Source organism: Ruegeria sp. YTSA168, assembly GCF_059610045.1.
This window is the reverse complement of the sequence record NZ_JBXWMW010000010.1, coordinates 56800-114470: the sequence shown is the minus strand read 5'-3', so window position 1 is coordinate 114470 and position 57671 is coordinate 56800. Positions and strand designations below refer to the sequence as shown.

Annotated in this window: 55 protein-coding genes (2 of these 55 only partly in view); 35 read left to right on the top strand and 20 right to left on the bottom strand. The window is 57.3% G+C overall.

All coding sequences use genetic code 11. The features are described 5' to 3' along the window. Positions 1-529, bottom strand: partial view of an SCO family protein gene (locus AC2FFE_RS16365; RefSeq protein WP_496820392.1) — the 5' portion only. 95 nt of this gene lie to the left of the window's left edge; only the first 529 of its 624 coding nucleotides appear in the window; it begins with the start codon at positions 527-529; its stop codon lies off the left edge, out of view. A 90-nt stretch (positions 530-619) separates the two neighbouring features. Here AC2FFE_RS16365 and regB point away from each other — a divergent pair, with 90 nt between their 5' ends. The 10 genes from regB to AC2FFE_RS16315 all read left to right on the top strand — a co-directional run bounded on the left by regB (position 620) and on the right by AC2FFE_RS16315 (position 13231). Next, positions 620-2017 carry a sensor histidine kinase RegB gene (gene regB / locus AC2FFE_RS16360; protein ID WP_496847128.1) on the top strand — a complete coding sequence of 466 codons (1398 nt, stop codon included), beginning with the start codon at positions 620-622 and terminating at the stop codon, positions 2015-2017. A gap of 68 nt (positions 2018-2085) precedes the next feature. Beyond that, complete coding sequence (locus tag AC2FFE_RS16355; RefSeq protein WP_496847127.1) at positions 2086-3594, top strand: PAS-domain containing protein; 1509 nt, start codon at positions 2086-2088, stop codon at positions 3592-3594. A 41-nt stretch (positions 3595-3635) separates the two neighbouring features. Beyond that, a complete protein-coding gene (gene tsaE / locus AC2FFE_RS16350; protein WP_496820396.1) occupies positions 3636-4109 on the top strand; it encodes a tRNA (adenosine(37)-N6)-threonylcarbamoyltransferase complex ATPase subunit type 1 TsaE in 474 nt (157 codons plus the stop codon). Beyond that, the gene (locus AC2FFE_RS16345) at positions 4106-5110 is read left to right on the top strand and encodes an aminoglycoside phosphotransferase family protein (RefSeq protein WP_496847126.1); all 1005 of its coding nucleotides are present in this window, start codon (positions 4106-4108) and stop codon (positions 5108-5110) included. The genes tsaE and AC2FFE_RS16345 overlap by 4 nt, the downstream gene beginning before the upstream one ends. Beyond that, on the top strand, positions 5107-5793 hold the full coding sequence (locus AC2FFE_RS16340; RefSeq protein WP_496820399.1) for a nucleotidyltransferase family protein: 687 nt from the start codon (positions 5107-5109) through the stop codon (positions 5791-5793). The genes AC2FFE_RS16345 and AC2FFE_RS16340 overlap by 4 nt, the downstream gene beginning before the upstream one ends. Then, complete coding sequence (gene addB, locus AC2FFE_RS16335; RefSeq protein WP_496820400.1) at positions 5786-8710, top strand: double-strand break repair protein AddB; 2925 nt, start codon at positions 5786-5788, stop codon at positions 8708-8710. Before AC2FFE_RS16340 ends, addB begins: the two co-directional genes overlap by 8 nt. Then, complete coding sequence (addA, locus tag AC2FFE_RS16330) at positions 8707-12066, top strand: double-strand break repair helicase AddA (RefSeq protein ID WP_496847125.1); 3360 nt, start codon at positions 8707-8709, stop codon at positions 12064-12066. The genes addB and addA overlap by 4 nt, the downstream gene beginning before the upstream one ends. 60 nt (positions 12067-12126) lie before the next feature. Next, positions 12127-12447 carry a thioredoxin gene (gene trxA / locus AC2FFE_RS16325; protein WP_480826160.1) on the top strand — a complete coding sequence of 107 codons (321 nt, stop codon included), beginning with the start codon at positions 12127-12129 and terminating at the stop codon, positions 12445-12447. A 74-nt stretch (positions 12448-12521) separates the two neighbouring features. Then, on the top strand, positions 12522-12872 hold the full coding sequence (locus tag AC2FFE_RS16320) for a Lin0512 family protein (RefSeq protein WP_496820403.1): 351 nt from the start codon (positions 12522-12524) through the stop codon (positions 12870-12872). Continuing rightward, the gene (locus tag AC2FFE_RS16315) at positions 12869-13231 is read left to right on the top strand and encodes a Lin0512 family protein (protein WP_496820404.1); all 363 of its coding nucleotides are present in this window, start codon (positions 12869-12871) and stop codon (positions 13229-13231) included. The genes AC2FFE_RS16320 and AC2FFE_RS16315 overlap by 4 nt, the downstream gene beginning before the upstream one ends. Before the next feature lie 61 nt (positions 13232-13292). Here AC2FFE_RS16315 and AC2FFE_RS16310 read toward each other — a convergent pair whose 3' ends face one another. After that, positions 13293-13487, bottom strand: coding sequence for a DUF1127 domain-containing protein (locus AC2FFE_RS16310; RefSeq protein WP_496820405.1), 195 nt, complete (start codon positions 13485-13487; stop codon positions 13293-13295). A gap of 197 nt (positions 13488-13684) precedes the next feature. Here AC2FFE_RS16310 and hslV point away from each other — a divergent pair, with 197 nt between their 5' ends. Continuing rightward, entirely contained in the window at positions 13685-14236 is a 552-nt protein-coding gene (hslV, locus tag AC2FFE_RS16305) for an ATP-dependent protease subunit HslV (RefSeq protein WP_496820406.1), read from the top strand. A gap of 96 nt (positions 14237-14332) precedes the next feature. On the opposite strand, the gene AC2FFE_RS16300 is transcribed toward hslV, so the two are convergent. Beyond that, the gene (locus AC2FFE_RS16300) at positions 14333-15574 is read right to left on the bottom strand and encodes an MFS transporter (protein WP_496820407.1); all 1242 of its coding nucleotides are present in this window, start codon (positions 15572-15574) and stop codon (positions 14333-14335) included. A gap of 189 nt (positions 15575-15763) precedes the next feature. On the opposite strand from AC2FFE_RS16300, the gene hslU reads away from it, so the two are divergent. The 3 genes from hslU to AC2FFE_RS16285 all read left to right on the top strand — a co-directional run bounded on the left by hslU (position 15764) and on the right by AC2FFE_RS16285 (position 19491). Next, positions 15764-17071, top strand: a complete 1308-nt coding sequence (gene hslU, locus AC2FFE_RS16295) for an ATP-dependent protease ATPase subunit HslU (RefSeq protein WP_496820409.1) — start codon at positions 15764-15766, stop codon at positions 17069-17071. A 99-nt stretch (positions 17072-17170) separates the two neighbouring features. Next, positions 17171-18274, top strand: a complete 1104-nt coding sequence (locus AC2FFE_RS16290) for an alpha/beta hydrolase (protein WP_496847124.1) — start codon at positions 17171-17173, stop codon at positions 18272-18274. After that, a complete protein-coding gene (locus AC2FFE_RS16285) occupies positions 18271-19491 on the top strand; it encodes an MFS transporter (protein WP_496820411.1) in 1221 nt (406 codons plus the stop codon). Before AC2FFE_RS16290 ends, AC2FFE_RS16285 begins: the two co-directional genes overlap by 4 nt. Here the strand turns inward: AC2FFE_RS16285 and AC2FFE_RS16280 are convergent. The 3 genes from AC2FFE_RS16280 to AC2FFE_RS16270 are packed head-to-tail and all read right to left on the bottom strand — an operon-like array spanning position 19488 to position 21771. Continuing rightward, a complete protein-coding gene (locus AC2FFE_RS16280; protein WP_496847123.1) occupies positions 19488-20075 on the bottom strand; it encodes a Smr/MutS family protein in 588 nt (195 codons plus the stop codon). The two genes, AC2FFE_RS16285 and AC2FFE_RS16280, sit on opposite strands and share 4 nt — an antisense overlap. Continuing rightward, the gene (gene mltA, locus AC2FFE_RS16275) at positions 20075-21115 is read right to left on the bottom strand and encodes a murein transglycosylase A (RefSeq protein WP_496820413.1); all 1041 of its coding nucleotides are present in this window, start codon (positions 21113-21115) and stop codon (positions 20075-20077) included. Before mltA ends, AC2FFE_RS16280 begins: the two co-directional genes overlap by 1 nt. Further along, positions 21112-21771, bottom strand: coding sequence for a Tim44/TimA family putative adaptor protein (locus tag AC2FFE_RS16270; RefSeq protein ID WP_496820414.1), 660 nt, complete (start codon positions 21769-21771; stop codon positions 21112-21114). The genes mltA and AC2FFE_RS16270 overlap by 4 nt, the downstream gene beginning before the upstream one ends. A gap of 108 nt (positions 21772-21879) precedes the next feature. Between AC2FFE_RS16270 and AC2FFE_RS16265 the strand changes: the two genes are divergently transcribed. Beyond that, positions 21880-22380: an FxsA family protein gene (locus AC2FFE_RS16265; RefSeq protein WP_496847122.1), complete on the top strand. Its 501-nt coding sequence runs from the start codon at positions 21880-21882 to the stop codon at positions 22378-22380. A 54-nt stretch (positions 22381-22434) separates the two neighbouring features. Then, a complete protein-coding gene (gene secB, locus AC2FFE_RS16260; protein ID WP_496847121.1) occupies positions 22435-22935 on the top strand; it encodes a protein-export chaperone SecB in 501 nt (166 codons plus the stop codon). A gap of 24 nt (positions 22936-22959) precedes the next feature. On the opposite strand, the gene dnaQ is transcribed toward secB, so the two are convergent. From dnaQ to AC2FFE_RS16240, 4 genes are read right to left on the bottom strand one after another with little or no spacing between them, the layout of a single operon-like run. Beyond that, complete coding sequence (gene dnaQ / locus AC2FFE_RS16255; RefSeq protein ID WP_496847120.1) at positions 22960-23682, bottom strand: DNA polymerase III subunit epsilon; 723 nt, start codon at positions 23680-23682, stop codon at positions 22960-22962. Continuing rightward, complete coding sequence (gene coaE / locus AC2FFE_RS16250) at positions 23675-24268, bottom strand: dephospho-CoA kinase (RefSeq protein ID WP_496847119.1); 594 nt, start codon at positions 24266-24268, stop codon at positions 23675-23677. Before coaE ends, dnaQ begins: the two co-directional genes overlap by 8 nt. After that, positions 24265-25098, bottom strand: a complete 834-nt coding sequence (locus AC2FFE_RS16245) for a shikimate dehydrogenase (RefSeq protein ID WP_496847118.1) — start codon at positions 25096-25098, stop codon at positions 24265-24267. Before AC2FFE_RS16245 ends, coaE begins: the two co-directional genes overlap by 4 nt. Next, complete coding sequence (locus AC2FFE_RS16240; RefSeq protein ID WP_496847117.1) at positions 25095-25694, bottom strand: Maf family protein; 600 nt, start codon at positions 25692-25694, stop codon at positions 25095-25097. Before AC2FFE_RS16240 ends, AC2FFE_RS16245 begins: the two co-directional genes overlap by 4 nt. A gap of 404 nt (positions 25695-26098) precedes the next feature. On the opposite strand from AC2FFE_RS16240, the gene AC2FFE_RS16235 reads away from it, so the two are divergent. From AC2FFE_RS16235 to AC2FFE_RS16205, 7 genes are all read left to right on the top strand, one after another. Further along, complete coding sequence (locus AC2FFE_RS16235; protein WP_496847116.1) at positions 26099-26548, top strand: CopD family protein; 450 nt, start codon at positions 26099-26101, stop codon at positions 26546-26548. 122 nt (positions 26549-26670) lie between these two features. After that, entirely contained in the window at positions 26671-27942 is a 1272-nt protein-coding gene (gene rho / locus AC2FFE_RS16230; RefSeq protein ID WP_496820422.1) for a transcription termination factor Rho, read from the top strand. A gap of 30 nt (positions 27943-27972) precedes the next feature. After that, a complete protein-coding gene (gene mnmE / locus AC2FFE_RS16225; protein WP_496820423.1) occupies positions 27973-29259 on the top strand; it encodes a tRNA uridine-5-carboxymethylaminomethyl(34) synthesis GTPase MnmE in 1287 nt (428 codons plus the stop codon). A 12-nt stretch (positions 29260-29271) separates the two neighbouring features. After that, positions 29272-31140: a tRNA uridine-5-carboxymethylaminomethyl(34) synthesis enzyme MnmG gene (gene mnmG, locus AC2FFE_RS16220; protein WP_496820424.1), complete on the top strand. Its 1869-nt coding sequence runs from the start codon at positions 29272-29274 to the stop codon at positions 31138-31140. Then, positions 31137-31757: a 16S rRNA (guanine(527)-N(7))-methyltransferase RsmG gene (rsmG, locus tag AC2FFE_RS16215; RefSeq protein ID WP_496820425.1), complete on the top strand. Its 621-nt coding sequence runs from the start codon at positions 31137-31139 to the stop codon at positions 31755-31757. Before mnmG ends, rsmG begins: the two co-directional genes overlap by 4 nt. Beyond that, positions 31750-32553 (top strand): ParA family protein, encoded by an 804-nt coding sequence (locus AC2FFE_RS16210; RefSeq protein ID WP_496820427.1) that lies wholly within the window; start codon positions 31750-31752, stop codon positions 32551-32553. The genes rsmG and AC2FFE_RS16210 overlap by 8 nt, the downstream gene beginning before the upstream one ends. A gap of 21 nt (positions 32554-32574) precedes the next feature. Further along, complete coding sequence (locus AC2FFE_RS16205; RefSeq protein ID WP_496820429.1) at positions 32575-33471, top strand: ParB/RepB/Spo0J family partition protein; 897 nt, start codon at positions 32575-32577, stop codon at positions 33469-33471. Here AC2FFE_RS16205 and AC2FFE_RS16200 read toward each other — a convergent pair. Genes AC2FFE_RS16200 through rph form a run of 4 tightly spaced genes read right to left on the bottom strand, consistent with a single transcriptional unit; the run spans position 33461 to position 36287 of the window. Beyond that, positions 33461-33814, bottom strand: coding sequence for a YbaN family protein (locus AC2FFE_RS16200; RefSeq protein ID WP_496847115.1), 354 nt, complete (start codon positions 33812-33814; stop codon positions 33461-33463). The two genes, AC2FFE_RS16205 and AC2FFE_RS16200, sit on opposite strands and share 11 nt — an antisense overlap. A 4-nt stretch (positions 33815-33818) precedes the next feature. Further along, positions 33819-34973: a radical SAM family heme chaperone HemW gene (hemW, locus tag AC2FFE_RS16195; protein ID WP_496847114.1), complete on the bottom strand. Its 1155-nt coding sequence runs from the start codon at positions 34971-34973 to the stop codon at positions 33819-33821. Next, entirely contained in the window at positions 34963-35577 is a 615-nt protein-coding gene (gene rdgB / locus AC2FFE_RS16190) for an RdgB/HAM1 family non-canonical purine NTP pyrophosphatase (protein ID WP_496820431.1), read from the bottom strand. Before rdgB ends, hemW begins: the two co-directional genes overlap by 11 nt. Next, complete coding sequence (gene rph, locus AC2FFE_RS16185) at positions 35574-36287, bottom strand: ribonuclease PH (RefSeq protein WP_496847113.1); 714 nt, start codon at positions 36285-36287, stop codon at positions 35574-35576. The genes rdgB and rph overlap by 4 nt, the downstream gene beginning before the upstream one ends. A 112-nt stretch (positions 36288-36399) precedes the next feature. On the opposite strand from rph, the gene hrcA reads away from it, so the two are divergent. Beyond that, positions 36400-37464 (top strand): heat-inducible transcriptional repressor HrcA, encoded by a 1065-nt coding sequence (hrcA, locus tag AC2FFE_RS16180; RefSeq protein ID WP_496847112.1) that lies wholly within the window; start codon positions 36400-36402, stop codon positions 37462-37464. Between the two features lie 10 nt (positions 37465-37474). Then, positions 37475-38038 carry a nucleotide exchange factor GrpE gene (locus AC2FFE_RS16175; RefSeq protein ID WP_496820434.1) on the top strand — a complete coding sequence of 188 codons (564 nt, stop codon included), beginning with the start codon at positions 37475-37477 and terminating at the stop codon, positions 38036-38038. Positions 38039-38096: 58 nt separating this feature from the next. Here the strand turns inward: AC2FFE_RS16175 and mutS are convergent, their stop codons facing one another. Continuing rightward, the gene (gene mutS, locus AC2FFE_RS16170) at positions 38097-40712 is read right to left on the bottom strand and encodes a DNA mismatch repair protein MutS (RefSeq protein WP_496820504.1); all 2616 of its coding nucleotides are present in this window, start codon (positions 40710-40712) and stop codon (positions 38097-38099) included. 161 nt (positions 40713-40873) lie between these two features. On the opposite strand from mutS, the gene AC2FFE_RS16165 reads away from it, so the two are divergent. Together AC2FFE_RS16165 and AC2FFE_RS16160 are read left to right on the top strand one after the other, a co-directional pair. Continuing rightward, on the top strand, positions 40874-43129 hold the full coding sequence (locus AC2FFE_RS16165; RefSeq protein WP_496847138.1) for an NADP-dependent malic enzyme: 2256 nt from the start codon (positions 40874-40876) through the stop codon (positions 43127-43129). A 3-nt stretch (positions 43130-43132) separates the two neighbouring features. After that, on the top strand, positions 43133-44005 hold the full coding sequence (locus AC2FFE_RS16160) for a ribokinase (RefSeq protein WP_496847111.1): 873 nt from the start codon (positions 43133-43135) through the stop codon (positions 44003-44005). On the opposite strand, the gene msrA is transcribed toward AC2FFE_RS16160, so the two are convergent. From msrA to AC2FFE_RS16145, 3 genes are all read right to left on the bottom strand, one after another. Continuing rightward, a complete protein-coding gene (gene msrA / locus AC2FFE_RS16155; RefSeq protein ID WP_496847110.1) occupies positions 44002-44673 on the bottom strand; it encodes a peptide-methionine (S)-S-oxide reductase MsrA in 672 nt (223 codons plus the stop codon). The two genes, AC2FFE_RS16160 and msrA, sit on opposite strands and share 4 nt — an antisense overlap. A gap of 95 nt (positions 44674-44768) precedes the next feature. After that, positions 44769-45086 (bottom strand): SCP2 sterol-binding domain-containing protein, encoded by a 318-nt coding sequence (locus AC2FFE_RS16150; RefSeq protein WP_496820506.1) that lies wholly within the window; start codon positions 45084-45086, stop codon positions 44769-44771. Positions 45087-45185: 99 nt separating this feature from the next. Then, positions 45186-46412, bottom strand: a complete 1227-nt coding sequence (locus AC2FFE_RS16145; RefSeq protein WP_496847109.1) for an argininosuccinate synthase — start codon at positions 46410-46412, stop codon at positions 45186-45188. A 214-nt stretch (positions 46413-46626) separates the two neighbouring features. Between AC2FFE_RS16145 and ilvA the strand changes: the two genes are divergently transcribed. Continuing rightward, complete coding sequence (gene ilvA, locus AC2FFE_RS16140; protein ID WP_496847108.1) at positions 46627-47853, top strand: threonine ammonia-lyase IlvA; 1227 nt, start codon at positions 46627-46629, stop codon at positions 47851-47853. Here the strand turns inward: ilvA and AC2FFE_RS16135 are convergent. Then, complete coding sequence (locus AC2FFE_RS16135; protein WP_496820441.1) at positions 47850-48179, bottom strand: Hpt domain-containing protein; 330 nt, start codon at positions 48177-48179, stop codon at positions 47850-47852. The genes ilvA and AC2FFE_RS16135 overlap by 4 nt on opposite strands. Before the next feature lie 155 nt (positions 48180-48334). On the opposite strand from AC2FFE_RS16135, the gene AC2FFE_RS16130 reads away from it, so the two are divergent. Continuing rightward, a complete protein-coding gene (locus AC2FFE_RS16130; RefSeq protein WP_496820442.1) occupies positions 48335-49606 on the top strand; it encodes a PP2C family protein-serine/threonine phosphatase in 1272 nt (423 codons plus the stop codon). Here the strand turns inward: AC2FFE_RS16130 and AC2FFE_RS16125 are convergent. Further along, positions 49603-50046: an NUDIX hydrolase gene (locus AC2FFE_RS16125; RefSeq protein WP_496847107.1), complete on the bottom strand. Its 444-nt coding sequence runs from the start codon at positions 50044-50046 to the stop codon at positions 49603-49605. The genes AC2FFE_RS16130 and AC2FFE_RS16125 overlap by 4 nt on opposite strands. 76 nt (positions 50047-50122) lie before the next feature. Here AC2FFE_RS16125 and hslO point away from each other — a divergent pair, with 76 nt between their 5' ends. From hslO to AC2FFE_RS16095, 6 genes are all read left to right on the top strand, one after another. After that, positions 50123-51109 carry an Hsp33 family molecular chaperone HslO gene (gene hslO / locus AC2FFE_RS16120; RefSeq protein ID WP_496820444.1) on the top strand — a complete coding sequence of 329 codons (987 nt, stop codon included), beginning with the start codon at positions 50123-50125 and terminating at the stop codon, positions 51107-51109. After that, the gene (locus tag AC2FFE_RS16115) at positions 51084-51698 is read left to right on the top strand and encodes a CoA pyrophosphatase (protein ID WP_496820445.1); all 615 of its coding nucleotides are present in this window, start codon (positions 51084-51086) and stop codon (positions 51696-51698) included. Before hslO ends, AC2FFE_RS16115 begins: the two co-directional genes overlap by 26 nt. Then, positions 51695-52849 carry a CCA tRNA nucleotidyltransferase gene (locus AC2FFE_RS16110; RefSeq protein WP_496820446.1) on the top strand — a complete coding sequence of 385 codons (1155 nt, stop codon included), beginning with the start codon at positions 51695-51697 and terminating at the stop codon, positions 52847-52849. The genes AC2FFE_RS16115 and AC2FFE_RS16110 overlap by 4 nt, the downstream gene beginning before the upstream one ends. Positions 52850-53040: 191 nt before the next feature. Beyond that, positions 53041-54879 (top strand): ABC transporter ATP-binding protein, encoded by a 1839-nt coding sequence (locus tag AC2FFE_RS16105; RefSeq protein ID WP_496847106.1) that lies wholly within the window; start codon positions 53041-53043, stop codon positions 54877-54879. Further along, complete coding sequence (locus AC2FFE_RS16100; protein ID WP_496847105.1) at positions 54876-56708, top strand: ABC transporter ATP-binding protein; 1833 nt, start codon at positions 54876-54878, stop codon at positions 56706-56708. The genes AC2FFE_RS16105 and AC2FFE_RS16100 overlap by 4 nt, the downstream gene beginning before the upstream one ends. Before the next feature lie 39 nt (positions 56709-56747). After that, positions 56748-57671, top strand: the 5' portion of a protein-coding gene (locus AC2FFE_RS16095; RefSeq protein WP_496820449.1) for a class I SAM-dependent RNA methyltransferase. The gene runs 306 nt beyond the window's last position; 924 of the gene's 1230 nt are visible here — the first part of the coding sequence; the start codon lies at positions 56748-56750; the stop codon falls past the right edge of the window.

Genomic DNA, 57671 nt, shown 5'->3' with positions numbered 1-57671 from the left:
TGACCAGATAGGTAAAGGTCGAATGGTCAACAAGATAGTATTCGTCACTTTGGTCATGCACCTTGTAGTAGGTCTTGTAGGCCTGGCTGGCGGCTTTGACCTGTTCGGGCGATCCGGTCAGGGCGATCAGCCTCTCGTGCAGATTGAACGCATAGTCGGCCACCACCTCGGGCGTATCCCGATCCGGGTCGATGGAAATGAACAGAGGCGTCACCGATTGCCCGCGCTCGGCCAGAATATCCACCGCATCAGCATTGCGGGACATGTCAAACGGGCACACGTCGGGGCAGAAGGTATAACCAAAGTAAATCAGCGTTGGTTCGGTAATCACATCTGCGTCAGTGACTGTCTCGCCTTTACCATTGACCAGCTCAAAGGGCCCGCCGATCGTCGCTGTCCCGCCTGCGATCTGGCTGGAGCGGCATTGCGCATACTTGTCATCTGACCCCGTTCCTCGCGTCAAAAACCACATGGCCCCAAGGCCCACGGCCAATACTACGGTTGCTAGAATTGCATAAAGGCGGGTCATGGCGAATATCCATACGCAAGGGATTGTTGATCGTTCCGGCCGGGACACCTATCAAGATGAACAGCCGATGCAACAGGACATAATCGACCCATGGCAGATTCCAACCAGACGTTTTGGCGCGGCCAGGAACGCAGCAGCTGGATCCGGCTGCGCACATTGATCCTGTTGCGCTGGGTGGCCATCGTGGGTCAGATCACTGCGATCACGGTGGCGCAACAAACCTATCATGTGCAGCTTGAACTTGGGCTGTGCTATCTGGCCGTTGGTGTCTCGGTCATCGGGAACCTGATCGCGATCTTCCTGTTTCCGCAGAACAAGCGCCTGTCCGAGTTCGAAAACTTCCTGATGGTGCTGTTTGACCTGCTGCAACTGGCGTTTCTGTTGTATCTAACCGGCGGCTTGAACAACCCGTTTGCCTTGCTGCTGTTGGGGCCCGTCACGATTTCGGCCAATGTCATGAGCACGCGGTCCACCCTGATCGTTGGCGGTGTCGCGATCATACTTGCTACCTTGCTGGCCGAATTTCACCTGCCCCTGCGTACCGATATCGGGGTCATTCTGCGCATTCCCGATATTCTTCTGTTCGGCAACTGGGCGGCCATCATCATCGCCATCGTCTTCATTGGCGCTTATTCCCACCGTGTCAGTTCCGAAGTGCAATCCATGTCCGAGGCGCTATCGGCCGCACATATGGCGCTGGCGCGCGAACAAAAGCTGACCGATCTGGGCGGCGTTGTCGCTGCCGCTGCGCATGAGTTGGGGACACCGCTGGCCACGATCAAACTGACAAGTTCCGAACTGATCGAAGAGCTTGAGGATCGCCCCGATCTGAAAGATGACGCCGCCCTGATCCGCGAGCAAGCCGATCGCTGCCGCGATATCCTGCGTGATATGGGCCGGGCCGGTAAGGATGATTTGCATTTGCGCCAGGCCCCGATTTCGACCGTTATCCACGAGGCCGCCGAACCGCATATCGAACGCGGCAAGCTGGTTCATTTTGTCGAAGGCCCGGCGCAGGATGGGGATGTGCAGCAACCCTCGATCCTGCGAAAGCCCGAAATCATTCACGGGTTGCGCAATCTGATCCAGAATGCTGTGGATTTTTCACGCGCCAATGTCTGGGTCGAGGCGCATTGGACCACGGATCAGATCACCGTTAGCATCATGGATGACGGGCGCGGATATCCTTCACACCTGATTGGCCGGATCGGCGATCCGTTCATGCGTCGCAGGCGGGCCGAGACCGACCAACGCACGCGCCCCGAATACGAAGGGATGGGGTTGGGCCTGTTTATCGCCAAAACCCTGCTGGAACGCAGTGGCGCCGAGCTTGAGTTTGCCAATGGCTCAGACCCCTATCAGCATTTGTCAGATAATCCGGAACATCGGGGGGCCATCGTGCGTGTTTCGTGGCCGCGCAAATTGATTGACGCACAGAAAGGCGACACGCCGGTGCCATCCGGCAGCAACCAGCGCATTCGGGCCTGAGTTAACAGTGCGTTAACCAATCGGAGCCATAGTCTGATCCCAGCACGTATTCTGGCATGGGGTTTCCTATGGCTGACTGGATCATCCTGGCCACAATCAGCTTGGTTTCATGTTGTCTGGCCGTTCAATGGCTGCTGCCGCGGCGGCCGCGGCGGGATGACAGCTATGGACTGTTCTCAAACTCGTCCCTGTTTGACGCCGTCTTCCTGTTCGACGGGGATCGGTTGATCAGCCATTCAGACATCGCCCTGGCCGGCTTTGACGATGTTAAAAACTGGAACGGGCTACGCCGCCTGCTGCAACGGGATTTTCCGACCTTCCCAGAAACGCCTGATCTGGTGCGCGATCAGGGCAATCTTGTTGTCTCGGCCATCGATTGCACAGTCGAGCGTGAGGTTCTGTGCGAATGGATCGACGGAATTGTCCGGGTGCAACTGCACGAACCCACCCGACCAACTGAAACACATATGCACGACCCCAATGACCCGATCCGGCATGCGATGGATCAGGCCCCCTATCCGGTTTGGCTGCTGGATCACAATGGGCAGGTCAGATGGTGCAACACCGCCTATATTGCGGTTGCGCGCAAGGCACGTGGCCCAGATGTGGATCTGACCGCGCCTTTGTTTTCCAATACCGCCGACAAACCGGGGCCCAGCGGCAAAGCCCGTGTCGCGGTCAAGGTTGACGACTGCGACAGTCAGCTTTGGTTCGATCTGACGCAGGTTGAGGGCGAACAAGGTTGCCTGTGTTATGCCGTCGACATCAATGCCATTGTCGAGGCTGAGACCGCTCAGCGCAAATTCGTACAGACGATGACAAAAACCTTTGCACAACTGTCAATTGGCCTGGCTATCTTCGACCGCAACCGTCAACTGGCCCTGTTCAACCCGGCGCTGATCAATCTGACGACATTGCCGCCTGACTTCTTGAGCTGTCGCCCAAACCTGTCCAGCTTTTTTGACATGCTGCGCGAACAACACATGATGCCAGAGCCGAAGAATTACCGCTCGTGGCGCAATCAGATGAACGATTTGCTCGAAGCGGCCGAGGACGGAAACTATCAGGAAACCTGGTCTTTGCCCTCAGGATCGGTCTATTCGGTCAGCGGGCGGCCACATCCGGATGGCGCAGTGGCTTTTTTGTTCGAAGACATCACGGCCGAGATCACGTTGACCCGCCGTTTCCGATCAGAGATGGATCTGATGCAATCCATCTTCGACAAGCTGGCAGACGCGATCGCGGTGTTTGCCGATGACGGCACGCTTGCGTTTACCAACTACACTTATCAGCAGCTTTGGGGTGATCCGGCAGATGCGGGTTTTCAGGCGGAAACAGTCATGGATGTCACCCGCAAATGGCAGGAACGTTGCGTTGCCACGCCTGTCTTGGGCGAAATTCGCGATTTCGTTGAAATGCGCGATAACCGGGCCGAATGGACGGCCGAGATTGGTATGCGCGACGGCACTAAATTGGACTGCACCATAACCCCGATGCAAAATGGCGCGACCATCGTCCGATTTGGCCATGAGGCGCTGATCGGCAAGCAGCCCCCAATCGAACAAATCAGCGCCTGAACCGGGTTGCAGCCGCCCGGTCGTGGGGCCATTGTGGCGGCATGACGACACCGCCCCATTCCATGACCCTGTCTTCACCCGAAGAAACGTTGGTTTTGGCCACCCGATTGGGGGCAAAATTGGCCGCTGGAGATGTTCTGCTGCTGGAAGGTCCGATTGGCAGCGGTAAAACCCATTTCGCCCGCAACCTGATCCAATCTCTGATGCAGGTGCCCGAGGACGTGCCTTCACCTACATTTACTCTGGTACAGGCCTATGACACCGCTGCGGGCGAAATCTGGCACTGCGATCTCTACCGGCTCAGCTCGGTCGATGAGGTTGAGGAACTGGGCCTGATCGATGCCTTTGATACCGCAATCTGCCTTGTCGAATGGCCCGATAAGCTCGGCCCCTCAGCCCCGCGGTCGGCGTTAACCATCGCCTTTGCGACAGATCCGAATGAAGCCGAAACACGGCATCTGAGGCTTACATGGTCAGATCCGAAATGGGCGCATACGCTGGAGGCGATCACATGACAAACCGGGCCGTATTGGCCGAGGCCCTGATCGCGCAGACACCATGGGCTGGTGCCCAGCGCGCGCATCTGGCCGGGGATGCCTCGAACCGACAATATGAACGGCTGACCGACCCGGCAACCGGTCGGACTGCCGTTCTGATGGATGCACCACCAGAAAAGGGTGAGGATGTCGACGCATTTGTGCGTGTGGCCAACTACCTGCGCTCGGTCGGGCTGAATGCACCGGAAATCTATGCGGAAGACTCCGAATTTGGCTTTCTGCTGCTGGAAGATTTGGGCGACGATCTGTTTGCGCGTGTTCTGGACCATGATCCGGCCAAAGAACGGCAGCTTTACAAGGCCGCGACCGATGTTCTGGTTCATCTGCATCAGGCGCCACTACTCTCATTGCAGTCATATGACCCGGCGCTGATGACCGACCTTTCGGCACTGTCGTTCACCAAGTATGCCCAAGGCATTCAGGGCGGTTATGACCACGCAGCGATGAACCGGTTTCAAACTCGATTCTCGGACCTGCTGCATCAGGAAACTTCGGGCCCAAAGGTTGTCATCCAGCGGGACTATCACGCCGAGAATCTGATCTGGTTTCCAGGCAGGGAAGGCGTGCAGCGCGTCGGATTACTGGACTTCCAACTGGCGATGCTCGGGCACCCGGCCTATGATCTGGTGTCGCTGTTGCAGGATGTGCGCCGCTCGGTTTCCGCAGGAACCGAAATGCAGATGATCAATCGCTACATCACCGCCTCTGGTGCGAATGATCACGACTTCAGAACTGCTTATGCGGTGCTTGGGGCACAGCGAAATCTGCGCATATTGGGCGGATTCTCTCGTCTAGCCATGGACTATGGCAAGCCGAAATACATCGATCTGATCCCGGCTACCTGGTCCCATTTGATGCGCGATCTGGAACACCCCGCCCTGATCCCAGTTGCCCAATTGCTGCGGGACGCCTTACCCGAACCGACGCCCGACAATCTGGCCAAGCTGAGGGCCGCATGAACGACATTCCAACCGCTGTCATGATGTTTGCTGCCGGGTTTGGAACCCGGATGGGAGAGTTGACGAAGGATCGCCCCAAACCGCTGATCGAAGTGGCAGGCGGGGCCTTGATCGATCACGCGCTCGATCATGTTGAGGCGCTGGGTCCGGAACGTGTTGTGGCCAACCTGCACTACCGCGCCGATCAACTGGACGCGCACCTGACACCCAAGGGCGTGCTGCTCTCGCGGGAAGAACCCGATATCCTGGAAACCGGCGGCGGGTTACGAGCCGCCTTACCCCTGTTACGTTCGAACCCGGTTTTCACAATGAACACAGATGCCATCTGGGCCGGTCCAAACCCATTGATCTTGCTGCAAACGGCCTGGGACCCCGAGCGCATGGATGCGCTGCTGATGTGCGTCCCTATCGGGCGCACCGTTGGCCATGATGGGGATGGGGATTTCACCGCCGATGCGGATGGTCGGATCACACGCGGGCCGGGACTGGTCTATGGCGGGGCGCAGATCATCAAGACCGATGGGCTAAAGGATTTCGCGGAACCAGCCTTTTCGTTGAACCTGCTTTGGAACCAGATGCAGGCGCAGGGCCGACTGTTTGCGGCCGAGTATCCCGGCCGCTGGTGCGATGTCGGGCGACCCGAAGGGATCGCTCTGGCCGAGGGGCTGCTGGCCGATGTTTGACCCCAGCCCCCTGCCCCGTGTCTTTGCCGTTCCGCCCGGTACCGATTTTCCCAAGGCGCTGGTCAATGGGTCGCGGCAGCGCAGCAACGGCCCACCCGAAGCGTTGGCTCGCGTGCAACTTGTGGTTAATACCCGCCGAATGGCGCGCCGCGTGCGGGACCTGTTCGATCAGGGACCCCCATGTTTGCTGCCCCGACTGTCTTTAGTCACTGATCTGGGAGAAAGCGCCGATCTGGCACAAACTCCACCTGCCATTCCACCACTGCGGCGTCGGCTGGAACTGACACAGCTGGTCGCCAAACTGTTGGACCAACAGCCGGATTTGGCAGCGCGGGCTTCGCTGTTCGATCTGTCCGACAGCCTGGCCGCATTGATTGATGAGATGCAGGGCGAAGGCGTGCATCCCGACACCATCCGTCAGCTGGATGTCAGTGATTTGTCCGGGCATTGGGCGCGCGCGCAGGCCTTTATCGGGATCGCCGATCACTTTGTCGAGGCGGGCGATCAGGCGATGGATGCACAGGCCCGACAACGCCGGGTCGTTGAGGCCCTGATTGCGCGGTGGGCAGAGGCGCCGCCTCAACACCCAATCATTCTGGCGGGCTCGACTGGATCGCGCGGCACCACGTTGATGCTGATGCAGGCCATCGCGCGACTACCGCAGGGGGCATTGATCCTGCCAGGGTATGATTTTGATCAGCCAGAACCCGTTTGGGATCGTCTGGACGAGGCGCTGATCTCGGAAGACCATCCTCAGTTCCGGTTCCGAAAGCTGATGCGAGAGTTGGATCTAACCCCGGATCAAATCGAACCCTGGACACGCGAACAGCCTCCCTCGCCTGCGCGTAACAGATTGGTATCATTAGCGTTACGCCCCGCGCCAATCACTGATGCCTGGATGTCCGAAGGGCCGAAGCTGACGGATCTGGATCAGGCAACCAAAGACTTGACACTGGTCGAGGCGGATTCACCCCGATCCGAAGCACTGGCCATCGCGTTGCGTCTGCGTGAGGCCGCCGAAACCGGCCAGACGGCCGCGCTGATCACCCCCGACAGGATGCTGACCAGGCAAGTCAGCGCAGCGCTGGATCGGTGGAACATTCTGCCCGATGACAGTGCGGGCCTGCCCTTGCAGCTGTCACCTCCGGGCCGGTTCCTGCGTCATGTTGCGGGCCTGTTTGCCCGACGTCTGGACGGTGAGGCGCTGCTGACTCTGCTGAAACACCCGCTCTGCCATGACGGTGGGGATCGGGGCGCCCATCTGCTACAGACCCGCGATCTGGAACTGGACCTGCGTCGCCATGGTCCCCCGTTTCCGGATCGTGTCAGCATGACGGCTTCGGCCATCCGCACTGAAGCGTCCACCGACTGGATCGCCTGGGTTGGTCAGCATCTCTGCGATCAGCAGGTCTCGGGCATGCATCCGCTTTCCGATTGGGTCACAAGGTTACGGGATCTGGCCGAAGCGATCTCGGCTGGCTCTGCTGGTGAACAAGGTACGCTCTGGGACAAGAACGCGGGCCAGAAGGCGTTGGGCGTCCTGACCGCCCTGCAAGTTGAGGCCCAGTATGGCGGCCCGATGACCGCGCATGATTTTGCCGACCTTCTGGGGGCATTGCTGGCCGGAGAAGAGGTGCGCGACCGCGATGCCCCACATCCTCATATCATGATCTGGGGCACGCTTGAGGCGCGGGTGCAAGGGGCCGATCTGCTGATCCTTGGCGGGTTGAACGAAGGCAGCTGGCCCGAAGCCCCAGCGCCGGACCCCTGGCTGAACCGTCAGATGCGCGATAAGGCGGGCCTATTGTTGCCAGAACGCCGGATCGGCCTTTCGGCGCATGATTTTCAGCAAGCAATCGGCGCGCCCGAGGTCTGGCTGACCCGCGCAACCCGTTCGGATGATGCACAAACCGTACCCTCGCGCTGGTTGAACCGCCTGACCAATCTGCTGAATGGTCTGCCGGATCAGGGAGGGCAGGCGGCACTGTATGATATGAAGGCGCGGGGGAATACATATCTGAGTTGGGCCAAGACACTGGAACAAGCGCCTCGGATTGACCCGGCACCCCGTCCATCTCCGCGCCCTCCGGCTGCTGCGCGGCCGCGCCAGTTGTCGGTAACAGAAATCAAACGCCTGATCCGCGATCCTTATGCGATCTACGCCAAACATGTGCTGCGCCTAAGGCCGCTTGATCCTTTGGTGCAAGCCCCGGATGCCCTGCTGCGTGGGATCGTTGTTCATGAAATCCTTGAACATTTTGTCAAGGAAAGTGTGTTGGACACCGCTCTGCTGACACGCGAGAATTTCCTGAGACGCGCCCACGATTTGTTGGAAAAGCACGTCGCATGGCCCACCGCCCGCAAGCTTTGGCTGGCGCGGCTGGACCGAATTGCCGACGATTTTCTGCGTGCCGAGACTACCCGGCGCGGTGATGGCGGGCCGGTGGCCTTTGAAGCTGTAATGAAACTGGCGCTTACTCCACTAGATTTCACCATTGCCGGGCGCGCCGACCGGATTGACCGCAACAGCCGGGGTGCGTTGCGGATCATCGATTACAAAACTGGCGTGCCGCCGAGTGAAGGCCAGCAGGCCAAGTTCGACAAGCAGTTGCTGATCGAGGCGGCGATGGCCGAGCAAGGAGCCATTGAAGGGATCGATCCAACGAATGTGGCCGAGGCAATCTTTATCGGGATGGGTGGCAGTTACAAAGAAGTCGCAGCCCCGTTGATCAAGGAACCAACGGATAAGGTTCTGGCAGATCTGAAACAGCTCATTTCCGCCTATTTAGAGCCTGATCAGGGGTTTTCATCCCGCCGGATGCTGCACAAGGACACAGATATCGGCGATTATGATCATCTGGCGCGGTTCGGTGAATGGGACCGTTCTGCCGAGACCCGGCCAGAGGATCTGACATGACCCCGCGCAATGATGCGACTGAGCGGCAAGTGCAAGCCGCGCGCCCCGATGCCTCAACCTGGCTGGCTGCCAATGCGGGCTCGGGCAAGACACGGGTTCTGACCGACCGCGTGGCACGGCTGTTGCTGGATGGGGTACAGCCGCAGCACATCCTGTGCCTGACCTACACCAAGGCTGCGGCCAGTGAGATGCAGAACCGTCTGTTCAAGCGTCTTGGCGAATGGGCTATGCTGGACAACCACAGCCTTGAAAGCGAACTGGTCGATCTGGGAGTAACAGGAGCGATTAACCCAGATCGATTGGCACAGGCGCGGACCCTGTTCGCCCGCGCTATCGAAACACCGGGTGGGCTGAAAATTCAGACGATCCACTCGTTTTGCGCCTCACTTCTGCGTCGTTTCCCGCTGGAAGCGGGTGTCAGCCCTCAATTTGCAGAAATGGAAGACCGAGCGGCCGCACTGTTGCGCGATGAAATCATCGAAGATTTCGCCGAAGGCCCTCAGGCTTCGCTGATCGAAGATGTGGCCCAGTTTATCACCGATACTGGATTTGACAGGCTGACAGCGGCGGTAACCCAAAGGCGAAGCTTGTTTGATCAACCTTTGCAGTGGTCCGACTTTCTGGATCGGTATGGTTTGCCCGATAGGTTTGATGAAAATAGCCTGCTGTCCCAAGTATTTATAGGCGGAGAGGTTGAGCTGATTCAATCAATCCTGCCTGCGCTTACCGAAAGCGGCGGCAACAATGCCAAGGCGGCGGAAAAACTAGCCGGGGTTACCGAGACTCGATTAACGCAATTGCCAATACTCGAAGGGGTTTTCCTGACCGGAAAGGCAGCGAAAGAGCCGTTTTCGGCCAAGATTGGCAGTTTCCCCACAAAAGCGCTGCGCGAGGGCGCGCTGGCCGACCGGATGCCTCAGCTAGAGGCCCTGATGTTACGGATCGAAACGGCACGGGAACAGCGTCTTGCGTTGGTCGCTGCCCAGAAAACCGCCGTTTTGCACCGATTTGCAACCGCCTTCCTGCCGGAATATGAGCGTCGCAAACAGCTGCGCGGTTGGCTGGACTTCGACGATCTGATCCTGCGCGCGCGGCAAGTGCTGAACGACCCGGCAGTCGCGGAATGGGTGCTGTATCGTCTGGATGGCGGCATCGACCACATTCTGGTGGACGAAGCACAAGACACCAGCCCAGACCAATGGGACGTGATCGAGAAACTTGCGCAGGAATTCACCAGCGGGGAAGGGGCCCGGTCGGGGGTCGAGCGCACGATTTTCGTGGTCGGGGATAAAAAACAATCGATCTATTCGTTCCAAGGCGCAGACCCGCAAGCCTTTGATCGGATGCAGGCAGAGTTTGGGCAGAAACTGGCGGAATCAGGCTCTAAGTTGGAGAAATCCGAACTTGCTTATTCCTTTCGTTCCTCAAGCGCGATCCTATCTTTGGTCAATATTCTGTTTGAAGAGCATGCTGAAGCGGGTTTCCAGGACGAGGCGCTTCACATTGCTTTCAAGGAAGGCCTGCCAGGGCGTGTCGATCTTTGGCCGGCTATCGAGAAGGTCGAGGATGATGAAGACGGCGACTGGACCGACCCCGTAGACCGGCCCGGATCGCGCCATCACACGGTTCTTCTCGCCGACCAGATTGCATCATCAATCCAGGAAATGATCGAAGGCGATGTGACGATCCCCGAAGATGGTCAAGAACCCGGCACATTTGTGCGCCGCAAAATACAACCGGGTGATTTTCTGATCCTTGTTCAGCGCCGCTCGGACCTGTTTGCCGAGATTATACGCGCATGCAAGACCAAAAAGCTGCCCATAGCAGGGGCGGATCGGTTGAAAGTGGGTGCAGAACTGGCGGTCAAAGACCTGGCAGCGTTGCTGAGCTTTCTCGCCACGCCCGAGGATAGCCTGTCGCTGGCCACCGTTCTGAAATCCCCATTGTTCGGCTGGACCGAACAGGCGTCGTTTGATCTGGCCCATCGACGGCAGGAAACCTACCTTTGGGCCGCATTGCGCAACCGGGCAGAAGAATTCCCCGAAACGCTCGCCATGCTCAACGATTTGCGCAGCCAAATCGACTTTCTGCGCCCTTATGACCTGATCGAGCGCATTTTGACCCGACACGATGGGCGGCGAAAGCTGCTTGGGCGGCTCGGGGCCGAAGCGGAGGATGGGATCAATGCCCTGCTATCGCAGGCCTTGGCCTATGAACGGACCGATATTCCCAGCCTGACCGGCTTTCTGGTCTGGATGCAGACCGATGATCTGGAAATCAAACGGCAGATGAGCGGTGTGGGCAACATGATCCGCGTCATGACGGTGCATGGCTCAAAAGGGTTAGAAGCGCCCATTGTGATCCTGCCCGACACCGGAAAACGCCAGGCCCCGCGCGATGCTGAGATCATGGTCGCAGACGGGACCCCACTTTGGAAGGTTCCGGCGGATGCCTCACCCAAACTGATCGCTCGGGCGCGGGACGAGGCGCGCAACCGAGAAGAAAACGAGCGGTTGCGTCTACTCTATGTGGCTCTAACACGGGCTGAAAAGTGGTTGATCGTGGCGGCGGCGGGCGATGTCGGCAAGGATGGGTCCAGCTGGTATCAGATGGTTGAGGCCGCGATGGCGCGGGCAGGGGCAACACAACTGGACGGAACAAATACGCGGCGGTTGGCGCATGGTGACTGGGACACATTACCCCTTGTCGCGCATTCAGAACCGCAGGAACCAAACCTCGATCTGCCCGAATTCTACAAATCACCCGCGCAAGATGCGCCTCAGACCCCAGAATCCCTCAGCCCATCCGATCTGGGCGGGGCCAAGGCGCTACCTGGTGACGCGGGTCAGGATGAAGACGCCGCAAAGCTGCGCGGCACGCGGCTGCATCTGCTGCTGGAACATTTGCCCGGTACGGCGCAGTATAGCTGGCCCGAGCTTTGCGCCCGCGTTCTGCCCGATATGCAGGACGGGGAACGAAATGAGCTGCTGGCCGAAGCCACAGCAGTTCTGACGACCGCACATCTGGAATCCATATTCGCGCCCGATGCGCTGGCTGAGGTTCCCGTGTCTGCCGACCTAAACGGGCAGCGCATGCATGGGATTATCGACCGGTTGATCGTGACCGACACCGAAGTGCATGTGATTGATTTCAAATCAAATGCTACGGTCCCCGTATCCGCCGAAGCCTGCCCCGAAGGTCTGCTGCGGCAGATGGGCGCCTACGCGCAGGCACTGGCTCAGATCTATCCTGATAAGACCATCCGCACCGCGATCCTTTGGACGCGCAACGCTGAACTGATGTGGCTGCCACACGATCTTGTGACGGGCGCGCTGGCCCGCACCCAGATATCTTGACCTTCCCCACGGCGGCACCTACGTTCTGATCCCAAGTTTACCCCATTCAGGAGACAGAATATGTCGACCGTTGCCGTTACCGACGACACCTTTGACGCCGAAGTCAAGAACTCGGCCGTTCCCGTAGTTGTGGACTTCTGGGCCGAATGGTGCGGCCCCTGTAAGCAGATCGGCCCCGCGCTGGAAGAATTGGCCGCCGAGTATGGCGATAAGTTAAAGATTGCCAAGGTCGATGTGGACAGCAACCCAAACGCGGCCGCGGCCATGGGCGTGCGTGGTATCCCGGCATTATTCATCTTCAAGGACGGTCAGGTGGTCTCGAACCGCGCGGGCGCGGCGCCCAAGGCCGCTCTGCAAAGCTGGATTGACGAATCCATCTGATCCGATTGGGATTAGAAAATGATCAAAGGCGCCTGTACCGGGCGCCTTTTTTGTTGAAAGGCCGGAGAAGGCAGATGGCAAAAACAAGGGTATTGGTGGAATTCGGTATGGGAACGTCCCTGCGCCGTGCGGATTACACCGAAGCTGCGCTGCGCGCGATCAAGGACGCGCTGTGGCATAATTCGATCAACATGGCTGAGCTGTTCGGCTTTCCCAAAGAGGCGATGATCATCGATGTCGAAATCGGGGTGCAGCAGCCCGAACAGGTGGATGCCGATAAGCTTTTGGCTGTGTTTCCGTATGGAACCCCCAGCATCACGGTTGCCAAAGGCGGCCTTGATATCGAGAAACCGGGCGGACAGGGCCTAACGGTGATCGCCAATGCAGCGTTGGCCGTTTCTTTTGATATGGAGGCCGCGCAATGAGCGAACAGCGCATCATTCTTGAGATGGGCATGGGGAATGACCTTTATGGTCAGGATTACACCAAAGCTGCACGAAGGGCGGTACAGGATGCACTGCACCATTCCTCGATCACGTTGTTTTCGAACCTTGGGATCGATCACGCCGAGATGCGGGTGCAGGTGACAATTGGTGTGCAAAATCCCGAACAAGTCGATTGTGATCTGGTCGCAGCTGATCTTCCACGCGGCAAGGCCGAGGTGCGCGCGGTTCTGGGTGGGCAAGATGTGGTGGATACGGCTGCTGGCACGCGGCACGTGGTTGCAACCGCCGCGATTGAGGCCTTTGTGCCATCTCAGATCGGGAATTATATCCAGAACTGACAAAGAAAAAGCCGCTCGGATATCCGGGCGGCTGTTCTGATTTGGTGATCCGGTCGAAGGATCAGAGCTTCGCGATATCCGCGCGAACCAAGCCGATGTCTTCCAGCTGAGCGTCGGTCAGCTCGGACAGAAGCTTGCGGGTTTTGCGACTCTTGTTCCATTCAACAACGGTTTCAAAAGCGTTCGAGAACGCGTCCACTACGTGCAGGATGGTAGCTGCTCCGAGCGGCGCATGAATATTTGCAGTGGTTGCCATGTGCGCAGTCCTTGGATTTGAAACAGCCGACCCGTTGTCGGTTGTAAGCCCCATGTAGGATGCGCGACCCGGACTCACAATTGCTTGTTTGACAGTCCCGATCTGCATCCATTGCATATCTTTTACGCAGTTTTAGAACGGGTTGCGCCGATCCTGCGTCCGGCCCATATATAGCGACAAGCAGAACGGAGGCTTTCATGGCAGACAGCGATTTCCCCGGTTGGCACGGTACGACCATCATCGGCGTCAAGAAAGGCGGGCAGGTTGTCATTGCCGGGGACGGGCAGGTCAGCCTGGGCCAGACCGTAATCAAGGGCACCGCCCGCAAGGTGCGCCGCCTGTCGCCCGGTGGGTTCGAGGTGGTTGCTGGTTTTGCCGGATCAACTGCCGACGCCTTCACGCTGCTGGAGCGACTGGAAGCCAAGCTTGAAGCCACACCCGGCCAACTGGCCCGCGCCTCGGTAGAGCTGGCTAAGGACTGGCGTACCGACAAGTACCTGCAAAAGCTTGAGGCGATGCTGATTGTCACCGATGGCAAAGACCTGCTGGTGATCACCGGGGCAGGCGACGTGCTGGAGCCCGAGCATAACGTGGCTGCCATCGGATCAGGCGGGAACTTTGCGCTCGCCGCAGCCCGCGCGCTGATGGACAGCGACAAAGAGGCCGAGCAGGTGGCGCGCGAAGCGATGGCGATTGCTGCGGATATCTGTGTCTATACAAACGGCAATCTGACGGTTGAGACGATCTAGGACGTTTTACGTAAACCCAAAAACAATGCATCAAAATGCGCGTTCGACCGTAGGGAGAGGCAGCGTATTTCGAAACAAAATCAAACGAAAATTATCTCAGGCGAGTAGCGCCTTGATCTCCTTCCCTTTCCAGCGGCGGTGCATCCCGATCAAGCCGAAAATCGCGGCAATGACCACGATGTAATAGGGCACGCGGATGTCGATGCTCATCAGCCCGCCGCCAATCAGCGACATGATGCCTCCGGCCAAACAGAACACGGCAGTAGTCACGCCCATGACCCAGCCCTGATCGGTCTCGCTGACGCTGGACGAGAACAGGCCCAGCAGGGTCGGGTAGGCGACGCCGAACAGAAAATAGAACAGGAAAACCGGCACATAGCTGAGCACACCGTTGGGGCTGAAGGCAAAAGCCAGCCCGCAGATCACCATGGCGATCAGCGATGTGTAGATGATCGAATGCTTGCTGAACCGCTCTTGCGCGGGTTTGACGAGGAAGGTGCTGGAGAACGCCAGCGCAACGCCGATCACCACCATGGCCACGCTGCCGCCGATTACCCCGTAGCCAAAGCGACTGGTTAAAAAGTTGTCGACAAAGACATAGAAGGTCACGTTGGCGATCATGAAGAAGGAATAGACCGGCAGGATTTTCAGAACCATCGGGTGGCCGCGCACCGCGATCAGGCTGTCAGCGATGTCGCGCGGGCGGAAGACAAAGGGTTCGCGGTCTGTGCGAGTGTCCTTGAAAAATGTCATCACCAGGAAGATAGCGACCATCACCAGAACGAAGGCCCCGTAGAACGGGGTTTTCAGGGTAGCATAACTGCCCAGCAGGGCGGCATCTGACAGGACGGCCCCAATAATCGGGCCGCCCACAAGGCCAAAGCTAACGCCAGTCACGATATACCCCATGTTTCGGTCTCGGTCGGCGGCATCGGTGCTGCCATCAATCATCGCCGCCTGCGCGATGGGCTGGTTGCCGGCAGTGAAGCCTGTGATCGAACGCCCGACGATCAGCATCAGCAGGCTGTTCATATAAAGCGCCGCAATGGTCAGGGCATAACCCACCAACGCCCCGCCCAGACAGACCAGCAAAGCGTTCTTACGCCCGATGGAATCTGAGACTTTCGAGACATAAACCACGCCAAGAAACCAAGATAGGAAGAAACACCCGATCACGAGACCATAGTAAAAATGCCGTCGCCCCTCGGGTGTGTTGTCCGGCAGAAACCCGGATTTGGTCTCCATGATCAGTGAGTTGATAATGGGAAACACCAACCCCTGTCCGATCAGGTCTACAAACACCACAAACAACAGGGTGATCTTGGCGATTTTCGTCATCTCTGCACTCCTGACCCACAAGGCATTGAAATCACTGTATCAGAGCGGGCGCGCTTCACCTATAGAAAGCATTGCAAACCGGAGGGTGCGTTGCTAACCAACGCTGCCAATGAAGCCACTTGGTTGTTTTCATGCCTCACATGATTACCTAAGCCAAAGTTTTGACCTGCCGACCGAAAGGACTGCGCCTTGACCGACCTGACCCCGCGCGAGATTGTCTCGGAACTGGACCGTTTCATCATCGGTCAGAAAGACGCCAAGCGCGCCGTAGCCGTGGCATTGCGCAACCGCTGGCGGCGTAAGCAGCTGTCTGATGATATCCGCGATGAGGTCTATCCAAAGAACATCCTGATGATTGGCCCCACCGGTGTGGGCAAAACCGAGATCAGCCGCCGCCTGGCCAAACTGGCGCGCGCACCTTTTATCAAGGTTGAAGCCACCAAATTCACAGAGGTCGGTTACGTTGGCCGTGATGTTGAGCAGATCGTCCGCGATCTCGCCGACGCCGCCATCGTTCAGACCCGCGAATACATGCGCGAAGATGTGAAGGCACGCGCGCATCAGGCCGCCGAGGATCGTGTGATCACCGCCATTGCCGGCGAAGACGCCCGCGAAGGCACGCGCGAGATGTTCCGCAAAAAGCTGAAAGCAGGTGAGCTGGACGATACCGAGATTGAGCTGGAGCTGTCCGACACCGCAAACCCGATGCCGATGTTCGATATTCCCGGCCAGCCGGGCGGCCAGATGGGAATGATGAATCTGGGTGATATATTCGGCAAAGCCTTCGGCGGGCGGACAGTCAAGAAGCGGATGACCGTTTCTGAAAGCTATGATGCCCTGATCGGCGAAGAGGCCGACAAGCTGCTGGATGATGAAACCGTCAACCGCATTGCACTGGAATCCGTCGAACAAAACGGCATTGTCTTTCTGGATGAGATCGACAAGGTCTGCGCCCGCTCGGACGCGCGCGGCGGCGATGTCAGCCGCGAAGGGGTGCAGCGCGACCTGCTGCCTCTGATCGAAGGCACCACGGTCAGCACCAAACATGGTCCGGTGAAAACCGACCATATCCTGTTCATCGCCTCCGGAGCCTTCCACATCGCCAAACCCTCGGACCTGCTGCCCGAGCTTCAGGGGCGTCTGCCCATTCGGGTTGAACTGCGCGCGCTGACCGAAGAAGATTTCGTGCGCATCCTGACAGAAACCGACAACGCGCTGACCCGCCAGTACACCGCCCTGATGGGCACCGAAGAAGTCACGGTCAGCTTTACCGAAGATGGTATTGCGGCACTGGCCCGGATCGCGGCGGATGTAAACCAAAGCGTCGAAAACATCGGTGCGCGGCGGTTATACACCGTGATGGAACGGGTGTTTGAGGAGCTGTCCTTTACCGCGCCCGACAAGGCCGGGTCTGAAATCACGGTTAATGCCGCCTTCGTGGAAGAAAACCTGGGCGAGCTAACCAAATCCGCCGACCTGAGCCGTTACGTTCTGTAACAAGCTCAGCCAGATTTTGCCGCCGCAATCCCCCAAGTCACTGGACGTGGGGGTAGAAATCGATAGCTTAGCGCCAAACCTTATTAAGGGTATTTTGCGTTGCGTTATCTGCTCATTCTATTTCTGATTTTCTTGGTTGGGGCATGTGTCGACAGAACCGTCACGGAAACCGTGCCCTCCGCCCTGTCAGTCGGTACGCCCAAGACCGTGTTCGCCAGCACTTCACGCGCAAAAGAACCGGATGGATCCTATGGGTTCCGGCGCGGCGACAGCCTGCGCTTTCTTGAAACCACTGTTTCAATCCCTCCGACCCATACACCCGGAACGCTTAAATTTTCATACGCCAACGCAAACCCGAAGAAAGAGTTTGTTCTGGCCAATGTAACCGAACTGGATGGCCCCAACGGGTTAAAAGAACATCTACATGGTCAGGACGACGTGACGATCTTTGTCCATGGCTACAACTCGACCCAGACCGAAACCCTGTTCCGTGCGGCCCAGCTGTCAAATGACATCGGGATACCCGGTTCCATCCTGGTTTATTCATGGCCCAGCCGCGCAACCGGGTTTGGCTATGCCTATGATCTGGACAGCATGCTGTTTGCGCGCGATGGGCTGGAACAAACCGTTCGCAGTTTGAAATCCATGGGTGTGAAACGTGTTGTTCTGGTTGCGCATTCCATGGGTGGCGCGCTGTCGATGGAGATGATGCGACAGGCTGAGTTGAAAGAACCTGGCTGGGCTAAAAGAAATCTGGAAGGTGTTGTTCTGATCTCTCCTGATCTGGATGTCGATCTGTTTCGATCTCAGATGACCCGTATCGCAAACCCGCCCGACCCGTTCATCGTGATGGTGTCGCAGAAGGACAAGATACTCAATATCTCAGCCCGCCTACGCGGGACGGCAGAAGGTGAGCGCTTGGGGAACATCAGCTCGATCGACGCGCTGGAAGAGTTTCCGATCAACGTGATCGACACAACTGCGTTCAACAGTGATGCGCAATCCTCGCATTTCGTGGCAGCCACTTCGCCAGCGCTTCTGGCGATTCTCGGCTCGGTCCGGCGCGTCAGCGGCACGTTCGGGCCGGATGACGGGCGCAGCCGGGGCATCAACACTCTGGTGCCTGAAGATCAACGCAACCCCGATGGCGCAACCGAAATTGTGCTGACCGAAACCGGACAGGCAGAGGTGACAACACCGTGACGCGGTTCAACCTGCGTCAATTCCTTCATGACAATGCAACCTGGCTCGGCGCTGGTCTTCTACTGACCTTCTTGTCGAGCTTTGGGCAGACGTTTTTCATCTCGGTCTTCGCGGGCGAAATCCGCGCCGCTTATGGATTAAGTCATGGGGCTTGGGGCGGGCTTTATTCACTGGGCACCTTGGTTTCAGCCGGGGTAATGATCTGGGCCGGGGGCCTGACGGATCTGTTCCGCGTCCGCGTTCTGGGGCCTGTTGTCCTTGCGGGTCTTGCCCTTGCCGCGCTTGCGCTGGCCTGGAATACTTGGGTGGCTCTTTTGCCGGTTGCCATCTTTCTGCTGCGCCTGTTCGGGCAGGGGATGAGTACGCATCTGGCACAAGTCGCCATGGCACGCTGGTTTACCGCATCGCGGGGTAAGGCCCTGTCAATCGCCTCACTGGGCTATTCCATCGGTGAGGCGCTGCTACCCCTTAGCTTTGTTGCCGCAATGGCCTTTGTGGATTGGCGCTGGCTTTGGGTTTTGGTGGCAGGTCTGATCCTGCTGGGTATCCCGGTCCTGTTCCGGCTGCTGCGTCAGGAACGAACACCCCAAAGCCTTGCGGATGAATATGCGGCAACAGGAATGCAAGGCCGTCACTGGACCCGTCGTGAGGCATTTTTGCATCCGCTGTTCTGGTGCATGGCGCCAGCTATTCTGGGGCCCTCGGCGTTCATCACTGCCTTCTTCTTCCATCAGGTCCACTTGGCCGAAGTCAAAGACTGGGCCCATATCCAACTGGTGGCCTTGTTTCCGATCTTTACCGTCATTTCGATCATCTCGATGTTTGCGGCGGGATGGGCATTGGACAAATGGGGCACCGCCCGGATCATGCCATTCTATCAGATACCAATGGCGATGGGCTTTGGCGTCATGGCCTTCGCAGACACCATCGGTATCGCTTTGATTGGCTTGATCTTCATGGGCATCACTGGCGGGGCCCACAATACTTTGCCCAGCGCGTTTTGGGCCGAGTTTTACGGCACCCGACATATCGGGGCCATCAAAGCCCTGGCGACAGCGCTGATGGTACTGGGTTCTGCCATAGGACCGATTCTGACCGGTGTTTTGATCGACTTTGGTGTCCCGCTCAGCCTGCAATTCCTGTGGATCGCCGCGTTTTTCCTGCTGGTCTGCGCATCAGTTTGGTTTGGCATCCGGCGTGCGAGGGCTGGTTTCTAACGCGAGCGCCTCAGATAGACATAATAGGCCCCGTCTCCGCCATGGCTGATATGGGCCGGGGTCACCTGCATCACCGCCTGCGCAAGCGGCGGGATGGACAGCCAGTGCGGCACCTGATTGCGCAGCACGCCGCGCGGGGTCGGGATTGGGCCAGGTTCGTCCCGGTCCTTGCCCTTGCCCGTGATTACCAGAACCAGCCGTTTGCCTTGTGCCTGCGCCGTTAGAACAAAGCGCACAAGCGCCGGATGTGCTGTTTCAATCCGCATCCCATGCAGGTCTAACTTGCCCTCAGGCTTAAGTTTTCCGCGCTTCATCCGGCCGAACGCCTTGGTATCCATCTGCACCGGCGCGGCGCGCAACGTTTCCGTAATTGACGGCTTCAAACTATTACCGGACGGTTTGCTTTGAAGGGTCTGGCCCAGCTCAAAGGTTTCGAGCCGAGGTTTCGGCAGCTTCTTGGGTGTCGGCTTCGGCAGGGTTGTCGGATGCACATTCTGGGGGACCTCAGGGTGCAAACGCTCAGCCTGTTTGGTGACCTTGCGCCAAAGCTCGATCTCGTCACTGGTCAGTTTGCGCTGGGTCATCAGAATTCATCTGGCAACAAGGCGTAAGCACGTTGAATGGGCAACAACAGGATCATCCGTCCCGGATCTTTCAGCCTACCTGCGGCTTTTCCGGCGTCGTCACCAGTCCCGAAAAAGATATCAGCCCGTTGTGCGCCTTTGATGGCCGATCCGGTATCCTGGGCGATCATCAATCGGCGCAGCGGGTTTGCGCCGTCCTTCTCGACCCAGACCGGCGCGCCCAATGGTGTATAAGCCGGATCGGCAGCAATGCTCCGCATGGTGGTGACAGACCGGTTCATGGCGCCCAGCGGCCCCAGCTCGGGTGCAACGCGGCTCACCTCGCGGAAGAACACGTAGGAGGGGTTGTGAAACAGCAACTCGGCCCCGGCCTGCGGGTTCTTACGCACCCAGGCGCGGATCATCTGAGCGCTGACTTCGTGCGACCCCAAAATCCCGCGCCGGATCAGTTCAACGCCGATGGACCGATAGGGATGACCATTGGCACCACCATAGCCAACACGCAGCGCGCCACCATCGGGCAGTTTTACCCGGCCCGAGCCCTGGATCTGCAGAAAGAAAAGTTCGACGGGATCATCGACCCAAGCGATTTCCAGGCCACGGCCTTTCATCACATCGCTTGTCAGGATTTCCCGGCGGCTCAGCCATGGTCCATCGCTTCGGGCTTCGGGCGGCATTTTGTAGATCGGATATCTGAAACGTTCTGTGCGAACCCTTGAACCATCGAGTTCTGGCTCAAAATACCCGGTGAACAACGCGTCCTCGCCATCCTCAACCAGAACCGGACGAAAGAACAGTTCAAAGAAAGTGCGTGCAGCTTCTGTGTCATAGCTGCGCGCAACACCGCAAAGCGCGCGCCAATCCGGATGTCCCAGATCACCACAGGTGTTCAGAAACACGGAAAGGGCCGCGCCGTGGTCATCCTCGGCCCAGCCCTGCAAGTCATCAAATGAAAGAATGGATCGCGTCACCTCTGCTCCGGTGGCGCTGGCGGTGGTCATTGCGCCCACCAGAAAAAGCGACCGGAGCGTTGCAATCATGCGTCCGTGGCAACAAGCAGCCAGTTCGGATCGTCCTTGCCCATCACGCGGGCAAAGGTCCAGCTGTCCTTTTGGCGTTTCATGGTGTTCGGGCTGCCCTCAATGATGTCGCCACCACGATCCCGCACGACCGAGGTCAACTCACCCACGAACTTCATGGTAATCTCGGCCTCGTTGGTGTCTTTGTCGAACTTCACATCCGTCAGAGTAGTTTCCCGTACGCCGATGAATTCCGCCTCGATCGTCAGGCCCTTGTCTTCGCGGTCGGCGACAACCGAAACAAAGGTGTCAAACACCTCTTCCGACAGGAAGGGCTGGATTTCATCCAGGCTGCCCTTTTCAAAGCCCATCACGATCATCTCATAGGCGCCGCGTGCGCCCTGAACAAACTCGCTGACTGAAAAGCTCGGCTCGATCCGCTTCATCGCGGCCAGAGTTTGCGCCTGATCGCTGTCTTCGGGCACATGGTCGGTGATGTCATGATCGGGGCCACCCTCGATCACCTCAAAATCACGGCGCGACGCGCTTGTATCGGGCTGTTGCGGGACAGGAGGCTTTTCGAAACCCTCACGCGAACCCAATACGCTTTTCAAGCGCAGGATCAGGAAAACGGCAATTCCGGCCAGGACCAGCAACTGGATCATGGGTTCGTTCATTTCATCCTCTTCTCAGAGCCAAGACTTTGTGTACACGGCCTCTTGCCACTATGTAGGTGACAGGGCGAGGCAAGTCCACAGCCTGGCCATATGGAAAGGATAGCGCAAATGTACCTGTTCTTGGCATTTTTGTTTGTACCCATCATCGAAATCGCCCTGTTCATACAGGTTGGCGGCCTGATTGGCCTGTGGCCAACGCTGGGAATTGTGGTTCTGACAGCGATTTTGGGCACCACTTTGGTGCGGACACAAGGTCGCATGGCGCTGGGACAGCTGCAGCAATCCTTTGCCACACTGGATGACCCGACCGAACCGCTGGCCCATGGCGCGATGATCCTGCTATCGGGCGCGTTGCTTCTGACGCCCGGCTTTTTCACGGATGCTGTTGGGTTTGCACTGCTTATCCCCGGTGTCCGGGTCGCGGTGTTCCGCTATCTAAAGTCCAAAGTCAAAGTCACGCAGTTCCAGATGGGGTCAGGGGCAGGCTTTCAGACCCAGCGTGACCCTTTTGATCGGGGTGATGTGATTGACGGAGAATTTACCGAAGTGCGCCCCCGGAAAGATCCCTCAAAACCATCGAAATGGGTCGAAGGCCCCCACGAGCATTGAGGTGCCGCGCCCAAGTTGATAAGCAGTGGCGAATTTCATTTTTGGAGTAGATCCATGGCCGAAGAAAACGCTGCAGAAAACACCGCGGCACAAACTGCCCCTCAGGTGCAAATGCGCGTTCTGGGACAGTTCATCCGCGATATGTCCTTTGAAAACGTGATGGCGCAAAAAGGCGTGTCGGGTGACGTGCAGCCCGAAATTCAGGTTCAGGTGAACCTGGATGCCAAGAAACGCGCGAATGAGCATCAGTTCGAAGTGTCGATCAAGCTGAACCTGACATCCAAAGCCAAAGGCATGGATGATGTTCTGTTCATGTGCGAGCTGGACTATTGCGGCCTGTTCCACGTGGAAGGTGTGCCCGAAGACCAGATGCACCCGTTCCTGATGATCGAATGCCCGCGCATGCTGTTCCCGTTCCTGCGCCGCATTGTCAGCGATGTAACCCGTGACGGTGGCTTCCCGCCGGTGAACCTGGACAACATCGATTTTGTTGCGCTGTATCGCAACGAGTTGATGCGCCGTCAGGCAGCTCAGGCGGAAAAGACCGACGCCTAGGGTTTTGACCCGTGCCTGACGGGATCAGGCGCGGGTCCAAAGGGCGCTTTCGCCCAATTTCTCAACAAATGCCTCATGCGCAGCGCGTTCCTCATCGGTGATCCGAGAGGGCAGAGATGTCGTGCGTGGGCTTGGCCGCCAGTCATCTGCTCCACCCGGACCCGAGGCAGCAGAGGTGGATAGGCCAAAATCGGGCTGACGACCGCCGATCAATTCCAGATAGACCTCGGCCAAGATCTCCGAGTCCAACAACGCCCCGTGCAACACCCGGTTCGAATTGTCGATATTGAACCGTCGGCATAGCGCATCCAAAGACGCGGGCGAGCCGGGAAAGCGTTTCCGCGCGATGGCCAGCGTATCAATTGCTTGATCCATCGGCAGCGGGGCCATACCCATCCATTTCAGTTCTGCGTTCAGGAATTTCATGTCGAACGAAGCGTTGTGGATCACCAGCTTTGCGTCGCCGACAAAATCGCGAAACCCCTGACCAACCTTGGCAAAGACCGGTTTGTCTTTCAGCGTGACCTCACCCTTTTCCGCCGGGCGCGGGGTTTCCAGCAAGTCGGGGCCAATGCCATGCACACCAAACGCCTCTTCCGGCATGGATCGTTCGGGGTTGATGTAGACGTGATAGGTTTCACCCGTGGCGACATGGTTCCACAGCTCAACTGCGCCGATTTCCACGATCCGGTCCCCACTTTCGGGATCGAACCCTGTGGTTTCGGTATCAAGTACAATCTCACGCATCTGCCATCCCCGCCCGTATCTGCCTGACTACATCCTGCACCTGTGCGCGGGCGTGGTCCAGAGTGTCAGTCTCGATCACATAATCCGACCGCGCACATTTTTCGTCATTTGGCATCTGCTTGGCGCGGATCTGTTCGAACTGAGCCTCAGTCATCGTACCGCGCGCCATGACCCGGCGTTTTTGTTCCTCAGCAGGAATAGAAACGCAGGCTACCGCGTCCATGGCTTCGTTGCCGCCGGTTTCAAATAGCAGCGGGATGTCGAAGACCAGAATGTCCGCCGTTGCGTTTTCGCGGAATGCCGCACGGTCCGCCGCAACCAAGGGGTGGACAATGGCCTCGATGGCTTTAAGCGCAGAGCCGTCCCGAGAAATGATCTGTTTCAAAGCATCCCGACTGACCGCTCCGTCGATGATGGCGTCAGGAAAGGTGGTGCTCATCGGCTCAACCGCTGCTCCGCCGGGCGCATAAAGCCGATGCACAGCCGCATCCGCGTCCCAAAGCGCGCAGCCTTCGTCGACAAACATCTGCGCCGTGGTGCTTTTCCCCATGCCAATCGAGCCGGTCAGGCCAAGCGCGAAACTCATGCCAAAGCCGCCGCACGGGTGTCGGCGTCAACCTCTGGCCGGACGCCGAACCAACGTTCAAACCCGGGAACCGCTTGATGCAGCAACATACCAAGACCGTCGACTGTAGTGCACCCGGCCTCTTCCGCTGTTTTCAGAAGATTAGTCTTCAAAGGTGCGTAGACCAGATCAGTGACTACCGCACCAGGCTGCAACCCATCCAATGGCACTCGCAGTTCCGGTTGGCCCTGCATGCCCAGAGACGTTGTATTCACCACAAGTTCTGCGTTTTCAACGACATTTCCGGCCTGAACCCAATCGACCACGGTAATGCGCTGACCGAATTCTTCTTTCAGATGGTCCGCCCGCGCACGGGTGCGGTTGGTCACCAGAATCTCGGGCACACCTGCATCGGCCAACGCCTGCAACACCGCGCGCGCCGCTCCGCCTGCGCCAAACACGACAGCTGGCCCATCCTGAGCATTCCAGTCTGGCGCACCGCTACGCAAATTCTCCATAAACCCATACCCATCGGTGTTGTCAGCGTGGATCGAACCATCCTCGCGAAACACCAATGTATTCGCGGCCCCGATCATCGTTGCCCGGTCAGAAACATGATCGGCAATCCGTAAAGCGGCTTCTTTATGGGGCACGGTCACGTTCGCGCCCACGAACCCGGCCTTGGGCAGGGTCTCCAACACGGTCTCAAGATCCGCAGGGGCCACATCCATTGGAATATAGTGCCCCGGCAGCCCATAAGTCTTCAGCCAATGCCCATGCAGCTTGGGCGACCGAGAATGCCCGATCGGATGCCCAATCACCCCGGCCAGAGGAACACGATAGTCTGTCATTGATCGATCACCCCTTTGACAGCCAGATAGTTGAGCAGTTCCAACAGGGGCATACCCAAGACGTTAAAATAGTCCCCGTCAATGGCGGCAAACAAGCGCGCACCTTCTTCTTCCAGCTTATAAGCCCCTACGGCGTGGCGAATGCTGTTCCAGTTCCGCTCAACGTAGTCGCGCAGATAGGAGTCCGAACTCATCCGCATGCGCAAACGAACCTGACCCACATGCCGCCAGATCGGCTCACCATCCTGATAGATCACCGCTGCCGACAAAAGCATATGGCGCTTACCCCGCATGGCTTTGAGGTGTTTCAACGCATCCTCGGGCGTTTCGGGTTTCGATAGCAGCTGCCCGTCGAAATCCAACACCTGATCGCAACCCAACACCATCGCGCCCGGAGATTTGTCGCTGACTTTCCGCGCCTTCATTTCGGCCAGCGCATCCGCGATGTCGTGGGGTGGGGCATCCTCAGCCAGCAGCGCCCGCTTTATGGTATCCTCATCCACCCGCGCCACTTGCACAGTGAACGGCACGCCTGCGTTTTCCAGCAGCTGCGCGCGAATGGTTGAGCCTGAGGCTAAAATGATGGGGACAGACATGTGGACAACCCCGTGTGCAAATCCATGAGTGTTCAGGGACGCTTTGTATGGTTTTCAGATTGACACGCAAGCCCGGGAAAAACCCGCAAAACTTCCCTGAGTCGCTCAAACATTGTCCAGCCGGGACAAGGATAAGTTTGACACATGGGATAACTCTCTCCCCCATAGATATACAGGTAGTTATCCCCAGAATCTATAGAATGAAATTCATATAAGTATTTGTATAATATATAATATTTACAAAACTCACAGAATCAGCCCGATATCCGGCAAAACTATCCACCTGAGGAAAACCAAAGGGTAAAAAAGTAATCCACCAAAATTGATCGCACTACAAAACCATCATCCTTTCTTCTTTCTTATTTTTTTTATAGGGAGAGGGACGAACAACGTTCGGAGCCAAAATGACTGATCTTCTTTTCACGATCTACCCGTGGGTGAAGTCGCTCCATATCATGGCCGTGATCTCTTGGATGGCCGGTTTGTTCTATTTACCCCGATTGTTTGTTTATCACGTAGAGAAGGCGCAAGCGGTAGATGGCGCGCAAGAGATTTTCTTTGAAATGGAAGAAAAGCTGCTGCGCGTGATCATGGGACCAGCCAGTATTGTGGCTTGGGTCTGTGGGCTGATCATGGTGTTTACGCCGGGTATCGTCAGCTGGGATTTCGCGTGGCCGTGGTTAAAAGGGGTGGCCGTGATTGGGATGACCTGGTTTCATCATTGGCTGATGGCCCGCCACAAAGACTTTGTCGCGGGTCAAAACACGCTCACAGGGCGCCAGTATCGCATGATGAATGAGGTTCCCACCGTTTTGATGGTGATCATCGTTCTCTCGGTTGTTTTGAAGTTCTGACGGCCCGTTTGACTCTTTCCAAGTAAGCGCCTATCTAGACCGCAACACGCCCGTCCGGGCGGTGTATTTTCCGTACTGAAATTCCACTTCGTGCCGTGCAATCAGCGGTGAAGGTATATGTCATGACAACTGAATCCCTGAATCTGGCCGATCTGAAAGCCAAAAGCCCCAAAGACCTTCTGGCGATGGCCGAAGAGCTGGAGATCGAAAACGCCTCGACCATGCGTAAGGGCGAGATGATGTTCCAAATCCTGCGCGAACGCGCGGATGAGGGCTGGACCGTTGGCGGCGATGGCGTGCTTGAGGTTCTTCAGGACGGTTTTGGCTTTCTGCGCTCGCCCGAGGCAAACTATCTGCCGGGTCCGGATGACATCTATGTTTCGCCTGATATGATCCGCCTGCACTCGCTGCGGACAGGTGATACGGTTGAAGGTGATATCAAGGCACCTGATGAAAACGAGCGGTACTTTGCGCTGACCAAAGTTACCAAGATCAACTTTGAAGAACCAGAAAAAGCCAAGCACAAGATTGCCTTTGACAACCTGACGCCGCTATATCCGGACGAGCGTCTGAAGATGGAGATCGAGGATCCCACCATCAAGGACAAATCGGCCCGTGTTATTGATCTGGTCTCGCCGATCGGTAAAGGTCAGCGTTCTTTGATCGTGGCGCCTCCGCGGACCGGTAAAACGGTGATCCTGCAGAACATCGCGCACTCGATCGAACAGAATCACCCAGAGTGCTATCTGATCGTCCTACTGATCGACGAACGCCCGGAAGAGGTGACTGACATGCAGCGTTCGGTGAAGGGTGAAGTTGTGTCTTCAACTTTCGACGAACCAGCAACACGACACGTCGCCGTGTCGGAGATGGTGATCGAAAAAGCCAAGCGTTTGGTCGAACATAAACGAGATGTTGTTATTCTTCTTGATTCGATCACAAGACTTGGTAGGGCCTTTAACACTGTGGTCCCATCCTCGGGCAAAGTTCTGACCGGTGGTGTGGATGCGAATGCGCTGCAGCGGCCCAAGCGGTTCTTTGGTGCCGCGCGGAATATCGAAGAGGGTGGATCATTGACCATCATCGCCACCGCACTGATCGATACCGGCAGCCGGATGGATGAAGTCATCTTCGAAGAATTCAAAGGCACCGGTAACTCGGAAATCGTGCTGGATCGCAAGATCGCAGACAAGCGCGTGTTCCCGGCCATCGACATTCTCAAGTCCGGTACCCGGAAAGAGGACCTGCTGGTCGACAAGGGCGATCTGGCGAAGACCTTCGTTCTGCGCCGTATCCTCAACCCGATGGGCACCACCGACGCAATCGAGTTCCTGTTATCCAAGTTGAAACAGACGAAGACAAACGGTGAGTTCTTCGATTCGATGAATACCTGACACAGGTCTTAACCAACGCGAGGCCTTCGAATGGATACGATATTCGCCTTGGCCAGCGCGCAGGGTAAAGCCGGGGTGGCGGTCATCCGCCTCTCGGGTCCCGATGCACATCGCGCTGCGGCTGAGATGTCAGGCGGTGCCCTGTCGCCGCGGGGTATGACGTTCCGCACCTTGCGTGATCCTGCGGATTCTCGTTTGGATGATGGTTTGATCCTGACCTTTCAAGCGCCAGCCAGTTTTACTGGCGAAGACGTTGCTGAGCTGCAGATTCACGGCAGTACGGCTACCGTAAACGCCGTTATGCGATGCCTGTCTGATATCGATGGCGTGCGCCTGGCTAACCCCGGAGAATTCACCCGGCGGGCTTTGGAAAACGGCAAGATGGACCTGACACAGGTCGAGGGCCTTGCCGATCTGATAGATGCGGAAACAGAAGCGCAGCGACAGCAAGCGCAGACCATATTGGCAGGCGAGTTGGGGCATCTTGCGGAACGCTGGCGGCGCGATCTGATCCGAGCGGCTTCTTTATTGGAAGCAGTGATAGATTTCGCTGATGAGGAGGTCCCAACTGACGTTACGCCCGAAGTTCGGCAGCTGATTTCTGGCGTTATCGAGGATCTTCAACGCGAGGCTGATGGTGTTCAAATTGCCGAACGTGTTCGAACCGGATTTGAGGTGGCGATTGTTGGATTACCGAATGCCGGTAAATCCACCCTGCTGAACGCGCTTGCAGGGCGTGAGGCTGCGATTACGTCGGAATATGCTGGAACCACGCGGGACGTGATCGAGGTGCGCATGGACCTCTCTGGTTTACCCGTGACGTTGTTGGATACTGCAGGTTTGCGAGAAACCGAAGACCATGTTGAAAACCTTGGCATCGAACGGGCGCGCAAACGTGCGGAAACTGCTGATCTGCGTGTTTTTCTTTCTGATAATCCCTCAGAACTTGGCGTATCGATTCAGGTGGGTGACATCTCGGTTCGACCGAAATCAGATCTTCGACCAGATATCGAAGATGGTGTTTCCGGGAAAACCGGGCAGGGGATTGATATGTTAGTCACCAATATATCGCGTGTGTTGGGTGAACGGACTACTAGTCATGGTATTGCAACACGGGAGCGGCACAGGATTGCGCTGATTGCTGCAAAGCGTGCTTTGGACAGTGCGATGTCGGTTCTGGAATCAGGCCCGGACCTGTATGATATCGCAGCAGAGGAGTTGCGTACTGCAATCCGGGCGCTTGAAACTTTGGTGGGCAGAATAGGTGTTGAGGACTTGCTAGATGAAATCTTCTCAAGTTTCTGCCTGGGAAAATAAGGAGTGTTTCACGTGAAACATTCGGGTTTTGATGTCATTGTTATTGGCGCAGGACACGCGGGAGCGGAGGCCTCGCATGCGGCTGCGCGTATGGGTGTGTCAACTGCGCTCGTGACCCTGTCCGCAACCGATATAGGTGTGATGTCCTGTAACCCTGCCATTGGTGGGTTGGGTAAAGGTCATCTGGTACGAGAAATTGATGCGCTAGACGGTGTCATGGGTCGCGTAGCAGATCGTTCAGGTATTCAGTTTCGGTTACTCAACCGCCGCAAAGGCCCAGCCGTTCAAGGCCCAAGAACGCAAGCTGACCGAGCGCTATATCGTGGGGCAATGCAAGCGGAAACGGAACAGCAAGAAAATCTGACCGTTCTGGTTGGCGAAGTCGTCGACTTCAAAATGGAAGGCGAGCGCGTCGCAGGTGTGATTCTTGGTGACGGATCCGAGGTTTCAGCACGCGCGGTTATCCTGACTTCTGGTACATTTTTGCGCGGGGTAATCCACATTGGCGATGTTTCGCGACCGGGTGGTCGGATGGGCGATCGCCCATCTAAAAAGCTGGCCGAGCGATTGGATAGCTATGACTTACCCATCGGCAGGTTGAAAACCGGCACGCCACCCAGGCTAGATGGTCGGACGATCAATTGGTCGGATCTGGATAAGCAAATCGGGGATGATGAACCGACGCTGTTCTCATTTCTATCGACATCGGTCATTGCGCCTCAAATCTCTTGCGGTATCACGCATACAAATGTCCGGACACATGAGATCATTGAAAAGAACCTCAGTAAATCGGCAATGTATGGCGGTCACATCGACGGTGTTGGCCCAAGATACTGCCCATCTATCGAAGATAAGATCGTTCGGTTCGCAGATAAGGATTCGCACCAGATTTTCCTGGAGCCAGAGGGTATCAATGATCACACGATTTATCCCAACGGTATCTCGACCTCATTACCTCAGGATGTACAGCAGGACTACGTGCGATCCATCAAGGGCCTTGAGCGGGCTGAGATTCTCCAGCCCGGCTATGCGATTGAATACGATTATGTGGATCCAAGGATTTTGACTGCCTCGCTGTCCCTTCCTTCTGTGCCGGGTCTATATCTTGCGGGTCAGATAAATGGAACCACAGGATATGAGGAAGCAGCAGCCCAAGGTATGGTCGCTGGACTTAACGCCGCGTTAGAGGTGCAGGGGAAAGAGCCCGTACATTTCACTCGAGCGGACAGCTATATCGGCGTTATGATCGATGATCTGACGACACGAGGTGTAGCTGAACCCTATCGTATGTTCACTTCAAGGGCTGAGTTCAGATTGTCACTAAGGGCGGACAATGCGGATCAGCGGTTGACGCCGATCGGTATGCGGCTGGGCTGTATTGGTGAAAAAAGATGTGCGCATTTCGAAGACAAGATGACGAAATTGGAGGGTGCAAAAGGTGTGCTCACCGAGCGTACTTACACCCCGAAAGAGATAAAAGCGGCTGGCATCAATGTGAATCAAGACGGAAATCGCCGCGATGGTTTGGCGATCCTGGCGTTTCCAGATGTGTCTTTTGAAGACATATTGCCATTGATCCCCGATATCGTCGATATCGCTCCGGAAATTCGCCAGCAAATCTCACGGGACGCGCTTTATGCCAATTACATTGCTCGGCAACAGCGTGATGTGGAAGCGATGAAACGGGATGAAGCTTATGTGATTCCGCGGGGTTTCGATTATCATACGCTGGATGGGCTGTCTGCGGAAATGAAACAGAAGCTTTCCAAGGCGCGCCCGGCTAACATCGCACAGGCCAGCCGGGTTGAGGGCGTGACACCAGCAGCACTTACACTGGTTTTAGCAAGGCTTCGTCGTGACGAAAGGTTGCGGCGGGCATGAGACCTGAATTCCTGGATTTTGGCGCCTTAGATGTTTCACGTGAAACACTGGAACGCCTCACAACCTACGTAGATCTGGTTGAGCGCTGGAACCCAAAGATAAACCTAGTTTCACGCAAGAGCCTGAAGGAAATCTGGAACCGGCATATCCTGGACTCAGTGCAGGTGTTCCGTTGCGCGGTGCCCTTTCAAACATGGGCTGATCTGGGAAGTGGGGGCGGGTTTCCAGGAATGGTCTGCGCGATTATGGCTGCGGACGAGGCGCCAGAAGCACGTTTTAAGTTTATCGAAAGCGATCAGCGCAAATCGGCTTTTCTGCGCAATGTCGCGCGGGAATGTGGTGTTCATTGTGAGGTGATCTCAAAGCGGATCGAGGCAGTTGATCCATTGGGTGTGGATATCCTATCGGCTCGGGCCCTGGCTGATCTAAAGACGCTTTTGTCATTTTGTGACAGACACTTAAGCGAACCTGGCCTAGCCTTGTTGCCGAAAGGCGCAAACTGGAAAAAAGAGATGGACGAGGCGCGTGAGGAATGGAAATTCGATGCGGAGCAAATTACAAGTTTAACTGAACCTCAGGCCGTTATCCTTAAGATCAAAGGAGTATCACGTGGTTGATTTGTCTCGTCCTTCCGGCCCCCGGATTATCGCGGTTGCTAATCAGAAGGGTGGTGTTGGGAAGACCACAACGGCAATAAACCTAGCGGCTGGGCTGGCCGAGGCCGGATGCCGGGTTTTGGTGGTTGATCTTGATCCGCAGGGCAACGCATCAACCGGGCTGGGTGTCGAAGACCGGGACTGGACAACTTATGACTTGATCCTCGACGAGGCGCCGCTTGAGGCAGTTGTTCAAGAGACTGAGATCGGTGGTCTGTTCGTCGTACCCGCGACCGTGGACTTGAGCTCGGCTGATATTGAACTGATTTCAAACGAAAAACGCAGTTATTTGTTGCACGACGCGTTGAGACAGACGTCGATCGATGAGTTTGATCTGGATTTTGTTCTGATTGATTGCCCACCTTCGCTGAATCTATTGACGGTGAATGCGATGGTGGCTGCACATTCGGTATTGGTTCCACTGCAAAGTGAGTTTTTTGCGCTGGAAGGTCTCTCTCAACTTATGTTGACGATCAGAGAGGTTCGACAGACCGCGAATCCAGACCTGAGAATCGAAGGTGTTGTGTTGACCATGTATGACAACCGCAACAATTTGTCCCGTCAGGTTGAAAAAGACGCCCGTGACAATCTGGGTGAGATGGTTTTTAAGACCAAGATACCAAGAAATGTGCGGGTCAGTGAGGCACCATCTTTTGCGTTGCCGGTTCTGCAATATGACTCTGGATCGCTTGGGGCGATGGCCTATCGGCATCTGGCGCGCGAAGTCATGCACAAAAACAATAAAGTCGCCGCTTAAGCGACAAGTCAGGAGGGTGTCGTGAGCGCCAAGAAAACAAAATCAAGGGGCCTGGGGCGTGGTCTGTCTGCTTTGATGGCGGACGTGACACAAGATGGAGATGGCCGTGTACCGGCAGAGCCGCGCCGCCCGGATATGACGATCCCGATTGAAAAGCTGAAGGCCAACCCCGACCAGCCGCGCCGTACATTTATGCCCGAGCAGCTGAACGAGCTTGCAGCCTCGGTTAAGGAAAAGGGCATCATCCAGCCTTTGATCGTACGGTCGATTGGCGAGGGGGCTTATGAGATTGTTGCGGGTGAGCGCCGCTGGCGCGCGGCACAAATGGCGCAACTACATGATATTCCAGTTATAATCCGTGATTTTGACGATACCGAAGTACTGGAAGTTGCGATTATCGAAAACATTCAACGTGCTGATCTGAACGCGGTTGAAGAGGCCGCTGGATACAAGCAGCTAATGGATCGGTTTGGTCATACACAAGAAAAAATGGCCGAGGCTTTGGGCAAAAGCCGCAGCCATATCGCAAACTTGTTGCGCCTTTTGTCTTTGCCAATGGATGTTCAGACGCTGGTGATCGAAGGCAAGCTGTCAGCCGGCCACGCGCGGGCGCTTATTACGGCTGAAAACCCATCTGAATTAGCAAAACGTGTTGTCAAAGATGGCTTGTCGGTTCGGGCGACCGAAGCGCTGGTGAAAAAGCAGCAGCAGGGGGATGCGCCCCGCACTGCGCCTCAGTCCCGCAATTTGAATGCAGATAAGGATGCAGATACACGCGCGCTGGAAAAGGATCTTTCGGCCATTCTGGCAATGAAAGTGGTGATCAACCACAAGCCGGGCTCTGAAAGTGGTCAGGTCGTTCTGACCTATGAAAACCTGGATCAGCTCGACGATCTCTGCGCGAAACTTAGCCGTTAGGGCGAGTCCATATAAAAGTCAGCACAGCGCTTAGGACTATCGCTTGGACGATCAGGACATAGGGCGGGGCGGCGACAATAACGGATATGCCGAACACGGCGGCGACGGAAACGGTTGCCGCCTTTTTTGCGGCTGGACGAATAGCGCCTGATCTTTGCCAATCTTCGATCATGGGCCCGAACAGCCGATGCGTCAGAAGCCAGTTGTGGAGGCGGGATGAGGATTTGGCAAAGAAAAATGCCGCCAGCAGAAGAAACGGAACCGTGGGCAATAGGGGAAGGAAAATGCCAAGCATTGCCAGTGCAACAAAGAGCAATCCGAATGTGGCCCAAAGATACCGCATGCACCTAGCTCAATAGCTCTCGGATGACAGCATTCAGAACGGCGCGCCCGTCTTTGGTTGCTGACACACGGTTTCCGTGTTGTGAGATCATGCCGATCTGCGTCAGGTGATCCAGCTTGGATTGCTCCAGCGGTTCTCCGGCCAATGCACTATACCGATCTATATCTAGTCCTTCTTTAATACGGAGACCCATCATAAGGTATTCACTTGCTTGATCTTGCAGAGGTAAGGCAGTGCGGCTTTTCTCTCCCGACCCGTTTTGCGCTGCGGTGAGCCACCCATTAGGCGACAGATAAGTTTCGGTCGCTAGTTTCTGCCCGGAAACGGTGATCCTGCCATGTGCGCCGGGGCCGATCCCGACATAGTCGCCATATCGCCAATAGATCAGGTTGTGCAGTGACTCGGCGCCGGGTTTAGCGTGGTTTGATACTTCGTAGGCGGGTAGGCCATGTGCGTCACAAATCTCCTGAGTGGCAAGATACATATCTGCGGCGCTGTCATCTTCGGGTAGGCCCCGCAGTCTGCCGACCGCGTATCGGTCGCCAAAGGCTGTGCCGTCTTCGATTGTGAGCTGGTACAGAGACATGTGGTCGATAGCCATCGACAGCGCATCGGTCAGTTCGGTTTTCCAAGCGCCCAGCGTCTGGTGTTGCCGTGCATAGATCAGATCAAAACTGACGCGGTCAAAACAAGTGCGGGCGATGTCGAACGCAGCGCGTGCCTCGGAGACTGTATGAATGCGGCCCAAACGGCGCAGATCTTCGTCGTTCAACGCCTGCACGCCCATTGAGATCCGATTCACCCCAGCGTCGCGATATGCTGAAAACCGGCCCGCTTCGACAGAGCCGGGGTTGGCTTCAAGCGTGATCTCCATGTCGTTGGCCGGGTGCCACAGAGCGCGAGCCTCGTCGATCACGGCGGCGACGGTGTCAGGGGCCATCAGTGAAGGTGTGCCGCCGCCAAAGAAGATCGTGTTCAGAACCCGATCAGCCGTTTCGGCGGCCGAACGCTTTAGTTCGCTCAGATAACTCTCAAGCCATTGTTTTTGATTGATTTCACGGGAAACATGACTGTTGAAATCGCAATAGGGGCATTTGGCCTCGCAAAAGGGCCAATGCACATATAGGCCAAAGCCCCCGTTGCGCCAATCATCCGCCAAAGCAGCCTTTCACGAACATCTCCACCGCGCGACCGCGATGGCTGATCTTGTTCTTTTCCCAGCGATCCATCTCGGCATAGGTAATGTTGTAGCCTTCGGGGACAAACATTGGGTCATACCCAAACCCGTCCTTGCCACGGATCGGCCAGACCAGATGACCGGGCGCGACGCCTTCGAACACCTCATCATGCCCGTCGGGCCAGGCCAGAACCAGCGTGCAGCGGAATTGAGCCAGGCGGGGATGCGCGGCGTTTTTGGCTTCCAGCTCATTATGCGCACGGGTCATCGCCATTAGGAAATCGCGGCCATTGCCGGTTTCGGCCCAATCGGCAGTGTAAACACCCGGCGCTCCGTCTAGGGCGTCGATTGTGATCCCGGAATCATCCGACAGGGCAGGCAGACCCGTTGCTTTGGCGGCAGCATGAGCCTTGATCCGGGCATTGCCGACAAAGGTGTCTTCAGTCTCTTCCGGTTCGGGTAGGTCCATTTCCGCCGCGCCAACAACTGTCACGCCAAAGGGCTCAAGCAGATGCGCCATCTCCTCAAGCTTGCCCTTGTTGTGGGTTGCGACCAGTAACCTGCCCCCGTCGAACTTACGGGTCATGCGGTGGCGGCTTTCTGGGCGGTGGCCAGTTCAGCCACGCCTTTTTCAGCCAGATCCATCAGCTGATCCATTTGCGCGCGGCTGAAGACCGAGCCTTCGGCGCTCATCTGAACTTCGATCAGTTTGCCGGAGCCGGTCATGATGAAGTTGCCATCGACACCTGCTTCGCTGTCCTCAGGGTAGTCCAGATCGAGCACCGGTTGACCCGCATAGATGCCGCAGGACACCGCAGCGACTGGATCGACCAGCGGGTCGGAAATCACCTCACCCGCCTTCATCAGCCTGTTGACCGCCAGACGCAGAGCAACCCAACCCCCGGTAATTGAGGCACAACGGGTGCCGCCATCGGCCTGGATGACGTCGCAATCAACGGTGATCTGTCGTTCACCTAGGGCAACCCGGTCAACGCCGGCGCGCAGGGCGCGGCCGATCAGGCGTTGAATTTCAACAGTACGCCCACCCTGCTTGCCCGATGCAGCCTCACGCCGCATCCGCGTGTTGGTTGCACGGGGAAGCATACCGTATTCGGCAGTGACCCAACCAAGGCCCGAACCCTTGATGAAAGGAGGCACGCGATCCTCGATCGTGGCGGTGCACAGTATATGGGTGTCGCCCATTTTGATCAGGCAAGACCCTTCGGCATGTTTGGTGAAACCCGTCTCGATGGAAACGGAGCGCATTTCGTTTAGATCACGTCCTGAGGGTCGCATGAAAAATCCTTTGTTTGCTGGTTTGGGGATACCGCCCCGTAGCGTTACGATGCAACCCCGATTGACCTTTCTTGTGCCTGCTATTTAATGGCTGTCCAGCAAGGGTGCGCGGATGAGCGAAGCGAGCAAAATTCTGAGTGAGATGAACGACCGGTCGCGTGAGGTTTTCCGACTGATCGTCGAAAGCTATCTGGACAGCGGTGAGCCAGTCGGCAGCCGCACCCTTACACGCACCCTTTCGGAAAAAGTCAGCGCGGCGACCGTGCGAAATGTGATGCAGGACCTGGAGTTTCTGGGCCTGCTGGACAGTCCCCATGTCAGCGCGGGACGCATTCCAACGCAGCAAGGGTTGCGGATGTTTGTGGATGGGTTACTGGAAGTTGGTGATCTGGGCGCCGATGACCGTCAGAAACTGGATGAGACTTTAGGCTCTAACGCGGGCGATGTTGGCGGGATGCTCGACCGCGTAGGATCGGCTTTGTCACACGTGACACATGGAGCGTCGCTGGTCCTGACGCCCAAGCATGAATCCGAGATCAAGCATATCGAGTTTGTTTCACTCGCCCATGATCGTGCGTTGGTGGTTCTCGTCTTTGCCGATGGTCATGTGGAAAACCGGCTGTTCACGCCGCCGCCGGGGCAAACACCCAGCTCGATGCGTGAGGCGGCGAATTTTCTGAATGCGCTGATCGAAGGGCGAACGCTTAGCGAGGTGCGCCGCCAGATGCAGTCCCAGATTGTTGCCCGAAAGCAGGAGATCGATGTGCTGGCACGCGCGATGGTCGAAAGCGGAATGGCGGTCTGGGATGGCGACGGGACTGATTCCGCGCGTCTGATCGTGCGCGGGCGGGCGAATCTGTTAGGAGAACCCGGTCAGGAAGAGGAGTTAGAGCGCATTCGGTCGCTGTTTGACGATCTGGAACGCAAGCGCGACATTGCGGAATTCCTTGAATTGGCTGAAGAAGGCGAAGGTGTGCGCATTTTTATTGGCTCTGAGAACAAACTTTTCTCACTTTCGGGTTCCTCTTTGGTGGTGTCTCCATATATGAACGCTGATCGTAAGATAATCGGTGCGGTTGGGGTCATCGGGCCCACGCGTCTGAATTATGGACGGATCGTGCCGATCGTGGATTATACGGCGCAACTGGTCGGCAAGCTGATTTCCGACCGGAGCTAGAGGGTAAGAGATGGCAGAGCCCAAGAACGAAGATTTTCTGGATGACATCGCAACCGCCGAGGCGGAAGAGCTGGCCGAGGACCTGATGGACATCAGTGAAGAGGCGTTGGAGATTGACGCGCTGCGTGCCGAGCGGGACGATTACAAAGACAAGTTCATGCGTGCGCTGGCGGATGCCGAAAACGCGCGTAAGCGTGGCGACAAGGCGCGTCGGGATGCGGAACAGTATGGCGGATCAAAGCTGGCCCGCGATATGCTACCGGTATACGACAACATGAAACGTGCGCTTGAGGCGGCGACCGATGAGCAGAAAGAGGTTGCTGGCCCTCTGTTGGAAGGCGTCGAACTGACCATGCGGGCGTTGAAAGATGTTTTTCAGAAGCACGGGATCGAGGTGATCACGCCCGAAGTTGGCGACCGTTTCGATCCGAATGTGCATGAGGCGATGTTTGAGGCCTCGGTGCCGGGAACGCGTGCGGGTGATATTATTCAGGTGTCCGCCGAGGGGTTTATGCTGTACGACCGGTTGTTGCGCCCGGCGCAGGTTGGCGTGTCGTCGACACCTGCGAGCTGATTGGCCTCTGCGAGGCCAAGCCTCCGGCGGAGGTATTTTTGAACAGAAGAAGAGGCGGTCAGGGTTTGGCCGCTTCTTTCAGTTTATAGATCAGGTCAAGCGCTTCGCGTGGGGTGAGTTCGTCGGGCAGAATCTTGGTTAGCATGTCGGTGACTGGAGAAGTTTTGGTGGCCGGCGGTGGCGCGGGAGGCGCGGCTGAGAACAGGGGCAGGTCGTCGATCAGGGCTTTTTGCTTGCCGCCTTCTCGCTCGGTTTTTTCCAACTGATCGAGGACGACACGGGCGCGGTCGACAACTGAGGCTGGAAGGCCAGCCAGTTGCGCGACCTGTACACCATAGGACCGGTCGGCGGCGCCTTTATGGACCTCGTGCAGGAAGATGACCTCACCTTCCCATTCCTTCACGGCCACGGTGGCGTTGTCGACGCCTTTGAGTTTTCCGGCAAGCGCGGTGAGTTCGTGGTAATGGGTGGCAAACAGGGCGCGGCATTGGTTGGCCGCGTGCAGATGCTCCAACGTGGCCCAGGCGATGGACAGGCCGTCATAGGTGGCGGTGCCTCGGCCAATCTCATCCAGGATTACCAGCGCGCGGTCATCGGCCTGGTTTAGGATGGCGGCGGTTTCGACCATTTCCACCATGAAAGTTGAGCGGCCCCGTGCCAGATCGTCTGACGCGCCAACGCGGCTGAACAGCTGGCTGACCACGCCGATATGGGCCTGTTCGGCTGGAACATAGCTGCCCATTTGGCCGAGCAGCGCGATCAGGGCGTTCTGGCGCAGGAAGGTGGATTTACCGGCCATGTTGGGACCTGTGAGAAGCCAGATGGCGGCCCCGTCATCGGCGCTCAGGTCACAGTCATTGGCGATGAAGGCGTCGCCACTTTGCTGGCGCAGCGCGTGTTCAACGACCGGATGGCGACCACCTTGCACGTCGAAGGCGCGGGAGATGTCGACTTGCGGTCTGCACCAATTCTCACCGCGCGCCAGATCGGCCAGCGCAGCGGTCAAGTCCAGCTCAGCCAGCCCTCGGGCGGCTTGGTTGAGGCGAGCGGCGAGGGCCAAAATTTCATCAGAAAGCCTTTTATAGAGCCGCTTTTCGATCTCAAGCGCCAGATTTCCAGCATTCAGGATACGGGTTTCGATTTCCGAGAGTTCGACAGTGGTAAACCGCACCTGATTGGCGGTGGTTTGGCGATGGATGTATGTCTCGGAGAACGGCGGGCTCAGCATCTTCTCGGCATGGGTGGCCGTGGTTTCGATGAAATAGCCCAACACGTTGTTATGCTTGATCTTCAGCGAGGTGATACCGGTGTGTTCCGCGTATTTCTGCTGAAACCCGGCGATGACGGATCGGCCTTCGTCGCGCAGGGTACGCGCTTCGTCCAGTTCGGGGTCAAAGCTGGGGGCGATGAAACCTCCGTCGCGGGCCAGCAGGGGTGGTTCGGCGACTAAAGCCTCATCCAGCAAGTTCAGGAGGTCGTCAAAGCCAACGAGGTTTTGCAAGGCAGTTGCCAGCAGGACTGGAAGATCCTGCCCCTCGCAAATGCCCGCAATTGCGGCGGCTTGTGTCAGGCCGTTGCGGATGGCGGCTAAATCGCGGGGCCCGCCGCGCTCGAGGGATAAGCGGGACAAGGCGCGGTCCAGATCAGGGGTCTTGCGTAGGGCCTCGCGCAGGTCCGAAGCGATCAGGCTGTCTTCGGCGGCAAAGCTGACAGCGTCGAGACGGGCATGGATCACATCTAGGTTGCGCGACGGGCTTGAGAGGCGTTGTTCCAGCAACCGTGCCCCACCCGGCGTGACCGTGCGGTCGACCACCGACAACAACGATCCGGCGCGCCCGCCCGACAGCGATCGGGTCAGTTCCAGATTGCGGCGCGTGGCGGCGTCGATCTGCACCACGCGGTCCTCGGATTCCTTCATTGGAGTTTGCAGAAGGGGCAGTTTGCCTTTCTGCGTGATCTCAAGATAGTCGATCAGGGCACCCATGGCCGACACTTCGGCTCGTCCAAATGAACCGAAGGCATCCAGAGCGCCGACGTTGAACAGCGCGCAGATGCGTTTTTCAGCCGCGGTGCTGTCGAAACTGGCGCGCCCGATTGGGGTTAGTGAGATCCCCAGATCGCGGATGGGCTCCTGCAATGTCTGATCGGATCCATCGGCCACGATTAATTCGGACGGGGCCAGACGTGCCAGTTCGGGGCTAAGGCGTACCGAAGTCAAGGGCATCACGTGGAATGCGCCCGTGGATATATCGGCCCAGGCCAGCGCGGCCTCATCCCGGACCTCGGCATAGGTGGCCAGAAAGTTGTGGCGGCGGGCCTCCAGCAGGGCATCTTCGGTCAGTGTGCCTGGCGTCACCAAACGCACGACATCGCGCTTTACCACCGATTTAGAGCCTCTTTTCTTCGCCTCGGCCGGGCTTTCCATCTGTTCGCAGACGGCCACGCGGAACCCTTTGCGAATGAGGGTCAGTAAATAACCCTCGGCCGCATGAACTGGGACACCGCACATCGGAATGTCGTCGCCATTGTGTTTGCCGCGTTTGGTCAAGGCGATGTCCAACGCTTCGGCGGCGTTGACGGCATCCTCGAAGAACATCTCGTAGAAATCACCCATGCGATAGAACAGCAGCGCATCAGAATGGGCCTCTTTGATCTCAAGATACTGAGCCATCATTGGCGTGACTGTGGACAAAAGCGGCTCCCTTCTGGCGTGTTCCGGACGCGACCTTACAAACCCCGCATCTTCTATAAAAGCCGAAAACTCATTCCCGTTGAGGCGCGCGCCCGCCTGCGCTATGAGGCATGAGCCCCGAAGTCATGGAAACGACGTTCAAAATGCCCAAAGCGAAGATCACCAAAGAAGAGGCGCTGGCCTTTCACCTCGACCCGACCCCCGGCAAGTGGGAGGTGCAGGCCACCGTTCCCATGACAACGCAGCGCGATCTTTCGCTGGCGTATAGCCCCGGCGTCGCTGTTCCATGTGAAGCAATCGCTGAGGCGCCCGAGACAGCCTATGACTATACCAACAAGGGCAATCTGGTTGCTGTGATCTCGAACGGGACGGCGGTTCTGGGTCTTGGCAATCTTGGCGCGTTGGGGTCGAAACCGGTGATGGAGGGCAAGTCGGTCCTGTTCAAACGGTTCGCCGACGTGAACTCGATCGATATCGAGCTGGACACCGAAGACCCGGATGAGTTTTGCCGCGCGGTGCGCCTAATGGGGCCGACCTTTGGTGGCATCAATCTGGAAGACATCAAGGCGCCTGAGTGTTTCATCATCGAACAGCGCCTGAAGGAAGAGATGGATATTCCGGTCTTCCATGACGACCAGCACGGCACGGCGGTGATCTGTGCGGCGGGCCTGCTGAACGCGCTGCATATTTCGGGCAAGAAAATTGAGGACGTTAAGATTGTTCTTAACGGTGCGGGTGCTGCGGGGATCGCCTGTATCGAGCTGCTCAAATCGATGGGCGCACGGCATGAGAACTGTATCGTCTGTGACACCAAAGGTGTGATCTATCAGGGCCGGACCGAGGGGATGAACCAGTGGAAATCAGCCCACGCTATTACCACAGATCTGCGCACTTTGGAGGAAGCCATGAATGGCGCGGATGTGTTCCTTGGCGTGTCGGTCAAGGGGGCGGTGACACCGGACATGGTGGCCAGCATGGCCGACAATCCTGTGATTTTTGCCATGGCGAACCCGGATCCGGAAATCACACCGGAAGAAGCGCATGAGGTCCGCGTTGATGCCATCGTCGCTACTGGGCGCAGCGATTATCCCAATCAGGTCAACAACGTGTTGGGATTTCCCTACCTGTTCCGCGGTGCGCTGGACATTCATGCCCGTGCCATTAATGACGAGATGAAGATCGCCTGCGCCCACGCTCTGGCCCGTCTGGCGCGTGAGGATGTGCCGGATGAGGTTGCCATGGCCTATGGCAAATCACTGACCTTTGGCCGGGACTATATCATTCCGACGCCGTTTGACCCCCGCCTGATCCACCGCATCCCGCCCGCTGTCGCAAAGGCGGGTATGGATACCGGAGCGGCCCGCCGTCCGATCATCGACATGGACGCCTATGAGTTGAGCCTGAAATCCCGCATGGATCCGACCGCCAGCATTCTGCGCGGCCTGAATGCCCGTGCCCGTCAGGCGCAAAGCCGGATGATCTTTGCGGAGGGCGACGATCCCCGCGTCTTGCGCGCGGCGGTGATGTATCAGCGCTCAGGCTTTGGCAAGGCGCTGGTGGTTGGCCGCCAAGACGATGTGAAGGAAAAACTGGAAACGGCGGGACTGGGCGACGCCGTGCGCGAGCTTGAGGTCGTGAACGCAGCAAACACAGCTCATTTGGACGGCTACAAGGACTTCCTGTATCAGCGCCTTCAACGCAAAGGCTTTGATCACAAGGATATCCATCGTCTGGCCGCGCGGGACCGGCACGTGTTTTCATCGCTTATGCTGGCTCATGGACATGGTGACGGTTTGGTGACGGGCGCCACTCGAAAATCGGCACATGTGTTGGATCGGATCAACCACGTGTTTGACGCCGATGCGGTACATGGGGCCGCAGGTGTGACCGCCTTGTTGCACAAGGGGCGGATTGTTCTGATCGGTGATACGTTGGTTCATGAATGGCCAGACGAAAACGATCTGGCCAATATTGCCGAGCGTGCCGCAGCCGTGGCCCGCCATATGGGGCTAGAGCCTCGGGTGGCTTTTGTCAGTTTCTCGACATTTGGCTATCCGGTGTCAGAGCGGGCCGAAAAAATGCATGTAGCGCCCACAGTGCTTGATCAGCGCGGCGTGGATTTCGAATACGAAGGTGAAATGACCGTCGATGTCGCGTTGAATGTGGATCAGCAGCAAGCGTATCCGTTTCAGCGTCTCACTGGCCCGGCCAACATCCTGATTGTGCCTGCGCGCCATTCGGCCAGCATTTCAACCAAGTTGATGCAGGAAATGGGCGGGGCCACCGTGATCGGCCCGATCTTGTCCGGCATCGGCAAGCAAATTCAGATTTGTTCGACCGTTTCAACGGCCAATGATATCCTGAACATGGCCATTCTGGCCTCGTGTGAGATTGGGTAAGCCATGACAATCTGGAACCTAGGCTCGATCAATGCGGACATGGTCTATGCCTTGCCGCATCTGCCTGCGCCGGGGGAAACTCTGGCGGCCAATGGGCTCGAGAAGTTTCTGGGCGGTAAGGGTGCCAATATGTCGGTGGCCGCCGCGCGGGCGGGATCACGCGTCAGCCACATCGGAGCGGTTGGTGCGGATGGGCGCTGGGCACAGGAGCGGCTGACGGAATATGGCGTCGACACGCGGTTTATTGCTGAGGTCAGCAACCCCACGGGTCATGCCATCGTTGCGGTCGACGCGCAGGGTGAGAACCTGATCATTCTGTATCCGGGCGCCAATCACGCGCTTGAAGGTGGGCAGATCGGGCAGGCGCTTGCGTCTGCCAATACCGGCGATCTGCTTGTTTTTCAGAATGAAACCAACGCACAGGTCGAAGCCGCCCGCATGGCGCGCGAGCTTGGTTTGACCGTTTGCTATGCAGCAGCCCCGTTCGAGGCCGAGGCGGTACAGGCCGTGCTGCCCTATCTGGATTTCCTGATCCTGAATGAGGTTGAAGCTGAACAGCTGCAGCAGGAAACAGGCCTAAGTGCGGCTGAGCTGCCTGTGCGACATGTGATCGTGACGCTTGGGTCCAAAGGCGCGCGGTATTTGCAGCAAGGCTGCGATCCGGTCGACTTTGCTGCGCATAAGGTACAGGCCGTTGACACGACCGGTGCAGGCGACACGTTCACCGGCTATGTGCTGGCGGGGATGGATCGGGGTATGCCGATGGAGCAGGCTATTTTGCAAGCCAACCGCGCCGCTGCCCTGATGGTCACACGGCACGGAACGGCGGATGTTATCCCAGACTTGCGGGAAGTGCGCGACGCGCAGTTCGATTAAGACCCGGCAAATGGCGCATCTGCGCCCCAAAGCTGCTTGACCCGCGCATCCCGACCGCAGGCTTTGCGATAGGCTTTGTAGGCGTTCTTTTGGCGCTTGGGTCCAAAGCGGGTGAACACAACCTTGTCGCCCTTGTAGTAATCCTGATGATACGCCTCTGCCGGATAGAACGTGGTTTCCTGCAGGATAGGCGTCACAACGGTTTGGCCGAGTGCGGATTGAGCGTCGGCCTTTGCCTGCTCGGCTACGGCTTTTTCGCCTGTGTTAGAGACAAAAATGGCCGTACGATAACTATCACCCCGGTCACAGAACTGCCCGCCTGCGTCCGTCGGATCAACCGAACGAAAGAACATGTCCAACAAGGTGTCGCGAGAGACTTTGCTGGGATCAAAGGTGATCTGAACCGCTTCATAATGGCCGGTTCCACCCTTGGTTACGTCCTTGTAGCTGGGGTTGGCGGTGGTGCCGCCGGTATATCCGGATACCGCACCGATTACGCCGGGTACGGTTTCAAAATCGGATTCGACACACCAGAAACACCCGCCGGCAACTGTTAGGGTCTCGGTCTCTGCGGCTGAACCTGGTGCGGCGCGCAGCATCGCAGCCAGCAGGATCAATAAAAACAGCACTGAAGGTTTTATGTAGTCGAGATAAGCAGTCCGGGTCATCGCAAGTCTCCTTCCGAGACCAAGCTGCCCGCAGATGCCCCGCCTTGCAATGCGCTGACATCGATTGTCACGCGCTGGTGAGACGATTTTATCGCCTATCCCAGCAACTGACCCAACTTCATCGCGACGCCCATATTGCCCGAGATCTTCAGCTTTCCCATGGCGACGCCAGTCATCGGGTTCAGCTTACCGGTCAGCAATTTGGTCAGGTTGTCCTGTGAAATCCGGATCGTGCAATCGGTTTCCTGATCCTGCGTGGTTGCTTGACTATCGGCCAGTACGATAACGCCCGCCTCGCCGCAATCGAACTTGAGCGATCCATCAAAGCTTTTGCCGTTCAGCCCTTTTTGAATTCCGTCGGCGATGTCTTGCAGCATTGAGCGTCCCTTTTTGGTTGACGTATGCGTAAAGATATCCGTGCGAAACTGGCAAGCCTGACCCTACGGGAAGTAGTGTACAAAAAACCCGGCATCCAAAGGACTGCCGGGTTTTTAAATCGCTTTGGGGATTGCTTACTTCCTCAGCCGCTTGTCGCGCGCGGCCAGCAGTTTCAGGCGCAGCGCGTTTAGCTGGATGAAACCTGCCGCGTCTTTCTGGTCATATGCGCCGGCGTCTTCCTCAAAAGTTACATGCGCCTCGGAATAGAGCGAGTGATCTGACCAACGGCCCACCGTTGAGGCCAGACCTTTGTACAGCTTCACCCGCACGGTGCCGGTGACATGTTCCTGAGACTTGTCGATAGCCGCCTGCAACATTTCGCGTTCGGGTGAGTACCAGAAACCGTTATAGATCAGCTCTGCATATTGCGGCATCAGCTGGTCTTTCAGGTGCATCGCGCCACGGTCCATGGTGATGGACTCGATCCCGCGGTGTGCTTCCAGCAGGATGGTGCCGCCGGGGGTTTCATAGATGCCGCGCGATTTCATACCGACGAAACGGCCTTCGACCAGATCGAGACGTCCAATGCCGTGCTTGCCGCCATATTCATTCAGCTTGGTCAAGATGGTCGCCGGGCTCATCGCCTTGCCATTGATGCTGACCGCGTCGCCTTGTTCAAAGCCGATCTCGATGAATTCGGGCTCATTTGGCGCATCCTCGGGGTGGACGGTGCGCTGATAGACATAGTCGGGTGCCATATCGGCGGGGTCTTCCAGCACTTTGCCCTCGGATGAGGTGTGCAGCAGGTTTGCGTCGACAGAGAACGGAGCTTCGCCGCGTTTGTCTTTTGCAATCGGAATCTGGTTCTGTTCGGCAAATTCCAACAGCCTGGTGCGGCTGGTCAGGTCCCATTCACGCCAGGGCGCAATGACCTTGATGTCGGGGTTCAGCGCGTAAGCTGCCAGCTCGAACCGCACCTGATCGTTGCCCTTGCCGGTTGCGCCGTGAGCGACGGCGTCAGCACCAGTGGCCTCGGCAATCTCGACCAGACGTTTCGAAATCAGAGGCCGCGCGATCGAGGTGCCCAGCAAATACAGACCTTCGTATTGCGCATTGGCACGGAACATCGGGAAGACGAAGTCGCGGACAAATTCCTCGCGGATGTCCTCGATATAGATGTTTTCGGGCTTGATCCCCAGCAGCTCGGCCTTCTGGCGAGCGGGTTCCAGCTCCTCGCCCTGACCTAGATCGGCGGTGAAGGTCACAACCTCACAGCCATACTCGGTCTGCAGCCATTTCAGAATGATCGAGGTATCAAGGCCACCGGAATAGGCCAGAACAACTTTCTTGGGCGCGGACATCTGATTTCCCTTTATGCGTAGAACGACTGGCCCCTAGCGGGTTTTGAACGCGGGGGCAAGTTATGTGCGTTGACCGCGCGTTGGAATTGCAAAGACGCACCCAAAAACGGTGCCTGGACGGGGTAGGATACCTATTTTGAACATACGAGGTCGAACACGTCGTACACATATGTATTCCTTGCCCTTTTAGTCGGGATAGGCCACTGAAACGGGCATGACTGACTTTATGACCCGTGCCCGAACCGCCGAACAGGCGATGCGTACCGTGTTCCCGGCGACACCGTTGCAGCGAAACGCGCATTTGTCCGACCGGTATGGCGCAGACATTTGGCTTAAGCGCGAAGACCTCAGCCCGGTGCGATCCTACAAGATTCGCGGCGCGTTCAATGCGATGCGCAAACAGCAAGGGCAGGAGCTGTTCGTTTGCGCCAGCGCGGGCAATCACGCGCAGGGCGTGGCCTATATGTGCAAGCATCTGGGCGTGAAGGGCGTGATCTTCATGCCGGTGACGACGCCGCAGCAAAAAATCCAGAAAACCCGCATCTTCGGCGGTGACAACATCGAGATTCACCTGACCGGGGACTATTTCGATGACACTCTGGCCGCGGCACAGGCTTGGTGTGCCGCACAGGGCGGGCATTTCCTGTCGCCTTTCGACGATGAGGATGTGATCGAAGGTCAGGCGTCCTTGGCGGTCGAGATCGAAGAACAGTTGGGTCGGGTACCTGACCATGTGCTGCTGCCTGTGGGTGGCGGCGGCATGTCTGCGGGTGTGGCCACATGGTTTGGGGATCGCACCCACTGCCTGTTTGTCGAACCCAAGGGCGGCGCCTGTCTGCATGCGGCGATGGCGGCGGGGCATCCGGTGGCGTTGGATCAGATGGACAATTTCGTCGATGGCGCAGCAGTTGGAAAGATTGGGACCAAACCATTCGAACTGTTGAAATCACGGCATTTGTCGGATGTGCTGGTCCTGTCTGAAGATCGCATATGTACCACCATGATCGAGATGCTGAATGTCGAGGGTATTGTGTTGGAGCCCGCCGGGGCCCTGGCCATCGAAGCGATTGCAGATGTGCAAAGCTTTATCCGCGGTAAAACCGTGGTGTGCGTGACATCGGGCGGGAACTTCGATTTTGAACGCCTGCCCGAGGTCAAGGAACGCGCGCAGCGCTATTCCGGGGTCAAGAAATACTTCATTTTGCGTCTGCCGCAGCGCCCCGGCGCGTTGAAAGAGTTCCTGAACATCCTCGGCCCCGAGGATGACATTGCCCGGTTTGAATATATGAAGAAATCCGCGCGCAACTTCGGGTCAGTCCTGATCGGGATCGAAACCCGCAAGCCAGAGAATTTTGCACGCCTGTTCGCGCATCTGGATGAGGCCGGGTTTACCTATACTGATATCACCGAAGATGAGACGCTGGCACAGTTCGTGATTTAGGTCAGATTACTGGGCAATTCGGCCTGAAACACAGATTTGGATGCGTCATAAGCGTCTAGGATTTCTGCCAAATCAACCTCTGCCGCTTGTCCGGCAGCGGCGCGTCGCTCGCCATCCTGACAGAGTTTCGAGAACTGATCGAACCCCAGGCTCATGGCGCTGCCTTTCAGGAAATGCAGGTTCTGTTCCAACTCGAGTCGTTCGGTATCGGTATGCAATCGTGCGATCACTTCCTGCACTTCGTCCAAAAAGATTGCGATGACCTCATCAATCTCATCTGCGCCGACCTCGTCGCGCAATTGTCTGACTCGGGGCCAGTGGATCATCGTCATCCTCCTGCATCGGAATAGGGATGACCTTTGCTAACGCAGATCAGGTAAATGTGCGGTTAAGGCCAAAGACCATGGGGCCTTCACGGGATGTTAAACCCCAACCCGATAGGTTTGCGGCGTCCCTGAAGAAGGAAGCCTGGGGTTAAAGGGTGTCAGCACTAAGTCTTGAACAAACCGGTTCTGAACTGGATTTCGGTGCGATCCGAAAGGTGCTGGTCGTGGATGATAGCCGCCTGCAACGGCGCATTCTGGTGGCCTCGCTCAAGAAATGGGGATTCGAGGTGCTTGAGGCCGATAATGGCGAAAAGGCTCTTGAGTTTTGTGCCGAATTTGCACCCGATCTTGTGCTCAGCGATTGGGTCATGCCAGGCATGAGCGGGCTGGAGTTTTGCCGCGCATTTCGGGCGCTCGATTCCGAACATTACAGCTATTTCATTCTTCTAACCTCAAAAAGCGAAAAGCAGGAAGTCGCGCGTGGGCTGGATGCCGGGGCGGATGATTTTCTGATCAAGCCGCTAGAGGCGGATGAACTGCGGGCCCGTATCTCTGCCGGCGCGCGCATACTGGACATGCAGAGAGAGCTTTCTGACAAGAACCGTCTGATCGAATCTGCGTTGGACGAACTTAAACTGGCCCATGATGCGATCGACAAAGACCTGAAACAAGCCCGAAAGATACAGGAGTCATTGGTCCCGGAACTGACGCGAGAGTTTGGAAAATCTCGGGTTAGCCTGTTGTTGAAGCCCTGCGGTCATATTGGCGGCGATCTGGTGGGCATGTTCTCGCCTGGCCAGAACCGGCTGGGGTTCTACAGCATCGATGTCTCGGGCCATGGGATCACGTCGGCGATGATGACCGCGCGGCTTGGCGGGTATCTGTCCAGCCAGCATTTCGATCAGAATGTGGCGCTGGAAAAGCGGATGAACAAGTTCTACGCGCTGTTGCCGCCGCAGCAAGTGGCCGAAACGCTCAATTCACGTTTGATGGTGGACACCGGGATCGAAGAGTATTTCACGATGGTCTATGCCATTGTCGATCTGCGCAGTGGGCATATGAAAATGGTACAGGCCGGACATCCGCACCCGCTGTTGCTGAGGCAGGATGGCAGTACCGAGTATCTTGGCGATGGCGGCCTTCCTATCGGATTGATCCCAGACGCGAGTTTTCAGCAGGTTGAAACAACGCTGAACCCGGGTGACCGGCTATTATTGCATTCCGATGGTTTCACAGAATGTCACCTGGCAGGGGGCGGGCTGCTGGAGGAAGAGGGGCTGCGCGAAATGGCGTTGGATTGCGCCTCAGGCCAGGGCGGATCAGAGTTTCTGGATGATATGTTCTGGCGGCTGACTCAGCGCATGCCGCCTAATGAAGGCATGGGCGATGACGTTTCTGCAGTGTTCTTTGAGTATAACGGACTCTAGAGACTGTTCAGGTGCAGGGTTGCAAAGTGACGGTCGCCGTCGTTTCCCAACAGTTCAATCGCATCCGCGCTGTGCATCCAAAGTGCCTCGTGAAAAGCTTCGGTCGGCGGGCCCAATTGCAGGAAAGGGCGGGCGCGGTAAATCAGGCAGATCTTCTCGGCCCATAAATCGTATTCAGGCATATAGGTGAACCGGCGAAACGCACCGATGCGTTTCGGCGTGGCGATGCGCCATCCGGTTTCCTCATACACTTCGCGATGCAGCGTAGTGATGGGCGATTCGCCGGGATCAATGCCACCGCCCGGTAGTTGCAGATCGGGGCCCGGTTCGGTCTGGCAGGTCAAAAGCAGGTGTTTTTCACGCGGAAGTAACGCATACACACCAACCCTGCGCGTATAGGATCGCCCGGGTTCGGGGCTTTCACCAAACCGTCTGATCATGTATGGCCCCTTACAACCAAAACTCTGTGACCTATATGGTGCCGGTATGCCAACCTGTGGCGTGTAAGGAAACCCCATGTCTCTTGGAACAAAAATCGCGTGGGACGATACCGTCCTGCCCTTTCAACTTGATGTGTCGGACATGCGTGGCCGTGTGGCCCGCCTGGACGGGGTGCTGGATGGCATCCTGAAACAGCATGACTATCCCGAACAGGTCGAGGCGCTGGTGGCCGAGATGGCCTTGCTGACCGCATTGATCGGCCAGACCGTTTCGCTGCGCTGGAAGCTGTCGTTGCAGGTTCAATCCAAGGGCGCGGTGCGCATGATCGCGACCGATTACTATGCGCCCACTGTCGAAGGTGAACCGGCGCGTATCCGCGCCTATGCCAGCTTTGATCGGGATCGACTGACCGACAGCGCCCCCTTTGATCAGGTGGGCGACGGGTATTTTGCGATCATGCTCGATCAGGGCGAAGGTACGCAGCCTTATCAGGGTATTACTCCGTTGGACGGAGCGTCGATCAGCGCCTCGGCCGAGGCATATTTTGCCCAGTCCGAGCAGCTGCCGACCCGTTTTTCGCTCAGCTTCGGTAAATCGACCGAACCTGATGTGGGTGAGCATTGGCGCGCCGGTGGGATCATGTTGCAGCACATGCCCAAAGCGTCGCCCTTTGCAGCCTCGGGCGAGGGGACGGGTGAAATCCTCACCGCCAATGATCTGGTCGACGGCGAAGAAGGTGAAAACTGGGGTCGGGTCAACATCCTTCTGGACACGGTTGACGATCTGGAACTGATCGGCCCATCGATTGCGCCGACCGATCTGTTGATCCGCCTGTTTCATGAGGAAAACCCACGCGTTTATGACGCGCAGATGGTACAGTTTGGCTGCACCTGTTCGGAAGAACGCGTTCGTCAAAGCCTCTCGATCTACTCGGCTAGGGACATCGAAAAGATGACGACGCCCGAAGGCAAGGTTACTGCCGATTGTCAGTTCTGCGGGGCGCATTATGTGCTGGATCCTGCGACGGTTGGCTTTGATGCGGAAGACGCCAGCGGTGCATGATCCAACGGATCAGATCGCCGCGGCGTTGCGGCGTCCGGGCCATGGGTCCAGTGACTTTGATCTGAACCCCGAGACCGTGCTTCCCCCCGGGCGCAAATTGCGTCCGGCCGGGGTTCTGGTGCCGATCTTAGTTTCCGGGGATGTGCCACGTTTGATCCTGACAAAGCGGTCATCGGCTTTGAAGCACCATCCTGGCCAGATCGCCTTTCCCGGCGGTAAACAGGATGAAGGGGATGCAGATATCACCGCTGCGGCGCTGCGGGAAGCGCATGAGGAAATCGGCCTGCATCCAGAGTTACCCGAGGTGATCGGCTTTCTGCCCAGCCATGAAACCGTGACCTCATTCGACGTTACACCGGTTGTGGCCATCATCCACCAGGGTTTCGATCCGGTGCCCGAGCCCGGCGAAGTGGATGAGGTTTTCACAGTTCCGCTTGCACATCTGCTAAAGCCCGAGAATTATGTGATCGAGTCGCGCCGGTGGCGTGGCCAGCGGCGAAAGTATTTCGCTGTTCCTTACGGCCCTTATTATATCTGGGGCGCGACGGCTCGCATATTGCGCGGGCTTGCAGCACGGGTAAGTGAATGAAGAAAATCAGTGCGCCTTGGGTTTTGGACCCGGCGACTCAGGCGGTTTGTGCGGCCCTCACCAAAGGCGGGGCGCAGGCCTTGTTCGTGGGCGGATGCGTGCGCAACACCCTTTTGGGCGCGCCCGTCTCGGATATCGACATTGCTACGGATGCGCATCCCGAGCGGGTGATCGAATTGGCCCAAAAGGCTGGTCTTAAGGCGATTCCGACAGGGCTGGAACACGGCACGATCACCATCGTTTGCGATCACATCCCGCATGAAGTCACGACCTTTCGGCGGGATGTGGAAACCGATGGCCGCCGTGCGGTTGTGGCCTTTGCCGACACCGTCGAAGAAGATGCCGCGCGCCGCGATTTCACGATGAACGCGATCTACGCGCAACCCGAAGGCACGGTGCTGGACCCGCTATCCGGAATGCCCGACCTTGAGGCGCGGCGTGTGCGGTTTATCGGAACCGCTGAGAACCGCATACGCGAGGATTATCTGCGTTCGCTGCGCTATTTCCGGTTTCACGCTTGGTACGGCGACGCCGATGCCGGGTTTGATCCGGAAGCATTGGCTGCGATTGCGTCCAATCTGGATGGGCTGACGTCGCTGTCCCGCGAACGGGTTGGGGCTGAGTTGATAAAGTTGTTAGGGGCGCCAGACCCTGCGCCTTCGGTGGCGGCGATGCGCAGCGCGGGTGTTCTGTCGCATCTGTTGCCCGGCTCAGATGACCGTGCCTTGGCCCCGCTGATCGCCATAGAACAGGCCGCCGGAGCAGAGCCCGATCCGGTGCGCAGGCTGGCTGCAATCGCCACGCCCGAGGATGCTGCGACACTGCGCCTGAGTCGAGCGCAGCTGCAACGTCTGACCCGGATGCGGGAGGAGGCGCAAGCCTCGACCAGCGTTGCCGAGCTGGGCTATCGCTATGGGGACCAAGGGGGTTTGCATGAAACTTTGCTGCGCTGCGCCTTCTTTGAAAATCCCTGGTCCGAAAACCTGCGACACGCCCTGCATCAAGGTGCGGCGGCGCGTTTCCCGATCAGTGCCGCCGATCTGATCCCCGACTTCACTGGCCCCGCGCTGGGCAAGAAACTGGCCGAGCTTGAGGCGCGCTGGATCGCGTCTGACTTCACCCTGTCCCGCGAAGATTTGCTGGCCGGTTGAAACGAAGTCTCAAAAGGGGATGACAAACGATTTTGTTTGTGGTTACTTGCGGCAGACTCATGGATGGAGGAATGCGAATGTATTACGGGATCTGGTTCGACTAAAGCCAGGGCACTTTCCCCGTAAAGGGTGGTGTTCAGGCGCCATTCTTCTTCGCATGTCTGTATTTCTGCTCAATCGGAGCACTCTCCATGTTTCGCTATTTCGAAAACCTTGTTGACCCTTTTGTTGCCTATCGTGAGACCGATAAGCCGCCGACGCGGCTGTGGCCGTTCATGCTGGATTACTCACGCCCGTTTTTCCGGGTGTTCTTCTGGGCTGCGCTGATTTCCATCATCGTGGCCGCTGTCGAGATCGGGTTGATCTACTATATGGGTCGCGTCGTCGATCTGTTGGGTGGCACCCCGGCAGAGGTTTGGCAGAACCACGGGACCGAGCTGTTGTTAATGGCAGGTTTTATCCTGCTGCTGCGTCCGCTGCTGCATCTGGTCGATGTTCTGCTACTGAATAATACGATCCTGCCGAACTTTGGTACACTGATCCGCTGGCGGGCGCATAAACATGTGTTGCGCCAATCAGTTGGCTGGTTCGAGAATGACTTTGCAGGCAGGATCGCCAACCGGATTATGCAGACACCGCCTGCGGCAGGAGAGGTGGTATTTCAGGTCTTTGACGCGATCTCATTCTCGCTGGCCTATCTGATTGGTGCAGCGATCCTGCTATACGCAGCAGACCCTCGCCTTTTGATCCCTTTGCTGATCTGGTTTGCGTTTTATGCGCTTTTGGTGCGTTGGACAGTGCAGCGTGTTGGTCCGGCATCTCAGGCCGCATCCGATGCACGTTCCACCGTCACGGGTCGGGTTGTCGACAGCTATACCAATATCCACTCGGTCAAGATGTTTGCCCATGGTCGGCAAGAGTTGGACTATGCCCGTGAAGCGATTGAAGAAACGCGTCGGACCTTTCAGGTCGAGATGCGGATATTCACGATTATGGATGCGGTTCTGGTTACCTTGAACGGCTTTCTGATCGTTGGGATTGTTGGTTGGGCAATTGCGCTTTGGATGCAGGGTACCGCTTCGGTTGGCGTTGTTGCGGCTGCTACGGCGCTGACACTGCGTTTGAACGCAATGACCGGCTGGATCATGTGGGCGTTGACCAGCTTCTTCCGTCAGCTTGGCATCGTGGCCGAAGGGATGGAGACGATTGCTCAGCCAATCGATCTGCTGGATGCACCGGCTTCAAAGCCATTGCAGCTGAGTAAGGGTCAGATCGAAATCTGCGATCTGTCGCACCACTACGGTCGTGAAACGGGTGGTCTGGATCACATCAACCTGACCATTCAGCCGGGCGAAAAGATCGGCCTGATTGGGCGGTCTGGTGCCGGTAAATCGACCCTAGTTAAACTGCTTTTGCGGTTTTATGACGTCGAACGAGGAGCGATCCTGATCGATGATCAGAACATTGCCCAGGTCACGCAAGACAGCTTGCGCAGTCATATCGGCATGGTTCAGCAGGACAGCGCGCTGTTGCACCGGTCGGTGCGTGACAACATCCTCTATGGTCGCCCGGATGCGACTGAAGAACAGATGATTGCTGCCGCCAAACAGGCTGAGGCGCATGAATTCATCCTTGACCTGCAAGATCCGCGGGGGCGCACCGGTTATGACGCGCATGTGGGTGAACGGGGCGTGAAACTGTCCGGCGGTCAGCGGCAGCGGGTGACCCTTGCCAGGGTGATTTTGAAGGACGCGCCGATCTTGTTGTTGGATGAGGCGACATCTGCCCTAGATTCCGAGGTTGAAGCGTCCATTCAGGAAACCCTCTACGGCATGATGCAAGGTAAAACCGTGATCGCCATTGCCCACAGGCTCAGCACCATCGCGCAGATGGACCGTATTCTGGTTATGGATGCGGGCCGGATTGTCGAAGAAGGCGCGCATGCTGATCTTCTGGCGCAGGGTGGACTTTACGCCCAGTTCTGGGCGCGGCAATCTGGCGGCTTCATGAACCCGGAGGCCGCTGAATGAGGGTCGCTGACCTCATCAACCCGTTCAAAAACATCGAAACGCCTCCACCACAAACGTTGGGGGCGTTCATTCGCTGGGCGTTGTCCGGTGCTTGGCCCATGCTTTTTGTTGCGGCCTTCTTCTCGGCGGCAGCCGGTACGATGGAGGCGGGAACAGCCTGGATATTGGGCCGGGTTATCGATTTGTCCACGACCAGTGGGCCCGACGGGTTTCTGACCGGCAGTAATTTGTGGATGATCCTGGGTGGCATTGCATTCTTTATGGTGTTGCGGCCTGTATTTTTTGGGTTCTCGGCCTTCTCGAACAACTATGTCGTCATGCCGAATATCCCGCCGCTGGTTCTGGCCAAGCTGAACCGATGGACGCTGGGCCAGTCGGTCACGTATTTCGACGATGATTTTGCGGGACGGATCGCGCAGAAACAGGTTCAGACCGCGAACGCTCTGGCCTCAGTCGTCTCGGAAACGATCAGTGCAATTGTCTTTGCTTTGGCTTCTTTAGTGGGCTCATTGCTTTTGTTAGGGTCTATCCATCCTCTGGTGATGCTGCCCTTTGTTGCCTGGTTGGTGGTCTATTTCATGTTGGTGCGTTGGTATTTGCCGCGTATCCGCAAACGATCAGGTGCACGCGCCGGGGCGCGGGCCATGGTGTCGGGGCAGATTGTTGATACGATCACCAATGTCAAAACGGTCAAACTATTTGCCCATGCCCAGCACGAGGATCAGGCAGCGCGCAACTCGATGGTTGATCTGCGTGAACGTTCGTTGGAGTTCGGGCTTCTTTCGGCCAGCTTTCGCCTCATCCTGATGACTTTGGCCGGGGTGTTGCCCGTGATGCTGATTGGGGCGACGCTGTTGCTTTGGCAAAGTAGTGCCGCGACAACCGGCGATATTGTGGCGGCGGGAGCTGTTTCGGTTCGCATCTCGCAAATGACTGGTTGGGTCAGCTTCACGCTGATGGGGCTCTACGCCAATATTGGCGAGATCGAGAATGGGATGAAAACCCTGGCCAAGCGCGACCGGGTCGAGGATGTAGCGCAGGCCAAAGATCTGGTAGTGACCCATGGTGCGATCACTTTTGACGATGTCAGCTTTGCCTATGGTCGGGAAATCGGCGGCGTTTCCGATCTGGATTTGGCGATCAAACCGGGCGAAAAGCTTGGGATCGTAGGGGCATCCGGGGCGGGCAAATCCACCCTCGTTTCGCTGCTTCTCAGGCTCTACGATGGGGAAAATGGCGTTATTCGCATCGATGGTCAGGATATCTCGCAGGTGACGCAGGACAGTTTGCGCCGCCAGATCGGCATGGTCACGCAGGAAACGGCCATGTTTAATAGATCCGCACGTGAAAACATCTTGTATGGATGCCCAGATGCGTCCGAAGACGAGATGATCGAGGCCGCTGAAAAAGCCGAGGCGCATGAGTTCATCCTTAGTTTGCAAGATGCGCAGGGTCGCAAAGGCTATGACGCGCATCTGGGAGAGCGTGGGGTAAAGCTCAGCGGGGGTCAGCGACAGCGGATCGCGTTGGCCCGTGCCATTTTGAAAGACGCCCCGATCCTGGTGCTGGATGAGGCCACATCGGCCCTGGATTCTGAGGTCGAAGCCTCGATCCAAACTGCGCTGCATCGCGTCATGCAAGGAAAAACCGTTCTGGCCATTGCGCATCGCCTGTCTACGCTGAGCGAGATGGATCGGATCGTTGTGTTGGATCAGGGGCGCATTGTCGAAACCGGTACGCATGACGCACTGCTGGACCAGGGCGGTCTGTATGCGCGGTTCTGGCATCGCCAGTCGGGTGGTTTCATTCAGGCAGAAGCCGCCGAATAAGGGTTTTGTTGCGGCCGAACCCCCGTTATCAGGCCCGGTATGACGGAAACCTACTCCATAACCCGGCTTGGCCATCAGGGCGACGGCATCGCCGATGGCCCGGTCTATGCGCCCCGCACCCTTCCGGGTGAGGTCGTTTCGGGTACATTACTGGATCAGTTTCTATCTGATATCCGCGTCGAAACCCCATCTGATCAGCGTGTGAAGGCACCCTGCCGCCACTACAAAGCCTGCGGGGGGTGCCAGCTGCAGCACGCATCTGACGCGTTCGTCGCTGGTTGGAAGGTGGATGTTGTCCGAACTGCATTGTCCGCACAGGGGCTGCAGGCGCAAATGCGCCCGATCCATACCTCGCCCGAGCACTCGCGCCGTCGTGCAACGATTGCGGTGCGGCGCACGAAGAAAGGTACTTTGGCAGGGTTTCACGGGCGTGCATCCGACGTGATCACCGAGATCCCCGATTGCCATCTGCTGGACCCTGCATTGATCGCTGGTATCCCTGTGGCCGAGGCGCTTGCGATGCTGGGCGGCAGCCGCAAGGGCGTTCTGGCCGTGACACTGACCTTGTCCGATGGCGGGCTGGACGTTGCGGTAACGGGTGGCAAATCGCTGGATGGGCCGTTGGAACTGGTCCTTGCGCAAGCGACCGAAAAGCACGGGCTTGCCCGGCTCAGCTGGGATGGCGAGGTTATCGCCATGCGGCAGCCCCCGGTTCAGCGGTTTGGGCAGGCCGCGGTAATACCGCCTCCGGGCGCATTCCTGCAGGCGACGAAGGATGGTGAACAGGCTCTAACACGGGCTGTTTTGGAAGCAACGCAAGGTGCCAAGCGCGTTGTTGATCTGTTCGCGGGCAGCGGGACGTTTTCATTACCACTGGCTCAGACGGCGGAAGTTCACGCAGTTGAGGGCGAAGCCGCGATGACCCAAGCACTGGATCAGGGCTGGCGCAGGGCGATGGGGTTG

Coding starts and splice junctions, on each gene's coding strand:
- addB (WP_496820400.1), top strand. CDS start 5,786: ATGTTTGACCCCAGCCCCCTGCCCCGTGTCTTTGCCGTTCCGCCCGGT.
- AC2FFE_RS16115 (WP_496820445.1), top strand. CDS start 51,084: ATGCGGAAGACGCCAGCGGTGCATGATCCAACGGATCAGATCGCCGCG.
- AC2FFE_RS16265 (WP_496847122.1), top strand. CDS start 21,880: ATGTACCTGTTCTTGGCATTTTTGTTTGTACCCATCATCGAAATCGCC.
- AC2FFE_RS16345 (WP_496847126.1), top strand. CDS start 4,106: ATGACAAACCGGGCCGTATTGGCCGAGGCCCTGATCGCGCAGACACCA.
- mutS (WP_496820504.1), bottom strand. CDS start 40,712: ATGATGGCTCAGTATCTTGAGATCAAAGAGGCCCATTCTGATGCGCTG.
- AC2FFE_RS16340 (WP_496820399.1), top strand. CDS start 5,107: ATGAACGACATTCCAACCGCTGTCATGATGTTTGCTGCCGGGTTTGGA.
- AC2FFE_RS16135 (WP_496820441.1), bottom strand. CDS start 48,179: ATGATCCACTGGCCCCGAGTCAGACAATTGCGCGACGAGGTCGGCGCA.
- rdgB (WP_496820431.1), bottom strand. CDS start 35,577: ATGACCCGTAAGTTCGACGGGGGCAGGTTACTGGTCGCAACCCACAAC.
- AC2FFE_RS16160 (WP_496847111.1), top strand. CDS start 43,133: ATGACAATCTGGAACCTAGGCTCGATCAATGCGGACATGGTCTATGCC.
- secB (WP_496847121.1), top strand. CDS start 22,435: ATGGCCGAAGAAAACGCTGCAGAAAACACCGCGGCACAAACTGCCCCT.
- AC2FFE_RS16315 (WP_496820404.1), top strand. CDS start 12,869: ATGAGCGAACAGCGCATCATTCTTGAGATGGGCATGGGGAATGACCTT.
- mltA (WP_496820413.1), bottom strand. CDS start 21,115: ATGATTGCAACGCTCCGGTCGCTTTTTCTGGTGGGCGCAATGACCACC.
- AC2FFE_RS16175 (WP_496820434.1), top strand. CDS start 37,475: ATGGCAGAGCCCAAGAACGAAGATTTTCTGGATGACATCGCAACCGCC.
- tsaE (WP_496820396.1), top strand. CDS start 3,636: ATGACGACACCGCCCCATTCCATGACCCTGTCTTCACCCGAAGAAACG.
- AC2FFE_RS16145 (WP_496847109.1), bottom strand. CDS start 46,412: ATGTCCGCGCCCAAGAAAGTTGTTCTGGCCTATTCCGGTGGCCTTGAT.
- coaE (WP_496847119.1), bottom strand. CDS start 24,268: ATGAGTTTCGCGCTTGGCCTGACCGGCTCGATTGGCATGGGGAAAAGC.
- AC2FFE_RS16240 (WP_496847117.1), bottom strand. CDS start 25,694: ATGTCTGTCCCCATCATTTTAGCCTCAGGCTCAACCATTCGCGCGCAG.
- AC2FFE_RS16320 (WP_496820403.1), top strand. CDS start 12,522: ATGGCAAAAACAAGGGTATTGGTGGAATTCGGTATGGGAACGTCCCTG.
- AC2FFE_RS16110 (WP_496820446.1), top strand. CDS start 51,695: ATGAAGAAAATCAGTGCGCCTTGGGTTTTGGACCCGGCGACTCAGGCG.
- rph (WP_496847113.1), bottom strand. CDS start 36,287: ATGCGACCCTCAGGACGTGATCTAAACGAAATGCGCTCCGTTTCCATC.
- hslV (WP_496820406.1), top strand. CDS start 13,685: ATGGCAGACAGCGATTTCCCCGGTTGGCACGGTACGACCATCATCGGC.
- AC2FFE_RS16125 (WP_496847107.1), bottom strand. CDS start 50,046: ATGATCAGACGGTTTGGTGAAAGCCCCGAACCCGGGCGATCCTATACG.
- AC2FFE_RS16200 (WP_496847115.1), bottom strand. CDS start 33,814: ATGCGGTATCTTTGGGCCACATTCGGATTGCTCTTTGTTGCACTGGCA.
- hrcA (WP_496847112.1), top strand. CDS start 36,400: ATGAGCGAAGCGAGCAAAATTCTGAGTGAGATGAACGACCGGTCGCGT.
- AC2FFE_RS16310 (WP_496820405.1), bottom strand. CDS start 13,487: ATGGCAACCACTGCAAATATTCATGCGCCGCTCGGAGCAGCTACCATC.
- hslO (WP_496820444.1), top strand. CDS start 50,123: ATGTCTCTTGGAACAAAAATCGCGTGGGACGATACCGTCCTGCCCTTT.
- AC2FFE_RS16300 (WP_496820407.1), bottom strand. CDS start 15,574: ATGACGAAAATCGCCAAGATCACCCTGTTGTTTGTGGTGTTTGTAGAC.
- AC2FFE_RS16100 (WP_496847105.1), top strand. CDS start 54,876: ATGAGGGTCGCTGACCTCATCAACCCGTTCAAAAACATCGAAACGCCT.
- AC2FFE_RS16280 (WP_496847123.1), bottom strand. CDS start 20,075: ATGACCCAGCGCAAACTGACCAGTGACGAGATCGAGCTTTGGCGCAAG.
- AC2FFE_RS16270 (WP_496820414.1), bottom strand. CDS start 21,771: ATGAACGAACCCATGATCCAGTTGCTGGTCCTGGCCGGAATTGCCGTT.
- rho (WP_496820422.1), top strand. CDS start 26,671: ATGACAACTGAATCCCTGAATCTGGCCGATCTGAAAGCCAAAAGCCCC.
- addA (WP_496847125.1), top strand. CDS start 8,707: ATGACCCCGCGCAATGATGCGACTGAGCGGCAAGTGCAAGCCGCGCGC.
- AC2FFE_RS16105 (WP_496847106.1), top strand. CDS start 53,041: ATGTTTCGCTATTTCGAAAACCTTGTTGACCCTTTTGTTGCCTATCGT.
- msrA (WP_496847110.1), bottom strand. CDS start 44,673: ATGACCCGGACTGCTTATCTCGACTACATAAAACCTTCAGTGCTGTTT.
- mnmE (WP_496820423.1), top strand. CDS start 27,973: ATGGATACGATATTCGCCTTGGCCAGCGCGCAGGGTAAAGCCGGGGTG.
- regB (WP_496847128.1), top strand. CDS start 620: ATGGCAGATTCCAACCAGACGTTTTGGCGCGGCCAGGAACGCAGCAGC.
- rsmG (WP_496820425.1), top strand. CDS start 31,137: ATGAGACCTGAATTCCTGGATTTTGGCGCCTTAGATGTTTCACGTGAA.
- AC2FFE_RS16235 (WP_496847116.1), top strand. CDS start 26,099: ATGACTGATCTTCTTTTCACGATCTACCCGTGGGTGAAGTCGCTCCAT.
- ilvA (WP_496847108.1), top strand. CDS start 46,627: ATGACTGACTTTATGACCCGTGCCCGAACCGCCGAACAGGCGATGCGT.
- AC2FFE_RS16245 (WP_496847118.1), bottom strand. CDS start 25,098: ATGACAGACTATCGTGTTCCTCTGGCCGGGGTGATTGGGCATCCGATC.
- dnaQ (WP_496847120.1), bottom strand. CDS start 23,682: ATGCGTGAGATTGTACTTGATACCGAAACCACAGGGTTCGATCCCGAA.
- AC2FFE_RS16355 (WP_496847127.1), top strand. CDS start 2,086: ATGGCTGACTGGATCATCCTGGCCACAATCAGCTTGGTTTCATGTTGT.
- trxA (WP_480826160.1), top strand. CDS start 12,127: ATGTCGACCGTTGCCGTTACCGACGACACCTTTGACGCCGAAGTCAAG.
- AC2FFE_RS16165 (WP_496847138.1), top strand. CDS start 40,874: ATGCCCAAAGCGAAGATCACCAAAGAAGAGGCGCTGGCCTTTCACCTC.